Source organism: Akkermansia muciniphila (genome assembly GCF_030848305.1).
Classification (GTDB): Bacteria; Verrucomicrobiota; Verrucomicrobiia; order Verrucomicrobiales; family Akkermansiaceae; genus Akkermansia; species Akkermansia muciniphila_A.
Map to the genome: position 1 here is coordinate 633,792 of NZ_CP114598.1, position 57,671 is coordinate 691,462.

Sequence of the window (57,671 nt, forward strand, 5' to 3'; positions counted from 1 at the left end):
CGGCATCTGGCATCATTTCCAACAGGTATGAATCATTTAACACGCGCCAAATCCGTTTTTGAAATGGAGATTGAAGAGCTGCGCGGCGTCCTGTCCCGGCTGGACGACAATTTCAACAAGGCTGTGGACCTCATGTCCCAGGCTCTGGACCGCGGCAACAAGATCGTCATTGTAGGCGTAGGCAAATCCGGCAACATCGGGGCCAAAATCGTCGCTACCCTGAACTCTACGGGAACGCCCACCGTTTTGCTGGATTCCCTGAACGCCCTGCACGGGGATCTGGGCATCGTCCAGGACGGGGATGTCTGCATTGCCATGTCTTTCTCCGGAGAAACCTCGGAGCTGCTGGCCCTGCTCCCCTTCATCAAACGTTTTGAACTGCCCATCATTTCCATGACGGGCAACACGGCCTCCTCCCTGGCCAAATACTCGGACATCGTGCTGGACACGGGCGTTTCCCGGGAAGCCTGCCCGCTGAACCTGGCCCCCACTTCCAGCACCACGGCCATGCTCGTCATGGGAGACGCCCTCGCCATGGCTCTGGTGGAAGCGCGCCACTTCACCGCGCGGGACTTCGCCAAACGCCACCCCGGCGGCTCGCTGGGACGCGCCCTGCTCACCCGGGTGAGCGACATCATGCGCCGCGGGGAAGAAATGGCCATGCTTCCGGAAACCGCCTCCGTGAACGACTGCCTGAAAGCGATGACCACGGCCCACGCCGGCGCCTGCGTCCTGCTGACGGCGGACCGCAAACTGGCCGGCATCTTCACCCACGGAGACTTTGTCCGGGCATACGGGGCCAATCCCCTCATCGGAGAACAGCCCGTCAGCGGATTCATGACCCGCAATCCCATTTACGTCATGGAAGAAGACCTGGCCGCTGAAGCGGCGAAGGCCGTGAGCAACCGCCGCATTGACGACCTGGTGGTGCTCAATGCGGAAATGACTCCCGTGGGCATCATTGACCTCCAGGACCTTGCCAGGCTGAAACTGGTTTAAGCCCTCCCTTTCCCATTCCTTTCAGGCATCCGTGATTCAAAAGTAACAAATCAGTCACGGATGCCTTTTTCATTGAACGGAAGCTTCCGTTTCCACAATCTTAATTCCATAAACATGTTCCTGAAATTTACCATCGCCCTGCTTGCCTGCACCTGGGGCTTTTCCTGCGCACAGGACATCTCCGGCCCGGAGGAAAATCCCAATGCTCCCGCTGCGGAGGAAGCCTCGCGGGAAGTCCCTCTTCCGGACGGGAAAACGGTTCCCAAATTCGAACCCCTGGATGAGCACCGCATCAAAATCGGCCATGTGATTGTCAACCACAAGGAGCGCACCGTCAGTTTTCAGGCCCAGGTCAACATGAAGGAAGGAATTCTGGAATACGTCTGCTGCATGCCCAACGGCAAGTTGCATGAATCCCTGCTGGTGACGGAAGCGGATCCCCTGCATATCAGCCTGGGAATGACGCTGCTCAAATTCCGCCGTTTTGAAAAATTTTTCCCGGTGAGGGATGAAAATTTTGAATGGCTGCCCTTCACGGAACCCAAGCCGGAGGACTACGCAGACGCCTACGTGCAGATTGTCATGACCTATACGGAAAACGGCAGGGAACAGAAAAGCGATTTTTCCGACATCGTCGTAAACTCACAAACGCGGAAGGGCCTGAATCCCAGCGACTGGCTTTACACCAACTCCTTCTTTTACGAAGGCGCCTACCAGGCCAGCCTGAGCGGGGAAGTAATCTCCATTTTCGCGAGCCGTACCTCCCCCATCAACTACATCGGAGACTTCCATGACGGCGTCAACGACACGGGCTGGATCGTCAACCCGAAGAAAAACCTGTCTCTGGGCACGAACGTTACCATCACCATTTCCCAGAAACCGGTTCAACCCAGGCAATAACACTTTATGTTCAAATCCGTACTTTCACTAACGCTGGCCGCCGCGCTGGGCACAGCCTCCTTCGGACAGACCACCCTGACGGCCGTGCCCGGAGAAGCGGCCTCCGCCAAATACGCCTCCATCAGCCAGGAAATCCTGCGCGCCATTGAAAAAGGGAACGAATACCTGAAAACCAGGCAGAACCCGGAAGGCTACTGGGCCCAGCCGTCCTACCCTGCTCTGACGGCCCTGGCGGTCACCGCCTACATGCGCGACCCCGCCAACCAGGGCAAGCCCCTTCCGGAATACATCCGGAAGGGATATGACTTCATCCTGAAATCCCAGAAAGAGGACGGCTCCATCTTCAACCGCGGCATGTCCTCCTACAACACTGCGGTATGCATGATGGCGCTGCTGGCCGCCAACAAGGAGGAATACGCCCCCGCCATCCTCAAGGGCCGCGCCTACCTCATCAAGCAGCAAAACCATTTTGCTCCGGACAACCCCTACAACGGCGGCATCGGCTACGGGGATAAAAAAGCCCCTCCCATTGCAGACCTTTCCAACACCTCCCTGGCCCTGGAAGCCATTTACTACTCCCAGAAGCTCGCCAAAGACGGCAAATACGGGGAACAGCCGGATCTGGACTGGAACGCCGCCACGGAATTCATCAACCGCTGCCAGCAAAACCCGGCCGTCAACAAGGAACCCTGGGTCTCCAGCGACAAATCCCAGCTCGGAGGCTTCGTGTACCGCCCGGGCGTCTCCAGCGCCAGGGACAACAAAAGCGCCGCGTTTGACAAGACGGAATCGCCCAAGGCCTACGGCAGCATGACGTACGCGGGCATGCAGTCCCTCATTTACGCCAATGTGGACAGGAACGATCCCCGCGTCAAACTGGCCCTCAAATGGCTGGAAAACAGCTACAATCTGGATGAAAACCCCGGCATGGGCGTCCAAGGCCTGTACTACTACTACCAGGCCATGTCCAAAACGCTCAGCGCCATGGGAATAGACACCCTGACGCTGGAAGACGGCCGCAAGGTGGACTGGCGGGATGAACTGGCCAACAAGCTCATCTCCATCCAGAAAAGCGACGGCTCCTGGGTAAACACCAACAACCGCTGGTGGGAGGCGGATCCCATTCTGGTGACTTCCTACTGCGTGCTGGCTCTGGAACAGCTTTACCATTCCATTCCCCGGTAACGGACCGCTTCATCCCGACTTCAAGGGCCGGAGAGGGAGGAAATGACCTCCTTTTCCGGCCTTTCCCATGCCCGGAAATGAACGTCCCATGGAATAAAAGGGTCTTTTCTTCAACCATTTCAAATCCATGGACACCATTGATTCCATTACCATGATTGCGGCGGCGTGGGGGTTGCTGGTCCTTCGGCTGACGCTGGCCCTGATCCTGTGGCCGCACGGAGCCCAGAAAGTGCTGGGCTGGTTCGGGGGAGCGGGCTGGGACGGCACGTACCAGGCTTTCACGGAAAAGATGGGCATACCCCCCTTCCTGGCCAAGGTGGCCATGCTGACGGAATTCTTCGCCCCTATCTGCCTGGTGCTGGGAGTCTTCACCAGGATAGCGGCGCTTGCGGTCATCATCATGATGGCCGTCGCCATGACCAAGCACGTTAAAAACGGTTACTTTGCCAACTGGTCCGGTAAAAAAACCGGGGAAGGGGTGGAATTCCACCTGCTCTATGCCGGCTCCGCCCTGGCGCTGCTGCTGACCGGTCCCGGCCCGTGGTCCGTGGATGCCTGGTGCATGGACATCGTGCACGTTATCTTCGGCTGACGGGGGCAGAGCATCCCCGGCTGGGCATAGGACATAATTTCCGGTTCTCAAATCCTCTGTATTCCGGTATTTATGGGGAGGCTTTCTTTTGCCCTGTTAACCCTTCCCGCCATGACCAGCCATAAACGCTTGAAACTCCGGCAGTGCACCAACTGCGAATGCGTCATTAACGGAGTATGGAAATGGGTGGAGGAATGCGCCCGCGCGGCGGCTGAGGAAGAACCCGCCATGCGCGGCATTCTGGACGACGTCTGCCTTTCCCGCAATTCCCTGGCCACTTCCATCTCGGCGCGGCTGGCACGCAAGCTCTCCCGCCGGGACATGCCGCGGGAGCTGATTGAGCCCCTTATCCGGGAAGCGCTGGCGGAAGACCAGAACATCCTCAGCCAAATCGCCCAGGACCTGATCGCCATCGTGGACCGGGATCCCGCCTGCCGTACGCCGCTGGAACCCCTGCTTTTTTACAAGGGGTTCCACGCCATCACCACGTACCGCATTTCCCATTGGCTGTGGCAACATGACCGGACGATCATGGCCCTTCAGTTCCAGAGCCTGGCCAGTGAAGTATTTGCGGTGGACATTCATCCGGCGGCTACCATCGGCTGCGGCATCCTGCTGGACCACGCCACCAGTTTCGTAGTGGGGGAAACCGCCATCATCCGGGATAACGTCTCCATCCTGCATGAAGTCACGCTGGGCGGCACAGGCAAGGAGGAAGGAGACCGCCATCCCATTGTGGAATCCGGAGTTCTTATCGGCGCGGGGGCTAAAATACTGGGGCGCGTCACCATCGGCGCCTGCGCCAAAATCGCAGCCAGCTCCGTTGTTCTGGAAAATGTCCCTCCCCATACCACGGTAGCGGGCGTACCCGCCGTTATCGTCAACGACTCCATTCCGGACAATCCCGCGCTGGACATGAACCAGTGCCTTTGCAACTGAATAGATAACGGATTAGAAATCCGTCACTTACAGCAAAAAACGAATTAAATCCGCAACTCCGCGAACATCAGCGGGAAAGGTAAATTCTGAAAAGACCAGACATAATATAATAGTTTCAACATCAATGCATTGAAATTCTCAATGCGCTTATTTTGAATATTTTGAGTTGAGACCGGATTTCTAATTCGCATACTGCACGGGATATGCGTTTAAGATTACCCCTCTCTCTAAGGTCTGCTTTGCTTGCATGCAGCGTCCTGTTTACAACCGTGGCTTCCGCCTCCGTTTCAGACGGAAACCTCGGCAATGTCATGTACATAGGGGACTCCATCACCCATGGCGTCAACAGCGGCTCCTGGCGCTGGGCCATGCACAAAATTTTCACGGACAACGGCATCAGCTATACTGAAAAAGGCATCATGACCGGCAATTTCAGCGGGGGCGTAGCCGCTGGCGCCTCTTACGGCGGTAAGATTTTCCAGAATATCCATTCCTCTGCGGCTTCCGCAAGAACTTATGAAATCGCCGGAAGAGCGAACGGCAGCAATTACGGACGATTTGACGGGTCCAACATCAAAAACTGGCTGGGCCTGAGCACGGAAAAGACCAAGGGAGGAACCTATGCAGGCCAGACTTTTACCGGGGCCGATAAACCGGACACGTTTTTCCTGCTCTCCGGGACCAACGATCTCCTTTCCGACGGCGATAATAATTTGCTGCTCTATCGTCTGGATGGAGTTTCCTCCCTTTTGCTGGGCGACATGGATTCCATCGTCTCTTCCATCCGTACCGCCAACAGCCAAGCAAGCATTTTAGTGATGACCATTCCCTGCTGGACGCAACATTCCAACGGGAACCTGGCTGAAACGCACCAGGCCGTAGCCTCCTACAACGAATCCCTGAAAAAATGGGGGGCGAATAACGCCGCCAATGGCGTCAAGGTCATCGACATCAACGCAGGCATCATCGATGTAGCTTCCTCTACGCCGTTCTACGGGGTTCGCTCCATGTTCAACAATCCCACGGCGGACGGGCTGCACCCGAATGCCCAAGGCGACCTCCTGATGGCAGGCAACCTGGCCAAAGGCATGGGCTATGCCGGGCGGTCAGCCGGGCAGGAAAGGAAAGCCGCCCATGAGCTGGAGGTCAACTTCGGACAAAGCCCTTCCATCACCCAACAGACGCTGGAGGCCAACGGCTTCACCGCCAATAACGTTACCGTCTCCAACAATACGGTCAACTTCAATAAATCCGGCAACAGCTCCCTGACCTATAACTGGGGAGCCGCCCAAGGACAGGACAAAGGCTACACGGTAGATTTCACTCTGCGCCTGGGCAACGGGGCCACGGGCGGCTGGGACACCACAAACAATTTCTCCCTGAACCTGGGAAACGGAACGCTGAACATTAATGAAGCGTATATCCAATGGGGCAGCACCATTCTTTATTCCAAAGACATGTCCGCCAATGCGGACTCCATCCGCGTAGCCTACGTGGCGGGAGACCGCGCCAACGGCCTGGACGCGGGCTATTACATCTGGCTGGGGGATGTTCTCATCGGGGAAGCGCAGACGGCAGCGGGGGGAAGTTCTTCCGGCCTCACGTTCAGCTATTCCGGCACGCTGGACGCCATCCTGTCCAATCTGGCTTTGGACGGTTCCCTTTCCTACGCCCCCTCTACCACCGGCATCACTGGCCCGGAATCTCTTTATCTGGCAAATGGCGCGTCTCCCTCCACTCTCAAACCGGGCATGATTGAATGGACTGCGGGAACCGCCGCCACCGCCGTAGCCACTGCCGGAACCAATGCCACGTATAATGTCCGTAACACAACCAATTCCAACATTGCCAGTATTACGGGCACGGGAAGCACCAAATTCATTTACGCCAATAACGGCGCTTACGGCAGCGCGGGTAACCGTCAGGACCTGTGGGTGACGCTGGGAGCGGGAACCAGCAGCACCAACGGCTGGATAGGCGGCCATACAACGGGAGACCTGTACGGTGACATCCACCTGCGCCTGGCGGAAGGGGCCATCGGCAAATCCACGGTATTCGGCGTTGTGAACGCCGGAACCGTTCACGGGGACATTTACCTGGAATTCTCCTCATCCACCGGGGTTTACGATACTTCCTTCACCACCGGAGAAGCGGACCGCACCTCCGTGGCGGGATCCTATGCCTCCGCCGTGAACGGGGACATCACCATGGTGTTCAATGACGGCGTATTCTCCCACCGCATTTTCGGAGGCTTTTACACGGGAAATAAAACCATCTCCGGCTCCGCCTCCCTTTTCATCAATGGCGGAACGTTCATGAATGAAATTTACGCTGGGAACAAGACGGACGGCACCATTTCCCGGGGAACCAGCCTGACCGTCACGGGCACGGACGCCATTCTGGGAAAGGCTGACGGGGATAACTGGACGTGGACACTTCTGTGCGGAGGCAATAAAACCAGCGGCACCATCAACGGAGGCACCACGATCACCCTGAAAGATATCGCCGCCACTACCGGAGCCGGAACCGAACATCAGTTCGACAAATACGCCGGCATCATCGACGGCAAGGGAGCCGGGACGGTGAACGGGGAGAAGAAGCTCGTCTTTGACAACTACGCCGCCAGCTTCCTGGGAACGCTTCAGAATTTTGACAAAGTACAAATTACCGGGAATTCGGATCTCTCGCTGGACAAATCCCTGGGGAATACCGTCACCTCCCTGTCCGTGGACGCAGGTTCCACCCTCCGGTTCAACCGGGACCAGGACGCCACGCTGGACATCACTAACAACGGCACAATCCGCACCTCGCACAACCTGACCCTCAAATCCGCAGACACCGGAACCGGGACCTATCAGGTGGAAGGAGGAACGCTGGACCTGGCCGGGCAGGCCGTCTCCGGGAAAATATCCCTCTCCGCGGGGGCGCTCGCCAATACGGCGGGACTGGGAGCCAAGAGCGTTTCCGTCTCCGGCATCACCGGGAACGTCAACCTGGGCGGACTGGACGGCAGCAAGCTGAACTCCATTAACATGGGCAGCGGTACAGGAACCATTTCCGGCCTGACGGGCCATGCGGACCTGTCCGGTTCCGACACGCAATTGAGGCTTTCCGCCGCCAACATGGGCGCGGACGGCACGGGAATCATCCAGTTCAATGACGCGGACAATGCCAGCTTGACGCTGGGCAAGCTGACCCTGACCCTGACGGCGGATGCCGTGGCGCTCCTCGCCGCTCCAGGGGACTACTCTTTCCACGTCACCAACGCCGCCCTGCACGCGGATACCAACCACATTACGCTGAGCGAATACAACGGCATGGCGTGGGACATTACCCGGACGGAAGGCGGCCAGGTAATCATCTCCTTCGGCCAGTTGCTGGACGCCATGGTCATTGACAAGGGAGCTTCCAAAAACGTCACCTCCGCAAACACTCTGGCAGCAACTCCCAGCGTCACCAACAACGGAACGCTGAACATTGACCTGTCCGCGGCCACCGCGCCGGAAAACAAAACCACCATCATCCGCTACCTGGCCGGCACGGAAGCCGATGCCGTCGTGAATACGGGGACGGACAGCGACGTGATCATCACGCTTCTGAATGAAACCTCTGCAGATCCGGACAAACCGGGCAACACCGCTTACGCGGGTTCCATTGAAGGAGCGGCGCAGCTCGTCAAGGACGGGGAACAGAGGCTGACCGTTGACGGCAGGGTAACCGCCTCCGCTCTGGACGTGCAACAGGGAGAACTCGCGCTCCAGAACACGAAGGAAAGTTCCATCATCTCCGGCGCCCTGAACGTGGAACAGGATGCCGCGCTGACGCTGAACGCTGCCTCCCTGGCCGCCGGGGATCTGGCGGGCTCCGGCTCCATCACCCTGAACGGGGGCGCCCTGCTCTCCATCGCCAGGGACACTCTTTCAGACCTGACGCTCCACGCAAGCGTCACCGGCTCCGGCACCCTGAAACTGGACAACTGCAACCTGATTCTGGGTACGGACAACAATCTGGGCGAAGACGTGCTGCTCCATCTGGGGGGCGGCAGCCTGCGTCTGCAGGACGGCTCCGCGATCGCGCTGGAAGGGCTCCACCAGGAGCAGGAGAACGGCGCGCTCCACCTGGGGGCCGACGGACGTCTGGAACTGGCCTCCAACGACGGAAAAACCTACTCCTTCAAAGGGGATATCACCGGCACGGGAGCCATTACCCACCGGGGCGAAGGCACGCAGATCATCCTTTCCTCCGGCAACGCAGGCGTGGACGTCAGCCATACCCGGACCGGCGGTCATCTCGTTCTGGGAGACAAGGATCTGGCAGCAAACGGCCTCATGACCTACAGGGATATTTTCATCGGCAGCAACACCCGGGACGCCTCCGACCTGGACGCCACGGCAGACCTCTCCCTGATGAATAATACCACGGCCAACACGCTTTCCATCGCCTCCAACGGCAAACTGTACCTGGGCGGCAATCCCAACCAGAGGGCCGTTCAGCTCGTGTTGACCGGCAACAACGGCGGCGTGGCGGCCGCTCTGGCCTCCGGCGCTTCCCTGGACCTCACCGTCAATACGGAAACGCTGACCAATAGCGCAGACAACGCCTGGGCCGCCTTGAAGGCGGAAAACGGCTCCATCCGCATCAACGGAACGGATCCGTCCATTAACGTCAACATTTACGGCCTGGGCGCCGCCGGAGACTGGGCCATCCTGCCGGAATTCACCGTTAACGCCTTCTATGCGGAAAACGGACTGGTCACGGCGGACGGGGAAACCTGGACGGAGGACATGGTGAACCTGACCTATGCCGGCTTCGCCAACCTTGTCTATGACATCAGCAAGAAACTCTCCGACGACGGCAAGCTGTTCCAGGTCCACTTCACCAAGCAGGGAGACAGCCCGCTGAAAGACTTCGCCTCCACGGGCAACCAGCAGGGCGCGGCGGACAGTCTGTGGGCCGTCACCTCCTCACCGGAAAACATCACTCCGGACATGATGGAATTCCTTAACGCCATGGGCAACGCCCAGGCCATGGGGAATGCGGAAGCTATCCGGTCAGCCCTTTCCTCCTATGCGGGCAGCGGCATTACCGCCCTGCATTCCGCCCAGAAGGGAGCCCTCCGGGACCAGGTGCTTCACCTGCGCAACCGCCTCTCCCAAATGGGAGTCTCCCCGCAGTACATTCACGATGACCTGCCCGGCTTCAACGCCTGGATTGAAGGGGAAGGCGGCTACCGCAGGCTGGATGACCGGACGGACGAATCAGGCTACAAGCTCAGCACCTGGGGCGGCACCTTCGGCTTTGACGTAACGTGCAGCGACAGCTTCGTATGGGGGGCGGCCTTCTCCGCCAGCTATGGCGACCTGGACGCCTACATGGCGAACGGAGACCTGGATTCCTACTACGGCAATCTGTTCTTCCGCATCCAGTCGGGCCGCTGGGCGCACAACATCATCCTCACCTGCGGATGGAACGACGCTTCCCTGGACCGCACCGCGGGAATCCCCGGAGCCGGCATGTACACCATGCACGGCAGCACCAGCGGCAGCAGCTACGGCGCCTTCTATGAAGGCACGTATGACCTGTACCTGAATGAGAACAACACTTCCGCGCTCCAGCCTCTGGTGAATGCCTCCGTGTACAGGAGCCGGATAGACGGCTTTACGGAATCCGGCGGCCTGGGCATGAACGTGGATGACATGGACTCCACCTTCGGAACCGTGGGACTGGGCGCAAGGCTCCGCGGAGAACTACCCGCCAACCTGACGGGCCGCGCCTCCCTGGGTGAACTGCGGGTGCAGGTTGTCCAGCTTCTGGGCGACCGGGACACCGCAGCCGTCCTGGCACCCGCCGGCATACCCGGCGCAGGGTTCCGCGTAAACGGAGCCAGGGAAGGAGCCACCGGCGTGCAGGTCGGAGCCGGAATCACCATTCCGGTGGGTTATACCGGCTCCGTCTTTGCAGACGTCAATGCGGACTTTCGCAGCCGCGCCAACAGCTTCAACGGAAGCATCGGCTACAGGCTGACCTTCTGACCGACTTCTTCAGGAGTATGTATCAACGGAAGCATCGCGGCCATGCCGCGGTGCTTTCTTGTTTACGGCGGGCCCTCCTGCTCAGGCACGGCCTTTCCGCGGAACTCGGGACGGGTCCTTCATCTGCCCGTCTCCTTCAATAACATACTTGTAGGAAGTAAGTTCCCGCAAAGCCATTGGCCCCCGGGCATGAAATTTGTCCGTACCGATGCCTATTTCCGCCCCGAAGCCGAATTCCTCCCCGTCGCTGAACCGCGTGGAACAATTATGGTAAACGCACGCGCTGTCCACCCGGTTCATAAAATAATCGCGCGCCCGTTCATCCTCCGTAATGATGGAATCACTGTGGTGGGAGCCGTAATGGTTAATGTGCTCCACGGCATCACGGACGCCGTCCACCACTTTCACGGAAAGAATCAGGTCTTCATATTCCGTGGACCAATCCTCTTCCTCTGCCGGAATGGCTTCCGGATCAAAAAACGGGCGGCTTCGCTCACACACGCGGCATTCCACGCCGCGCAGGCGCATGCGTTCCGCCGCCATCGGCAGGAACCGCTCTGCCGCGGCAGCGTCCACCAGCAGGGTTTCCGCCGCATTGCATACGCCGGGCCTCTGCGTTTTAGCGTCATCCAACACGTTCACGGCCATCTCTAAATCCGCCGCCGCATCCACATACACATGGCAAACGCCGTCCAGATGCTTCAGCACGGGAACCCTGGCGTACTCCGTCACGGCGCGGATCAGCCCCTTTCCACCCCTGGGAATAATCACGTTCAGGAAAGAATCCAGCCCGCACAACTGCCGCACCTCATCACGGCTGCCGGAATCCAGAAGCTGCACGGCGTCCGCGGGAACGGCGGACTCCTTCAGCGCGGCGCGCAGAACCTCCGCCAGCGCCCGGTTGGTCCGCAGAGACTCGCTTCCGCCGCGCAGAATAACGGCATTCCCGGACTTCAGGCACAGGGCGGCGGCATCGCAGGTGACGGTGCCGCGGCTCTCGTAAATAAAACCGATGACCCCCAGGGGAACGCGCACCTGGCGGATATGCAACCCGTTGGGGCGCATCCATTCCCGGATGCATTCGCCCACGGGATCAGGGAGGGCCGCCACCTGTTCCATGCCGCGGGCCATGTGTTCCACACGCTCCGGAGTCAGGAGCAGCCTGTCCAGAAACGCGGCATTGTGGCCGCCTTTCCGGGCCTCTTCCATATCAAGGCCGTTCTCCCGTACAATCTTTTCCGCGGCGTTCCGAACGCCTGCGGCCATCAGGCGCAGGGCCAGCGCCTTCTCTTCCGGCTCCAGGGCAAGCAACTCCCGTGAGGCCGCCAGCGCGGCCCGTCCCGCCGGTTCAAGAGAATTCTCCATCTTCATAGTTTTATCCCTTCGGCACAAAATATGTTCCGGCTCCTTCCGCCTTCCCCTCCAGCAGCAGCGCAATGCGTTCCGGATGACGGCCATGCAGCATGTAAACGCCCGTCCCCGCATTCACGGCCTCCCGGACAGCCTGGAGCTTGGCGCTCATGCCGCCCATGGAAAAGCGCCCCCGGTCCTCTTCCGCGAACGCCAGCACGGCATCCACGTCCTCCACCCGGGGAATGATGGCCTTCCGCTTTCCTCCGGGGGGATACAGGCCGTCCACGCTCGTCAGAATGAACAGCGCGTCAGCCTCCACCAGACGCGCGATGTGCACGGAAAGAATATCGTTATCCCCAAATTTCAGCTCTTCCACGGATACGGTGTCGTTCTCATTCACAATCGGGATGATGCCGCCGTGCTCAAACAGGCGCAGCACCGTAGCCTGCACATTGCCACGGCGGCGTTTCAAATCCTCCGCCGTCAGCAGAAGCTGGGCCACATCTACGTTAAAGTGGTTGAAAAGATTCTCATATGCCTGCATCAGCCGCGTCTGCCCTACGGCGGCGCACGCCTGTTTCAAGGACAGCTCCTGAGGATAGGACGGAAGACCCAGGACGGACACGCCGGCCCCTACAGCGCCGGAGCTGACCAGAACCACCTGATGCCCCTGCTGCATCAGCCCCGCCAGGGCGCTTACCAAATGCACGATGGAAGAACCGTCCAATGTCCCATTCTCACGGGTCAACACGCCCGTACCTACTTTAATTACGATTTTCATGTATTTCCGCCGCTTATAATACAACAATTCCTTTTCCCAAAAAAAGCGGAAAACGCGTCTTTTCCGCTCTAACCCGCGAAAGCGCCGGACGCAAAAAACGGAAGGACTTCTCCCCTCTTTACAGGGATAAAAAAGGATCATCCCCTCCGCTTGACAGGCCGCCGGCGCGGGTGAAATGCTCCGTCCCGGACAATACCCGGGCAACCAAGAAAACCGGAGCCAGACGAAACCGCGGAACAGGAATGAAGCTGGCCGTCCAACATGTTTTCCTCCGGCTTTATTCCCTAAATCGCCATACATGCCGGCGAGCGCGCCGTAAAACCGGGGCAGCATGCGCGGCGCTTCCATCTTCAAGGCTTTTCCCCGGTCCGGAACTGGCGCGGGAGACGCATTTTAGGCTTCCAATATGAAGCTGATCCGCTCATATTGCCCGGGCATGAATCTTGACCTTCTCCAAAAAGCCGCCAACCAGGCGCGGGGACTCGCCATGGATGCCGTTCACGACTGCGCATCCGGCCACCTGGGCCTGCCGCTGGGGTGCGCCGAAATCGGGGCCGTCCTGTTCGGCGATTTGCTCAACATCTGCCCTTCACAGCCCCGCTGGCTCAACCGTGACCGCTTCATTCTCTCCGCCGGCCACGGCTCCATGTTTCTTTACGGCTGGCTCCACCTGTCAGGATTCAACGTCGGCATTGAAGATATCAAGAGCTTCCGCAGCAAAGGTTCCATCACGCCCGGCCACCCGGAATTCCGGGATACGGAAGGCGTAGAATGCACCACGGGGCCGCTGGGCCAGGGTATTGCGAACGCCGTAGGCTTCGCCCTCTCCGCTAGGCGCGCGGCCGCCCGGTTCAACAGGCCCGGCATGGACATCTTTACCCAGCACGTTTTCTGCCTCACGGGAGACGGCTGCCTGCAGGAAGGCGTAGCCCGGGAATCCCTGGCTCTGGCCGCCGTGCTCAAGCTGGATAACCTCATTCTCATTTACGATTCCAACGACATCACGCTGGACGCTCCCTCGGAACGGACCCAGCTCACGGATCCGCGCGCCGTATACGAAGCCATGGGCTGGGATGTGCGCCAGATTGACGGGCATGACATCAAGGCCATTGCGGCAGCGGTTGAAGCCGCCAAAAACGCCAAAAACGGGAAACCCCAGCTCATCATTGCCAAAACGGTCATCGGCAAGGGCATTCCCGGTATTGAAGGCACCACAAAAGGCCACGGGGAAGGCGGAGCCAAGCTTCAGGAGGAAGCGCACGCCAACTGGGGCATTCCTGCCGGAGAACGCTACTACGTCTCCGAAGACATTCGTGCCGCTTTCGTAGACCTGAAAGCCCGAAGGGAAAAAGATTTCAAGGCCTGGAACGCCACGTACGAACAATGGCGCCGAACCTATCCGGAACTGGCAGAGGAACTGGACGCGGGCATCAACGCCTGCTCCTGCGGCGTCAATCCGGCAGACTCGGACAAGGCTATTCCCCCTTTCCCGCAGGACTATAGCGATGCCACCCGTTCAGCCGGGGCCGTTGCCATCAACGCCATCGCTAAAGCGAATCCCTGCTTCCTGACCACCAGCGCGGACCTTTACAGCTCCAATAAAAACTACCTTTCCGGCGCAGGAGACTTCTCTGCGGAAACCCCGGAAGGACGCAACTTCTGGTTCGGCATCCGCGAACACGCCATGGCCGCCATCTGCAACGGCATTGCCTATGACGGCCTGTTCCGCGTAAGCGCCGCCACGTTCTGCGTCTTCGTAGACTACATGCGCGCCTCCATCCGCGTGGCGGCCCTCAGCGGGCTCCCCGTCACCTATATTCTGACGCATGACTCCGTGGCCGTGGGAGAAGACGGCCCCACCCACCAGCCGGTGGAAACAATTTCCGGCCTCCGCGTCATTCCGAACCTGGATGTCATCCGTCCGGCGGACCCGGAAGAAACCGCAGGAGCCTGGATGGCCGCCATGCAGCGTGCCGACGGCCCTACCGCCCTCATTCTGACGCGCCAGAAAGTGGCTACGCTGAACGGCATCCCCGTTGAGACGCGCCGGGAAGGCGTGCTGAAAGGCGCCTACATCGCCCGGAAGGAACAGGGCCCCCTGAAAGCCATTATTCTTGCCAGCGGTTCCGAACTGGAACTGGCCCTGAAAGCGGCGGAAAACATCGGGGAAGGAATCCGGGTCGTCTCCATGCCCAGCTTCTTCCGCTTTGACGCGCAGCCTTCCGAATACCGGGAGAGCGTGCTTCCCTCTTCCTGCATGAGAAGAGTTTCCGTAGAAGCCGGGGTCACGGACCTCTGGTGGAAATATCTGGGCTGCCAGGGAGAGGCCGTGGGCATCAACCGCTTCGGCTTCTCCGCTCCCGGAACGCAGGTGCTGGAGGAACTCGGCATGAATGTGGACAACGTCGTCGCCGCCGTTCACAAGGTGCTTGCCAGATAAACAGGGAATTTTCCCCGTCATCTCTTTCCAGGGGCTGTTCCGCATTCGCCGGAACAGCCCCTTTTTCATGTCTCCCCGGTTGCCAGAAAAAAAGTAAGGCCGTCCCCACGAGCCACCATTATCCGTAACGCAGGAACTATCCTTTCCTGCAAAAATTCCGTTCATTTCCCGTCCGGATTTCTCCAAATACATGACCTCTGCAACAGCGGAGCCCATGACCTGAACCGGTCCTGGACAAGCTTAAGGCCGCAAAAGCCCCGGTTGCCAACAGCCCGTTTTCATCATGGCTGCCGGAACGGACAATGTCCGGGTTCCTTCCTGGCGCCAATGAATATTCGGAATGGTCAGGATAAAGCGATGCTTCTATTGACAATGCAATAAACCCCAACCCTGCAAAATAACGGGCGGGCGAACCATGAACAATGAAAAACGCCCCTTTCCGAAAAAAGGGGCGTTTTTATAAAGACCTTGGTAAAAAGGGAAGAGGCTCCGTTAGAAAGCGGCTTCAATCTTCATGATGGTATACACCTTTTTCTTGTCGCCGTCCATCGGGACAATCTTCACCTGATCCCCTACGCTCTTGCCCGTCAGCTCCTTGCCGACCTGGGAAAGATAAGAGACGATATGCTTTTCCGGATTTGTGTCCCACGCGCCCAGAATGGTGTACACCACGGGCTCCCCGCCATTCAACGGCTGAAGAGTCACCTTCGTGCCCATGGCGGCGCGGGAAGTATCCGTTACGGCAAAATCCGTGCCGCGGGCCAGGGCCAGCGCATGTTCCAGTTCCGCCCGGCGGCGGTTGAGCACCTTTTCCACTTCCTTGGCGTCCTGGTAGCCGCCGTTTTCACGGAGATCCCCTTCCGCACGGGAAATCTTCTTGTTATGCAGGTTTTCCGGAATTTTCACGTTTACCAGTTCTTCCAGCTCCTTCTTGCGGGCTTCCAGGCTTTCCCAGGAAACGAAAATCGGTTCCGGTTTGTCGGAGTTGTCCACCAGGGCGTCCAGCACAATGGCGTGCAGGTCCGGGAAGACGCTGATGACGCGGGCCATCAGCGCGCCGCGATCCTGTTCGGAAAAAGCGGAGGTGTTGTACAGCATCTTGGCGAACTGGCGGACTTCCGCCACATCCTGCCCCTTGATCATTTCCTGAATGATGCTCTTGTCCTCCATGAACAGGTTCTTCAGGCGCAGCATGCGGTTGGGGCCGCCGTCCATGTGGTCCTGTTCAATCAGGGAAAGCATCGCAATGCCCACAGGGAGGCCAAAGAGGGGCTTGGAAGCGTCATGCCGCTGGCGGCATATCCAGATGAGGGACTCCGCCGGAAGGGTCTGGCGCAGCAATTCATGCTTCAGATGCTTGACCAGCACCTTGTCCTGCCCTTCCTCTATCAGGAATTTGGCAATTTCCCCCACGGCGCGTGCGCCGCCCGCGTCAAAAAGCTCCAGCGCCTTCTGCGGCCAATCCTCACCAAAAATGGCGGGCAGCGTGGCGTACACGCGTTTCTGCCGCACGGCAGGCATGGAATTGAGCACTTCCGCGAAGCGTCCCACATCGCCGATATTGGCTTCCACGATGGAACGGAGAGGATAAGCTTCCTTGGCCGCCTCCGTATTTTTCAGGGAGGCAATCAGGTCATCCCTGAGCACGGCCAGTTCCAGCACCTGCTGGAGAGCCAGGCTGCCGCCGTTGCGCACATCGGCATCCACGGCGCGAATCAGGGCGTTGACGGCATCCGGCTCCGCCATGACCGTTTCCATTTTAATGCCGTCCAAAACGCGCACCTTGGCTTTCAGATCGGCGGCCTTATTGTAATCTTCCAGGGCAGCCTGCGCGCGGGAAAGGGTATTCGCGCGAAGCGTAATGCGCTCTCCCTTGCGGGTGGGCATCATGAACTGGACATTGGAACGGAGCATGGCACGCACCTTGTCCCACCAGTTTTTCCACTTGTCCTCCGCAATCACGGTGCCTTTCAGCGCGGCTTCCAGCTTCTCAGGAGTAAGGGAATTACCGTAGCCCTGCAAGGTAACGCGCACCAGTTCCACCGGGTCATCCACGGACAGGTTGATCAGAGATTCGGTATCTTCATACCGCTTGGCCAGGAAATGGTCATCACTGATGAATTCCAGAATTTTGGGAGCGAATCCCAAGGCAACTTCGTGTTCCGGATTTTCCTCAAAATCAATGACCAGCTTTTGGGCGGGAAGATTCCAGGAAATGACTTTTCCGGCGCCCCAGGAAGCATGGAAGCAGTAACGGCCAGGTGCGATGCGATCAAGTTTTTCAGCGAGAGCGGGGGTAATTTTCCCCAGAGACAATAATTTCTCCAAGTCGGCGTGCATACTGAGGCACATGATACGCCCCCCCCTACCGGTATCAAGACTAATATTCCCTCTTTCGCCCGGAGGCGGCCTGCACGGCTTTCCAGAGCCGCTACGGAGACAGCGGCCGCCCACGTCATGCTCCGCCTTCGCATTCGGGCTTCGCGTCTTTTTCCCTTCCCTCCCCCATCCAGTTGCGGCTTGACCGTGCGGAGCGTCTGGCGTAACATTTTCGCACGCATTTAACCCCTGCGCAACACGTATCATGGAACCTATTTACGAAGGGAAGGCCAAACGCCTTTATACGACTGACAATCCCAACGTCCTCCGCATGGAATACAAGGACGACGCCACTGCCGGAAACGGAGCCAAGAAGGCCCAGTTTGAAAACAAGGGCAGGATGAACAAGGCCATCACCCTGGTCATCTACCGCATGCTGGAAAGCAAGGGCGTGAAAACTCACCTGGTTGCGGATGTGGACGACATCAACATTGACGTGAAAAAGGTTTCCATCCTTCCTCTGGAAGTGATCGTGCGCAACATCGCCGCCGGCTCCTTCAGCCGCCGCATGGGCGTCAAGGAAGGCACTCCCTTCAAGAAGCCGATTGTGGAATTCTCCTACAAGGACGACAGCCTGGGCGATCCCTTCATTAATGACGACTACGCCCGGGAAATGAACGCCGCTACGGAAGAGGAATGCGCCTTCCTGAAAAAACAGGCCCGCATCGTGAATGACGTGCTGATTGACTTTTTCAAACAGGTTGGACTTACGCTGGTGGACTTCAAAATCGAATTCGGCCGCCTGGCGGAAGATCCCTCCCAAATCGTGCTGGCGGATGAAATTTCCCCGGATACCTGCCGCCTGTGGGACATCAAGACCGGCGAAAAGATGGACAAGGACCGCTTCCGCCAGGATCTCGGCAACGTGATGGAAGCCTACGAAGAAGTCCTTTCCCGGCTCCAGAACCAGGCTTAAGCATCTTCCCCCCTCCATGGGAGCCGGCCTTTCCGCCGGCCCCCATTTTTCATTTTACCACACTCTTGAGCAATATGACCCTCCACTTTGAAGTTATCAGCCGGTTCCAGGCCGCCGCCAACGCGGACGCCCTGCTCTATACCCCCCTGAACGCCGGCCTCACGTTCCGCCGCAGCCGCGTTTACACCGTAGAAATCAACGGGGACGAACAAAAAGCCCGCGAATATCTCCTGAGTGTGCTGGTGGACCCCATTTCCCAGGAATGCACGGAACAGAACGCGCCCATCCTGGAAGGAGCCCTGTTCACGATTGACTACGGCATGAAAGCCGGCGCCCTGGACCTGGAAAAAGAAGCCATCCTGCAAAACTACCGCGGACGCCGGAATATGGGCTTTACTCTGGACGGTCTGAAAATCACCCAGCGCGTGTACATCTTCGGCCAGGGAGACAAGGAAACCCTGGCGGCGCGCTTTGCCAAGGACGTCTGCAACCCCGCCATTCACAACTGGACCATCGCCTAACCCTTTTTCTTTCCCATCCACATGTCCGCCAAAACCTACCGAACCGTTCCCGTGAGGAACCTGAGCAGCGACGAACTGCTTGAACTCAGCAAGAAGCAGAAGCTTTCCCTGTCCCGTGAGGACATGGAAGTCGTCCAGCAGATCTTCCGGGAAATCGACCGCGATCCCACTGACGTGGAACTGGAAGTAATCGCCCAGACGTGGTCGGAACACTGCAAGCACCGCATCTTCTCCGCCTCCATCAGCCACAGCGTCAACGGAGGCGCGCCGGAAACGGTGAACAGCCTGTTCAAAACCTACATCAAGAAACCTTCCGAAAAAATCATGGAACGTAAGCCGGGCTTCGTGCTCAGCGCGTTCGACGACAATGCCGGCTTCATCGCCCTGGACGACAACCTGGCCGTCTGCCTGAAAGCGGAAACGCACAACCACCCCTCCGCCATTGAACCGTATGCCGGAGCCAATACCGGGCTGGGCGGCGTCATCCGCGACATCCTGGGCGCAGGCAAGGGCGCCAAACCCATCGCCTCCCTGGACGTCTTCTGCTTCGGCGCCCCGGACACGAATCCGGCGGACATCACCGCCCCGGACGTCATCCACCCCCTGGGCATCATGCGCGGCGTGGTGCGCGGCGTGCGCGACTACGGCAACCGCATGGGCATTCCTACTGTCAACGGCGCCATCCAGTTTGACCCCACATACATTTACAACCCCCTCGTCTTCTGCGGCACCGCCGGCGTGATTCCGCGCGGCGACATCCTGAAGGAAATGCGCCCCGGTCTCAAGGTGATCGTCATCGGCGGGCGCACGGGACGGGACGGCCTCAAGGGAGCCACGTTCTCTTCCGCCGCCCTGGATGAAGCCTCCCATGAGGAAGACTTCACCGCCGTGCAAATCGGCAACCCGATTGAAGAGAAGAAAACGCTGGACTTCATTCTGGAAGCGCGCGAACGCGGTCTCATCGTCTTCATTACGGACTGCGGCGCCGGCGGCTTCTCTTCCGCCGCCGGAGAAATGCTCTCTGTCACAGGAGGCGAAATTTTCCTGGACAACGCCCCTCTCAAGGAACCCGGCCTTATCTCCTGGGAAATCTTCCTGTCGGAATCCCAGGAACGCATGGTGATGGCCGTGGAGGAAAAAGACCTTCCGGAACTCCGGAAGCTGGCAGACACTTTCCAGACGGAACTGACCGTCCTGGGCCATTCCGACGACACGGGAATTCTGAAGGTCTGGCACAAGGGGGAACTCGTCTGCTGCCTGGACAACTCCAAGCTGCATGACGCCCCCATCAAGAAGCTGGAATCCGTATTCACCCCCGGCAAGGCGCTCACAGGCCAGCCCCTCCCGGACAAGGACCTGAACAAATCCCTGGAAACCGTGATGGGGGACTTCGCCATCGTCTCCCGGGAACCCATCATCCGCGAGTACGACCACGAGGTGCAGGGCAACACCATCCTGAAGCCCCTGGCGGGCGCGCAGGCGGACGCCCCGCAGGACGGTTCCGTGGTGGACATCGACGGCTCGGACAAATGCATGGCCATGGCTTGCGCCATTCTTCCGGAATGGGGCAAAACGGATCCCTACGCCATGGGGACCGGCACCGTGGATGAATGCGTGCGCCAACTCATCCTGGTAGGCTCCAATCCGGACAAAATCGGCCTGCTGGACAACTTCTGCATGGGCAATCCGGAAGATCCGGCGGAACTCGGCCGCCTGGTGGAATGCGTGAAAGCCATCGCCAAGGCGGCGGACGCGTACAATGCCCCCTTCATTTCCGGCAAGGACTCCTTCTACAACTACTTTGAAACGGAAGACGGCCCCATCAACGTGCCCGTCACCTTCCTCTGCTCCGGCTTCGGCGTGGTGGAAAACCCGGATCACGTCATTGGTTCTTCCCTGAGGCGGAACAACAGCCTGCTGTACCTCATCGGCCATACGGAAGACGAGATGGGCGGCTCCGTCTTCGCCCGCACCCACGGTGTGGAAGACGGCAAGGTTCCCCAGACGGACTGCGCAGCGAACATGGAACTGTACAAAGCCTACTACAGCGCCCTGACTTCCGGCCTGGTGCTCTCCGCCCATGACATTTCCGAAGGCGGCCTGGCCGTCACGGCGGCGGAAATGGCCTTTTCCGGCAAGGGAGGCGTCCGGCTGGATCTCACGAAGGTTCCGACCGTCAACGGCTGGAAATCCCCGGCAGTCCCCCTGTTCAGCGAAAGCACGGGCCGCATCCTTGTGGAGGTGGACCCGGAATTCGCCGCGGATTTTGAAACGGCTATGGACGGATTCCCCTGCGCCTGCATCGGCAGCGTTACGGAAGAAAAGCGCCTCACGGCCACCTGCTGCGGCGGAGAAAAGGTGCTGGATTGCGGCATCGCCAACCTCAAAAAGCTCTGGAAGGACGGACTTACCCCCTATTATTGATCTCCCGAAACCGGCATCTTACCAAACCAACGATTCATTTCTACCAATATGCCTCACGCACTTTTACTGAAATACCCCGGCACCAACTGCGACGTGGAAACGGAACGCGCCCTGCGCGCGGCAGGTTTCTCCACCCAGATCCAGCCCATCGCCACGGCTACGCCGGAACATGTCGCCAAATCCCAGCTTGTCGTCCTGGGAGGCGGCTTCAGCTACGGGGACTACGTCACCAGCGGCCGCCTGGCCCAGTTGGAAACGGAACGTTTCCTAGGGGATGCCCTGCAGCGGCACCACGCCGGTGGAGGCATGCTCCTGGGCATCTGCAACGGGTTCCAGATTCTCACCAAGCTGGGTATTCTTCCCGATTCCAGCCTGATTGACAATAAAAAGGAACGCTTTGAATGCGTCTGGGCCAAACTGGTGAAAGTAGCCAAAGACTCTCCCTTCCTCCAGGGCCTGCCGGACGAATTCGAACTGCCCTCCGCCCATGCGGAAGGGCGCCTGGTCACCCGCCCCGGAGATGCGGAAAAATACCTGGCCGCCGGAAATGTGGCTCTCCAGTACGTGGACAACCGCGACGGCTGCGAATGCAGCATCGCCGGCCTCCAGGATTCCACCGGGCGCGCCATGGGCCTGATGCCCCACCCGGAACGCTTTCTGCTGCCCCGCCACCACTATGACAAGGACTGGGCCGGCAACGAAGACTGGGGCTGGGGGTACTTCCTCTTCAAATCCGCCTTTGACGCCCTGAAATAAAGGTTCATCCCCCGCAACCTCTTTCCCCGCACTCATTCCATGACAGACACGGTCCTCATCGGTTCCTCTTGCGCCCTCGGCGCTTTCTGGTCCTCAAAACGGTATTTTGACTACCTGATTGATGAAACCAACCTGTCCCTGCTGCGCGGCAAGGAATTCGGGCAGGCCGTCATTATCTGCCCCTCCCTCCGGGAAGGGGGCACGGCTATCCGGCGGAATACGGCTCCCTTTCTGGCTCAGGTTAAAACCCTGATTGATCTCCTGCATGATGTAAAGGCGGAACGGGTGACCTACATCACCAGCATTGACACCCAGCCGGAAACGGGCAATGAACTTTCCCCCTTGCTCCGTGAACCGGAGGACGAATGGCTGGCGGCTCTGGTGGAGTTGAAAGACTTCATCAACCTCCGGTTCGGCCGCGTGCTGACCGTGTACCTTCCGGAAGTCACCGGAACGGGAGTAGGCATGAGTGTGGCGGATCTGCTGGCAGAAGTTCCGGAAGGGACGGAAGAGCTGGACGTGGCCCTGCTGGAACGCCACCAGCTTTATCCCATGCACCGCCTGGTGAGGGACGTGGAAAAAGCCTGGGAGTGCGGCATCTTTTCCGTGAATCTGGTGCCGGAACCCGTCACTGCCTTTGAACTGGTGGAGCAGTGCTTCCCTTCCCTGGTCAACCGCCTCCCCGTCGCGAAGGAAACGGACCCGTACGGAAGCGCCAGAACATCCGTTTACTCCACTCAGTACCACGATCCGGACATCGGTTATATCATGGACAAGCAGGACGTTCTGGCGGGGCTTTCCCCGGACAAACAGTCCTAGCCCCCCGGTCAAAAAAACTTTCTCCAGACCCCGTCTGCTTCCTGCGCAGTCGGGGCTTTTTATTCCCCGCCTTCAAAAAGAGCTCCACTGCAGGAGCCGTGCTTTCCTGTTGAGCGCATGCCGGAACGGTGCTATACAAAAGCCATGAAGATCAGCGACGACAGCCTTGAATTCTTAACGGAACTTCTGGAAACCCCCAGCCCGTCCGGCTTTGAAATAGACGCCCAGCGCATCTGGGCGGACGAACTGCGCAAATATACGGAAGACGTCCAGTGCGACACCTACGGAAATACCTGGGCCGTCTTCCACGCGGACGCGGAAGAAGCCCCCACATTGATGATTGAAGCCCACGCGGATGAAATCGGCTTCATGATCCGCCATATCACCAAGGACGGCTTCCTGTATGTGGAACGCGTAGGCGGTACGGATACGGCCATCGCGCGGGGGCGCCGCGTGCGCTTCCTGGGTTCCCAGGGCGAAGTGATGGGAGTAACCGGAAACACGGCCATCCACTTGCGGGAACCCGGAGAAAAGGAACCCAAGATTTGGGAAATTTACGTTGACGTAGGCGCCTCCTCCGACAAGGAAGTAGCGGAACTCGGCCTGCGCGTGGGCCATGTGGGCGTTTACTGCGACGGCCCCATGCTGATGAATGAAAACAAGCTGGTATGCCGGGCTCTGGACAACCGGCTGAGCGGCTTCATCCTGTCGGAAATAGCCCGCAAACTGTGCAAGCTGAAAAAGCCCGTCGCCTGGAACGTGGTGCTCGTCAACGCCGTGCAGGAAGAAGTTGGCTGCATTGGCGCGGGAATGATTACCCACCGCCTGCGCCCGGACGCGGCCATCTGCATTGACGTGACTCATGCCACGGACTCGCCCGGACTGGACAAAGGCAAATTTGGCGATATCAGGCTTGGAGGCGGCCCTGCGGTCATCCACGGCACGGCCAACCATCCCAATCTGGTGGCCCGTCTGGAAATCGTGGCGGACAAGAACAAAATACCGCTCCAGCATGAAGCCGCCGGACGCCGCACCGGAACGGACACGGACAGTATCTACATCTCCCGCGACGGCGTGGCCTCCGCGCTGGTGTCCCTCCCCCTGCGTTACATGCATTCCCCGGTGGAAACGGCCTCTCTGACAGATGTGGAAAACACCATCAAGCTGCTGCTGGAACTGGTCAAATCCCTGACGCCGGAAGACTCTTTCGGCCACAGGCTGTAATACGGAGCGGACGGCGGCATCGCTGACAACATGAGGACATGAACCGTCCTGCCGGGGAAAGGCGCGCAAAACGGCCATTTCCCCGGCCTGCTTCCATGCGGCTGCATGGAAGAGCCCCCTTATATGGAGCAGGGCGTAACCATTGGCCTTGCAGGCGTCCTGCGGCTTCATTCGGTACTGCAATGGCTGCCGTCACTACCCGCTCGATGGTTCCCGGCCTCCTCTCCCGGAACATTTTCCCGGAAACTATCCCGAACCGGAAAACGGCAGAAGTCTTTCCTTCCGGTCACATTTCACTGAAATCCAGCCGGGTCACATTAAAGTACGTTTTTCCCTTCCGGCAGGAATCCCACAGGAGAATAAGCATGAGGAAAAAGAGGACCAGCCTCCAGGCCACTTCAAAGGGATAACTGGTTACCGCCCTCTCCACGCCGATGCAGTTGCAGGAGAGGGAAAGCCCCCTGGTCCAGCCCTGGACGAATAACGCCACGAACGTGAATGTCAGCGCGCTGCCCAGCAGCGCGGCCCCGGCGCAGGTTCTGCGGAACAGGAGCCCCAGCCCCACCACAATTTCACACGACACCCCCAGGCAGGCTAGGGGATGACCCCAAGCCTCCGGGAAAATGGCGAAACGGTCGATCGTCTCCTGAAGCTGGTCCAGATGAAACAGCTTGCGCACCGCGACGAACAGGAAAAAGCCCCCCATCCCCAGCCGGAGCAGGAGCAGACAGAAACGGACGATTTTTTCCCTTAGCATCATTGGCGTATTCCGCTTATTCGAAGTGGGTTTGCTGGGCGCTCACCTTTTCATTGCGCAAACTGTTCAGTTCATGGCGCACCTTTTCCAGCTCCATCTGAAGGGATTTCTCCCGTTCGGAGACAGAAGCCGCGGCGGAAGACGGCGTCCCGGCAGCTTTCTTCCCGCAGCCTACGGCGTCTTCCGTAAAGAGCATTTTCAACCCGGGAGCCTTCGTGTCAAACTTTATAACGCCGGAAACAGGCTTTTGGGAGCCGGGATGCTTCACGGAGGCCCTCACCGTCACCGTGCCGGGCTTGGCGCCCAGACGCACCAAAGCCGGAGCGGAACCCCATTTAACGGGCTGGGTCAGCGTGCCGTCCGGAGAATCCGTCAGCAGCTCGGCAGGACCTTCCACGGAAAAGACAATCTCCTCATCATTCAGGCGCTTCACCGTTCCGCGGTCATCCGTAACCTCCGCCACCACGGCAAACACGTCGGAACCGTTGGCGTACAAATCCACGCCATCTTCCCGATCCAGAGTCAACCGGATTTTTTCCGCTCTCCGGGCCGGGCGGACTTCATGCCTGGCCACCACCTTGCCGCCTATCAGGCCTTCCGCCACCAGTTTCACCGCGCCCTCCTTGCCGGACCGGGCAAGCTTCTTGTTTTCCATGAAATCCCAGGCTTTCGGGAACACGACGGGCACACGCTTGAGGCCGCCGGGACAGAATGCCACCTTCTTTTCCACCGGAAGCCCTCCGTTGACGCTCAGGCGGACGGAATCACAATTGGAAAACACCGTCACGTCTTCCGGAGAAAAAGGAGTGCATTCGTTGGCAATGTGCACCACAGGGCCGGAACCGGACCCGTTGAGCGTCTTCTGGGGACGCTGGGACATAAACGCGAAATAGGAAGTCTTGGGCTGACGGAAAGCATCCATCATGCCTCCGTAGAAAGGATCCGGATGATAGCCGCGCTGATGGTCGAAAGGATGCCACAGGCAGCCGCCGAAATGGTAGGCGGGAGCGGCGTTCAGCGTATCGTATGTGGTATATGGGAACGAGGTCTTGAGGTAATGAAGGGCCTGCACCATCATGGGCGCTTCACCCCAGTGCCGGGCCACGCGGGAGGTGGAATTGTGGGCGGCCCAGGTATCCACGTTATCGCCGAATTCGCGGGTGAAGTAAGGTTTGTTGTTCTTCCTCTCCTTGATGGACCAGTGTTTGTCGCCTGTAGCCGGGTGGGCATACAGAACCTCATAATGCTGATTGCCCTGAGCCACCGCGTCGCAAGCGGTGTAGCATCCCTTGTACGGGTATTCCTCATGCACCAGGTCGCGGGCCTTTTTGGCGAAATCCGCCGGGTAATGAGTTTCATTCAAAATAGGCTCCCACATCATCACGGAGGGATGGTTCCTGTCCCGGCGCACCATCTGGCGGATATCGTCATACACCCGCTCCGCAAAAGGGCCGCTGCCCCAGAACTGCCAGCCCGGCGTGGCGACGATGACGAAAAGGCCCAGGCGGTCGCAGGCGTCCATGAAAGCCGGGTCCTGCGGATAATGAGCGCTCCGGATCACGCGCATGCCTGCCTTCCTCAATTTCACGGCATCCTGCCATTGCAGGTTGTTGGGCACCGCATTCCCAAGCATGGCAAAATCCTGGTGCCTGTTGCCGCCAATCAGCTTTTCAGGAAACAGGGCCCCATTGAGCACCAGCCCCTTTTCCGTTATTTCCACCGTCCGGACCCCCACCCTCATGGAACGGTTGTCCAGCAGATGGACCGGATCTTTAGCATGGTCCCCTCCGGCGGCATCCCATACTTCCACGCTCAGCGTATACAAATCGGGATTGTCTGGAGACCACGGTTTCACGTTGGAAAGCACAAGAGGGATATCCACTTCACCCGTGGAATGGGGTGGGATGGCCAGAGGGACCGTCTCCCCGGCGGGATCCACCCCCTTGGGGTCCGTCATCACCGCCTGCACGCGCACCTTCTGTTCCTTATCCGTCTGGTTGGCCACCTGAACCTTCACCCCTACCTTGCCCTTGCGGGTGCGGGGATCAAAAGATTCCGTCCGGAAAAAAACTCCCCCGCCGGCCACGGTGCCGGCCTCGTTCGGATCCGTAATATACACGGGACCGGTGGAAATGAGGTACACATCCCGGTAAATACCGCCGAAATAGGAAAAATCCAGGCCTTCCTGGGGTTTGCCGGGGGGATAGGAAGCGTCGTTGGAATTGTCCGCCTTCACGGCGATGACGTTCTTTTGTCCCGGTTTCAGCCACTTTTCCAGATTGACGATCACGGGAAGATATCCGCCGAAATGTTCCGCGGCCTTTTCTCCATTTACCCAAACCTCGCTCTTTCCCATGATGCCCTCAAAATACAGGGTGTTCCTCCTCCCCTCCAGCCGGGAGGGAGGAATGAAAGTTTTCCGGTACCATACCGGCCCCTGGTAGTTGGAGCAGCCGCTGGCCTCTTCCGGAAGAAGTTCAATGCCGTTGGGGAGGTTGACGGACTCCCAGGAAGAATCGTCGCCATCCGGGCTGGACGCTTCCTCCGGTGCCTTCCGGCCCTTGAACAGCTTCCAGCCCACATTCATGCCGTAAACGTCCCTCTTCGTCACGTTTTCCGGCAGGCGGAGAGACCCGGCCACGGAATAGGTTCCCGTAGACGATACGGCCTCCTGATCGGAAACCGTATCGGCATAAAGGGAAAAAGAGCCGGCCAGGCATGCCGCCGTTATTCGGATAGCAGTAACTTTCATCATGGAATAGGGGAATGCGATTTTAATATACGGAGACTCCCCGGCGCCACCTTTCATTCATATAATACATCCTTGCAGATAATGCAAATACATATGTCATCCGGCATCTTCCGCTTGACCTGGAAGGCATGTTTTTTCATAGTCGATTCGCCCTGTACGGGATTATCCCGCAGCCCCGGTCCGAGTGCCAGGCTTTCAGTCCCGTGAAAAGGAAGAAGCGAGGTGTTCCTCCACCGGCTGTTTCAGGGCTACGCCTTTATCCACTAGTTTTTTATGTCATCTTTCTTTCAGAAAATTGTCAAACTTTTCTCCTATGACATTGGCATTGACCTGGGCACCGCCAACACCCTGGTCAACGTCAAGGACCAGGGCATCGTTCTGCGCGAGCCTTCGGTCGTCGCCGTCAAGGGGGACAAGGTTCTGGCCGTGGGAGACGAAGCCAAGCGCATGCTGGGCCGCACCCCCGGCTCCGTCACGGCCATCCGGCCGTTGAAGGACGGCGTCATCGCCGACTTCTACATCACGGAGGAAATGCTCCGCTACTTCATTAAAAAAGCCACGGCCAGGTATTACCTGATCAAACCGCGCGTGCTCATCGCCATCCCCTCCGGCATTACGGAAGTGGAACGCAGGGCCGTCAAGGAATCCGCGGAAGCGGCCGGAGCACGCCGCGTGCATCTGATTGAAGAACCCATGGCCGCCGCCATCGGCGTGGGCCTTCCGGTTCAGGAAGCCGCAGGCAACATGATCGTGGACATTGGCGGCGGCACCACGGAAGTCGCGCTTATCTCCCTTTCCGGCATCGTTTACAGCCGTTCCGTCCGTTGCGCCGGGGATGAACTGGACGACGCCATCATCTCCTACATGAGGAGAACTTACAATCTCATGGTCGGGGAACGTACCGCCGAAGACATCAAAATCCGTATCGGCTCCGCCTACCCCCTGCCTCAGGAACTCTCTATCGAGGTCAAGGGCCGCGACCTGGTCGCGGGCCTGCCCAAGACAGTGACGATTCGATCAGAAGAAGTGCGTGAAGCGCTCACGGAACAGCTCAACACGATTGTTGACGCCGTGCGGACGACTTTGGAACGCTGCCCCCCTGAACTGGCCGCCGACCTTGTGGACCGGGGGATCGTTCTGGCCGGAGGAGGAGCCCTGCTGCGCGGGCTGGACCAGCTCCTGCATGACCAGACAGGACTGCCCATCCACATTGCGGAAGACCCTCTGAGCGCCGTTGCGGAAGGTACCGGGAAAGCCCTCCAGGAACTGGACTTCTTCACCAATGTTACTGATGCGGAAGACTGAAGACGCAATCTCCGGAGCAAGCGCTCCGGCCTTGCGTCTCCCGTACTGCTGCATCACATCAACGCAACTGCCTGCATGATTCCTTTCCGGCCATCTCTACAGCTTCAACTCCAGCCGCTCCTGACGGGAGACGGCCCACCGGAAACATTACGGGCAATAGCACACCCTAGCTTATTCTCACCCCGTGTTTACAAAAATGCTTAAAAAAATCAAACGGGCCTTCGGCTTCGGATCCTGTGATCCCATGGAAGGCTCCACTATCATCATTAATGCCGAAAAGCTCGAACGCCGCGTGGCCCTTCTGGAAAACGGCGTATTGGAAGAATACACCATCGAGCGCGAAGGCGAAGACAACATCGTAGGCGGCATCTTTAAAGGCCGCGTCAAGAACATTGAGCCGGGCCTCAAAGCCATGTTCGTGGACATCGGCCAGGAAAAAAACGCCTTTCTGCACTTCTGGGACGCGCTTCCCGCCGCGCTGGACTCCAGCCTGGAAGAAATCGAACGCGAAGGCCGGCCGAAAAAACAGCAGCGCAAAATCACGTCCAAAGACATCCCGGACATCTACCCCATCGGCTCCGAAATCATGGTGCAGGTCACCAAGGGGCCTATCGGCACCAAGGGCCCCCGTGTCACAACGAACGTCTCCCTGGCGGGCCGCTACCTGGTCCTGATGCCGTTCACGGACCAGTTCGGCATCTCCCGTAAAATTGAAGATCCCAAAGAACGCCTGCGCCTGCGCCAGATCATGCAGAAACTGAATGTTCCGGACGGAATGGGCATCATCATGCGCACGGTGGCCCAGGGCCAGCGCTACCGCCACTTTGTCCGCGACCTCGCCATGCTGCTGGAACAATGGTACAGCGTAGAAGAAAAGAAGGAGGCCAACCCGGCTCCCGTCTGCGTGTACAAGGAACCGGACCTGATTGAACGCACGGCACGGGATTTCCTCACAGACACCGTGGACAACATCATCTGCGACAACGCGGAAACCACGGAGCACATGCGCGCCATTGCCGGAAAAATCTCCCGTCGCGCCAAGCGCCACATTCAGCACTTCCCCGTGCGCACGCCCATCTTTGAAGAACTGGGAATTGAAAAACAAATCAATGAGGCGTTCCAGCGCCAGGTGCTTCTGCCCTGCGGAGGCTACCTGGTGATTGACGAAACGGAGGCTCTGATCGCCATTGACGTCAACACCGGACGCAACAAGGGCACCAAGGATCTGGACAAGACCATTCTGGATACCAATCTGGAAGCCGCCTATGAAATCGCGCGCCAGCTCCGTCTGCGCAACATCGGAGGTCTGGTGGTGGTGGACTTTATCGACATGCGCCACAGGAAGGACCAGCAGGCCGTTTACAAGGCCATGAAGGACCGCCTGAAACGGGACAAGGCAAAAACCCAGGTACTGCAGATCACTCCCATCGGCCTGATGGAAATGACGCGCCAGCGGCTCAACGAGAGTCTCCGGGAATCCGTTCATGATCCGTGCCCGTACTGCGGAGGCAGGGGACGCGTCAAATCCGTGATGACCATGAGCGTGGAAATCCAGCGGCAAATTTACGCCTGCATCCAGAAATACCGGGACACCATCGGAGACATGGTCATCGTCGTCAACTCGGAAGTGCTCTCCCGCTTCAAGAATGAAGACGCCAGCCTGCTCATGGAACTGGAACGCCAGCACAGCGGAAGGCTGATCTTCCGGGGCGACCACAACCAGCACCGCGAATCCTTCGCCATTTACGACGCCCGGTACGACAACAAGCCCCTCTACCAGTCCGGGCAATAGCCTGAAAATCAAATCCGGCTTTCCGGGCCGGGCGATACTCTCGCCCGGCCTTTTTTACGCCGCCATGAACAACATCCCCACTTCTCCGAACGACCCCGTCAACACGGACATCCTGCTGGTGGCGGAAGACCGCATCAAAGGATTCCGCCGCCGGCCCTTTCATGCTATTTCCGAACAATGCGGCCACCCTGTTCCCGTGGTTATCCAGCGGCTGAAAGCCATGATGGAAGCCGGAGTAGTGCGCCGCGTGCGCCAGACGCTGCTGGCGACCAAGCTGGCCCAGGGAGCCCTGGTGGCCTGGTCTCTGCCGGAGAAAAAACTGGATGCCGCTTTTGACTGGATGAAGGAGCAGGACCCTTTTACGGGCCATGTGGTGCTCCGCAATACGGATGCGGCCAATCCCGGCGCCAACTACAGGCTCTGGACTACGGTCAAGGTGCCCGTGGGATGCAGCACTCCGGAAGAACACTGCGGCATCCTGAAACGCCATATCGGAGCGAACGGCTATGTTCTGCTGCCGGCGCGCGGCGTCTTTGCGCTGGGAGTGGGACACATGCGCCGCAGGGGACTCAGGCCCGGAGAAAAAACCCCGGAGCCGGCCCCCATGCAGGAAACGAAAACCGTTTCTCTCTCCGAACTGGAATGGAAGGTGCTCCTCTCCGTCAAGGAACAGCTCAGGCCTGAGGAAATGGTGGAAGATCCCTGGTCCCTCCGTGCCGCCCGGGAAGGACTGGGAACGGAAGAATACTGCCGTACGGCGGAAGAACTGGACCGGAAGCAGGTCATCGGCCGTTTCGCCACTTTTCTGGAACATGTAAGAGCCAAAACGAACGACGGCCCCGTCACCAAATACAACGGACTGTTCCATTGGACGGTTCCCACCGGTATGGAAATCCGGGCTGGAGCGGAATGCGGGCGCCACATCTGCATGACACATTGTTACTGGAGAACAGGCGGAGATGTTTTTGGAGGGGCGCAAATCATGGGTGTGGTACACGGATTGGAAAAAAACGCCGTTCTGGAACACAAGGCGGCGATTGACCGCCATCTGGAGGCCTCCGGCATTCCCATCCTCCACACGGCCGTTTTCTGGGGCGAACGTTCGGAAATCAAGCCTTCCGAGATTTCTCCGGAGCTGTACAGGAAATGGATGGAAGAAGTAAAAAAAGCTCCCGTTCTGCAGTAACGCCCCTCTTCCCGCCCATCTCCGGCGGCTCTCCCCTGTCCGAACGGCCTCCCGCAGAGGCTGTCATGAAGGCACAGCATTTTTCATTCCACAACTGCTGATGCCGGCGCCGCTCTTCTCCCTCCGTCCTGCTGCCTCGCCCGGTTCCCTGTTCCCGGCGCATAGCGGCCTAATACCGTTTTTCCGAATCTTCCGGAGCCTTTGACATGTCCTCCGCCACTTGGAAAACAGAATTGAAAGAGTTCGTTTCAGGCCTTCAAAGATGCGCGCTCCAACTTGACGAGTTGTTCATGATCTCCCTGATCACGGGGCGATTTCCCTACCGGATGCACCGGATGAAGTTTCGTCCGCAGAAACAGGAGGAATACAAAATAAGGGCCGTCCCTCCTTATGGGGAGGACGGCCCTTGTTAAAGAAAGACCGGCTGGCGAATAAACCTGCCGCATCAATTCATCACTGCTTCTTCTGCGGCTCCGAGGGCGCCTGGTCAGGAGCCTTGGCGGGAGCAACAGCGGCAGGATGCTTGTAGGAAACCGCAAAACCGTCGTACTTGGCCGGCAGTTTCCTGTCCGGGAACATCAGTTCATGCAGACGGTACAGGGCGGCCGCTTCCCTGACAGGAGCGGGACGGGACTTCATCCGCGAATCCGAAATGACGGCGTCGGCATTATTCTTTCTGGATTCCGCGACAGCTGCGACGGCGGGATTTTCAAAGAACTTGGCGACATCCGGCATGCGCAGATAGGTATCCAGGGAGCGGACCACACAGGCGGACGCCAGTTCCTCATCGGAGCCATGCAACAAAACTAGGGCTTCCGCAAAATAATCCAGCGCCTTGTTCCAATCCTGGGCCACCATGGAGGCCGCACCCAGGGCATATTTCATCCGCGCCTGCTGGAGGCGGGTGGCATTCTTCTTGGTCGCCAGGAAAGAACCGGCACGGCTTTTCACGCCGTTCCAGTCCTTATCCGGGATCAGGGCCATGATTTTCGCCACCTCCAGGTCATTCTGGGCGGCAGGAGACAGATTGGATCCTCTGACGGGGAACTTGGCCGCCAATCCCTTGACTCCAGCCCAGTCCATCATGCGCATGGCGCACTCCAGCTCATAGACGGCCGCCCGGGCGGACAGGCTGTCTTTGATGGAAAGCGTTGAGGCATACTTGTTCACCAGAGCGTGGAACTTATTGCGGGCTTCCTGGTTCTTCCGGTTTTCCATAGCCACCTTGGCATCCACAAAATCGTCCGTTTCAAAGATATACAGCGTCTTGAAAGCGCTGGCCATCTGTTGAAGGACTTCCTGGGATTCTCTGCTCTCCACAAACTGGATTGCGGGTCCATTGGAGGAAAGGATGTAAATATCCGTCGGACGGCCATTCTTGATGGTCGGCGCGGCAACTCTGGCGCGCAGGCGCTGGGGATTCTGGGCGTTCTGGGCCATGGACGGGACCAGGGCGGACAAACCGGCCAATACCATTATTACTGAAAGTGCTTTCATATGATTGATTACTAAACCTCTTGTTATTATTTCTGGCCCTTGGCGGCGCGTATGGCTGCTTCATAGGCGGCGATGTCCGCCCGTTCCTGGCTGACGGCAGGATCGGAACCGAACTTGGCCGTCTTATCCTTCACCTCATTGACCAGGGCGCTGTCCTCCGCCGTCATCTTCTTGCGGTTGGTGGGAGTATCCAGCAACTGAACATACTGGTTGCCGGCCTTCCAGGCAACGTACCTGTCGGAAGGCTGCTTGCCCGCGCCCTGGGAAATCGTATTCCTCTTCCACAGCGTATCCATCTGCGCCAGCACGGCGGGGGCGGACCACTTCACGAGCCCCTTGTACGAACCCGTGATGTTCATGAAGTTGATCAGGGCCTTGTCCAGCTCATTCTGCTTCAGGTAGGCTTCACCCTGCAGATAGAGGACTTCCGGCAGATTCTTCTTGTAGGTCTTGTTTTCGCGGTATTTGTCGGCGGCGGCGATGACGGCCGGCCAATCCTGGCGAGCGGAGGTGAATTTGACCAGATTGTACTGAGCGTCTTCCATGGCCTTGCGGTCCGGATTGGAGCTGGATTCTTCCTTACTCAGTTCATCCTTCATCATCTTGATGGCGGTGTCCACCTTGGCCTTATCCTTGCTGCGCCCCAGAGCTACGGCTTTCCCGAAGACCGCATTTTTGCGGTACTTGGACATGCCGTTGATGCGGGCCTTTTTACGCACCGGATCAGGTTCCGACGGATCCAGGATTTCATCAAAGTAGGCGATGCTTTCTTCCGGCTGGGAAGCGCCGGCCAGGTGCGTGCCCAGCTTCACAAGCGTATACGGAGGCAGGTCGGAAGGCTTGAAGTCGCGCTTCAGCTCCACGAAGAGCTGCTTGACCAGACCTTCCAGGGCGGCCTTCTCGGCACGCTGTTCGTCCGTTTCCACAGGAGCCTTTTCATACCGTTCCTGAGTCTGGGCAATGACGGCCATACGAAGCATGGCGCTCAGCGTCTTGTCTTTATCATTGTCCACACCGGGGAACCGGTAGAAGTGGTTGCGCATGGCATTGGCATCCAGATTACGGCCCAGAGCCTGATTGCCGGCCATATATGTCTTGGTATAGGAATTGACGGCTTCCTCCAGGAGGACAGTCATCTTGGGATCGTCCTTCTTGCCTTCCCTCACGATAATTTCCTGCATTTTGACGGATGCCGGGTCAAACATCTCCTTGTCATCCTTGAAGAAGTCCATGGCGGCGGCGCCCAGCTGGAGGCTGTAGCGGCTGCCGGGCTGATCGCTGTCTTTCCAGTACTCGTCATACCATTTTTTGACCTCGTCCCGGCGCGCCGTCCTGGCCGTTTCCACGGCTTCCTTCGGTTCTACCGGAAGAGGCTTCTTGGTGGCATTGATAAACAGGTTGTACACGGCTTCCGCAGCGGGACGCTTGTCGCCCAGTTTTTTGGCGGACTCCAGAGCAGCCAGGAAATATCCTTCCGCTTCCTGCTCATGTTCCTTGCTGCCGGCATACAGATTAGCCAGCAGATTGTTGGCATACGGGAACAGGCGGTGGTCCTTGAAATTGTCCACAATTTCCTTCGCATCCTTCGCAGCAAGCTCTTCATCTCCGGGGTTCTTGCGGTTCAGGTAGTTGAAGGCCCGGTCATACAGCACGGCGGCCATATTGGCATCATCCTTGTCCGGGAAACGGGCAATGTAATTGGTAAAGGCCCGGATAGCTTCATCCGTATTGCCCAGGTTCGTGTAAGTTTCGCCAAGAAGGTACATGGCCGTTTTCAGATAGGTGCTGTCACGGTATTCCTTCACGAAGCGTTCCAGCACCGGAACCGCTTCCTTGTAACGGGAAGCGTCGGAAGCCCCCAGGTTGAACAGGGAAGCTCCTTTGCAGTACAGAGCCAGTTCATAGAACTTATGGGTGGGATCATTCTTGTGCAGCTCCATGACCTTGTCCGCCTGCTGGACGCAGAGGTCGAATTTCTTTTCCTTCAGGAGTCCCTCCAGAGACAGCGTATTAAGCATGGGAGCATATTTGGAATTGGGGAATTCCTTCAGGTGCTGCGCCACAAGCTCGCCTCCCTTATCCGCTTCTCCCAGCTGCCAGGTGGTCATCGCCAGGTAATACAGGTTATCCTCCCTGCCCGGAGCGTCCGGGTAGGATTCATTGATAAGCTGGTAGGCAGCGCGGGCAACCCTTTGAGAACCATGCACTAGAGCCTGGTTGCCCATGAAGCTGAACGTGAAAGCGTCCATGACCTTTCCATCCTCCTTCATCTTGTTGAACTGGTCGATCAGGGCAGTCACCTTCGCTCTGTCCAGCGTATGGGAGAAATCCGTCACGCCCGGCACGGCGCCGTTGGCGCGGCCCAGACGGTCCAGGGAATAATTGGCATCCGCCATGACTCCGGCCTGATCGGGAAGAAGGCCCATCAGCACCATCGCCAGGGAAGCATAATCTTCAGACTCTTTCTGCTTTCCTTCCTGAAGCAGGGCGCGGGATTTTTCCAGCACCTCCGCAACGTAGCTCACCAGCCGCGGAGCGTACAACGCCACACGCGTGGGGCTGATATTCATCACGGAAGGGTAGTTTTCCACAAATTTCACCGTTTCGCTGCATTTGCCGGTCTTGATGGCGGCATCCACCATCGCCAGGAAGCCGTTGGTGATAACGGCATCCGTAATACGGCGGCCCTTGTAGCGGGACGTGACGCAGGAGCCAAGGTTTTCCAGACCTTTTTCAAAAGCAGGCGGGGACATCTTGAAATAGCATTGGGCCAGAAGCCCCTGCACTTCACCGGCATTGACGTTTCTGGCGACAGGGTCGCTGCGGTATTCTTTCAAGAATTTCTCCAGCAGCTCCGCGCCCTTGGCAAAATCGCCCAGACGGCAGTAATTTTCCCCTTCCCGGAACAGGGCCATTTTCACGAGCTGGTTTTTAGCGCTCGGAAACTTGGTGTAACAAGTCTTGAACGCTTCCACCGCTTCCTTGTAATTCTTCAACTGGGCCAAGCAAACGCCCTTCTGATAATAGAACCAGCCGAAGCCGTCATCCAGCCCCAGCATTTTGATACGGGGTTCATAAACGCGGATGCAGCGCTCCACGGCCTCCAGGGCTTCCTGCCACTTCCCTTCCTTCATGGCCGTCAGGGCCGTGCGCTGGTAATCGCGCGGGCCATGCTGGGCGCCGGATGGAAGTGCCGCCCCGATACTCAGCACGGAGACCAGGCCTGCAGCCAGTGCAGTAGTATAGTTTGATTTGATCATGTGTTTAAAATTCGTTGAAACAGAAGAGATAATAAAACAGGCACAGTATCTGTGCAAATACACGGAATGCACCTATCTGTAATGGATTGCGTCATTTTAACAGGATGTGTCAAACTCTAAAGAAGAAAGTTTTACCTTTTTAGTCATCCTTGCAAGAAAGTTCTTTCAGCCTCCGTCTGTTTGAAGCTGGGGCAGGTGGGCGCCGGACATCCGGGAAAATACTGCTTTTCCCGGCATAAAAAGGCTTTTTCAATATCCCGCCGCACCACTCTACGGCCAAAGGAACTCTACGCTCCCTCCTTCACCATTTCCCGGCAGGACACGGCTCACGGCTTCATCAGCCCCGAATCCCGTCCATCAAGACATCAGAGGCACATGCAATATGGCGAAAACAGCGTCCGCCGGACCGGATGCCATTTTTCCGGCATCCACAGCCATGCCGGCCTTCTCCCCCAACAACAGCCCCTGCCCAATTTTCTTTTTCCAATAGGAAATCCCAGCCGCGAACTGAAAGGAAATATCATGAAAAACGGAGCGGAATAAACGCCTTCGCCTTCTCTGATGAAAAAACAGCCATTCCTCCCCACGGGGAGATACGGGAAAAATATACTTCCTCCCCCCGTATTCCCCAATAACAAATGATCACTTCCGGGAATCACCAATAAGGACCTTCCGGTCACTGCACAAATAAGATCAAGAGTTCAAGCCGCTTTCTCCTTTATCTGCTTCACCCGCCTTCCAATATCACTCTTTCAATCCCTCCCGTGAATGAACAGGTTTCCTGAAGCCGGCATCTCCAACGTTCTCCCGAATGCGCATCTTCAGACCGCCTGCCCCCTCCCGAACGCGCACGGAATACAATACTGGAAAAAGACAGCAACATTTTCTTGAAGCTCCGTCCCCGGTCAAAATTCACGGCTATCCGCCGCCTGCGGTTCCCCCGAAGGGAAAAACGGATTCCGCGCCGGGCCATGAAGGAGTATGGCTCCAGCCAAAACTGCATCTCCCAACCAGAACATTTATCGTACAATAAAAGGGGCATGCCCTACTCCGAACTTTTCCACGGAGCTTTGCTGCCGTATGCAAGCCTCTGTTTCCCCCGGCAATAACAAAAAGCTTCCGCTCCCCAAAGGGAACGGAAGCTAAGAGACAATGAAAAAAATAAAGGTAATTTACTTTCAGTCGTCCTTAAGATCAGTCAGAGCCACCGTTGTAATTCCGGCTTCCGTCAACGCGTTCATGACGTCAATAACACGCTGGTGGGGGACATCCCCTTCCACCCACAACTGCACTACCGGCTTGGTGCCTACGGCGCTGGCTTCCTGTTTTTTAGCTTCCAGCTGCTGCACGAGCGTCGCCAGGTTATGGTTGTTCATGTCATTGTCGATCATCAGGCTGTTGTCCTTGCCCCAGTAAATAGTGCCGTCCTTGATGATGCGGATCAGCGCCGGCTCAATCTGGGAGGCGTTTTCGCCCATGGATTGACCCGGCATGGACATATCCAGCTTGCGTTCCTGAATCAGGGAAGTCGCCACAATGAAGTAAATCAACAGAAGGAAACACACGTCGATGAGGGAGGAAATATCCAGCTTGGGATCTTCATCCTCAACCGTCTCCAGTTTTTTGTGTCTTGCCATAGCGCGTAAAGTTATTCAGCCTTGTTTGCAGTAGAGGAATTCTTGGCAGGCAGAACGGCAAAAATCACTTTGATTACACCGCATTCCGCAGCCACACGGATTACCTCCCGGGACCCTTTGAAGAGAGCCTGCTGGTCACCGCGCAGATAAAGGCGCGTTTCAAAATCCTGCTTGTCCTTGAAGCGTTCCGCAAGGTTCTTGATATATTCCTTGAGTTCGTCAGTGGAGTTGAGCGGGGTGCCTACGTCGGAGGACCAGAGAACACTGGGATCTACGCCGGGCGGCCGCTTGCCCGCGCCTTCCCCATAAACATTCACCACAATGCAGCCGTTGGCGGATTTCACTTCACCGGAGCTGCTGGCCGTGGGCATCTGAATGTTCTTATCTTTTTTAACGGTAATGGCCGTAGCGTTCACCACGAAGAAAATCAACAGGAGGAAAACCATGTCGATCATGGGGGACATATCCATTTCCCCATTTACTTCTTCAGGCGCTACATTAGCTTTCTTCTTACCCATAAGCTACATTTGGTTGAGATTCTCCGGTCCGGCTCCGCACACGCGGAAGCTTCCGGACCGGACCGTCTGTTTCGGCAATCAGGCCAAACCTTCAGGAATACGGGCAAGCTGGGCTTCAGCGTTCACCACATTGATGGAGGTATTCACCATTTCCTGCACGGTGCCCACGCATTCAGCAATATGGGCATTGGCTATACCCTTCTGGAAGAAGAAGAACGGAGTGGCGATAATGGCGTTGATCAAGCCCCAGAAGGTCGTCAGAAGGGCCACAGAAATATCACCGGCCAACTGGGTGGGGTCCGCCTGGCCTGCGGTAGCCAGCGTACCGAACGCGCCCACCATCCCCTGCACCGTTCCGAACAGACCGAGCATGGGGGAAATCTGCGCGCAAAGGGCCAGCATGTTAATCCACTTGAACACGGCACGGCTTTCGTTGGCCGTAAAGTCGGCTACGGCGTCTTCAATAGCATCCTTGCCAAGGTCTTCCGGACGGGTGGCATCCACGTTCGGCAGAGCGTAGGCAACCAGACGGCCCAGATAGGTGGGGCTGCCGGCAGCCACTTCAATGGCGGACCGGATGCGGCATTCGGCCATCAGCTGCAACAGGGTGACCTTGAGGTCTTCCGGGCAGAATTTTTCCTTTTTCAGGGCTACCATGTTGTAGATCACCAGGAAGATGATGAAAGCTTCCACCAGCATAATCGGAATCATGGTCCAACCACCGGCAATGATCCATTTGTCAAGCATGGTCTGTTCCTGCGGAGCAACAGTTTCAGCGGCTTCCTGAGCGAAAGCGGATGTAGAAAACGCAGCCATCAGAACGGAAGCAAATGCAACGAAACGGAAGCCCAGTCTAAAAAGGTTCTTCATAATTTAAGTTATATGGTTGTTCAACAAGATACTGACGTATTAAAGCATGCCCATTCAGACTTGCAAGCATTCATTTTAGACCTTGTAAAAAATTCAGCCGCCTGCGGAACCGCATTCCCGGGCCAGCCGGCTGCAGATGGGGCAGCGCCCCCCGCATCCCCGCGCAGGACAATATTCACGGCCGTACAGGACAATACGCAGATGAAGATCTCCCCATGAATTTTCAGGGAAAAGGCTTTTCAAATCACGTTCCACGGCTTCCACCGTTTTTCCCTTGCTCAGCCCCCACAGACGCGAAAGACGGAAAATGTGGGTATCCACCGGAAAGGCGGGAACGCCGAAAGCCTGAACCATGACGACGGAAGCCGTTTTATGCCCCACCCCCGGAAGAGATTCCAGAGCAGCAAAGTCGCAAGGAACCTTCCCGTTGTATTTTTCCACCAGGATGCGGCTGAGGTTCACGATGGCGGATGCCTTCCTTTCCGAGAGACCGCAGGGCCTCACAATTTCCCGAACCGCGGCCACATCCTGCCGTGCCATTTCCTCCGGGGTGGAGGCCAGGGCGAACAGAGCAGGAGTCACCAGATTTACTCTCTTGTCCGTACACTGGGCGGACAAGAGAACCGCCACCAGCAGCGTATAAGCGTCGCGATGCACCAGGGGAATAGGAGGGGCCCCGTACAGGGACATGAGTTCTTCCCGGACAATGGAAGCCCGTTTTTTCGTATTCATGCCGCCAGATTACCACTCCGCCCGCACGGCGGAAAATAAAAAAGCGCCGCCATGCAGTGATGGCGGCGCCGGGATGAAAAGCACAGGTCAGTCAGCCTTGGCATAAAACCCCTTGGAAACGCGGTGCCGCAGGGCCGCATACATGGCGCGGCAGTGCCTGTAGCCGCGGCGGCTGCCGAGCACCTCCAGGCTGTTGGCGGGATCTCCCCAGCGGACAATCGTCAGTTCCACATAGCGGCGGCCCCACTCCTTCATCAGCTTCTTGTTGGGCTGATAAATATCAATGGTGCCGGTGCCGACCAGGGCGCTTCCGTAATCATCAACAACGTAAAGGTAGGGCTGGCCCTTGATGCGGAACGTCGTCCCCAGGGGATAAACGGACCAGTCTGCAGCGGCGCTGCGGACGGAAGACGTGTATTTCAGCGTCGTCCCAACGGCATTCCGGGGGCCGTAAGCCAAATGGTCGCGTTCGGAATGGGTATAAGCCGTGGTGCGCACTACACGGGTGCGCTGAGCGGGATGATAAAACGGCATCTTGTGCTTGTCGCGCCCCAACTTGGGAAGTTTGGAAGAAGGCGCTGCCGAGCGACTGGGGGCCAGGGGCTGGACGAATCCCTGGGCAGTTTCACCTACACGGGCTAAAACAAGAGCGTCACTACTGGATTTCCCCATGCCGGTTACGGCTCCGTTTGTCGAGCAGCTGCTGACAAACATGGCCGCGACGGCACAAGACAGGGTGGCAATTATTCTTAAATTCATGCGGTACGAGGTTAGGCGCCATACACATGGCAATCACTCCGGCAAAACCTTCAGGCCATGTGCGGAAGCCGGAAAATCGGCAACGGCGGCTCTTGGGTACGAAATAATCCCTGCCTTGGCAATCCTTTTTTCCCCTCAGCCCTTACCAAACAAGGAAGATCTATTATTATAAATTACTAAAAATAAACAATATATAAAACATGCCGCATTTTTGTCATATCATGACAAATAATATACTTCCCGAAACACTTTTTTCTATCACACCACGACACACTTTTTTATTTTTACCATATTCCATTTATAATAAAAATATTACACACACAAAGAGCACACAATCACTCAAAAATATTTCCTGAAAAAGCTCAAGGGCGGATATCCCGCAAAGGCGTCATGGGCAAGAAAAACACGTCTCCCGTTGAACGAATTTCCCTTTGCCGTTCAAGGTCCCACGCGAATTTCTGCCCGTTCCCTTGCCATCTCCGCATTTTCACAGCCTTCCCATGCAGCAGAAGGAAGGAGTCAAGAAGAGACTGGAAGGAAGATTCCCCTGTAAGGGAAAGCCGGAAAGTCCGGATGTTATCAGTAACGTTCCCGCCGCAAAAACGCGCCACGGGAAAAGACGCTCCAGCCCGGTTGAAAAAAGCCCCCTCCCTGGCCGCTGTCTTCCAAATTCCGGGTAACACTCATACCGGAAAAAGGAAGTTCAGCCAGAGAAAGGGCTTCCTGTCCGTTTTCACGGCGCTGCCACGGGAAGGAAGCGCCTATGACCTTCATTTCTTTTCCCTTCCGGGCAGCCTTCCATAAAAGGTTCCGGCGTTTCACCCGGCAGACGGGCACATACCGAATGGGCTGTTGCATCCGTCCGGAAATAGATTACACTCCGGTACGAACATGCCCGCCGGCCTTCCTCAACACCTCACGCTGGATTATTTGCGCGCCCTGCTATCCCGGGGCGTGGAGAAAACCACCGTCACGGAAGAAGCCAGAATGGTTCTGAGAAAATGGGTCATGGACGCGCGCCGGATATCCGGAAGCCCCCTCCGCTCTTCCGTTTCCGCCCATCCTGCCGCAAGTGAAACACGGCCGCAACAGCCCTCCCCGGATCAGCCGCCTTCAGACTCCGTGGATGAAGCATCCTTCGGCAATGAACTCCGGGATATCCTCAACGGAGTACAGCCGCACAGAACGGAGGAGGAAGTTCCGGTACCCCGCCATATCTCTTTTGATCTGGAAGGTGAAACGGAGGAAGAAAAACTGTCCTCCCTGCGGGAACTGGTCGTTAACTGGCCGCCGCTCCGGAACATGGATTCCCTGAGGGAAACGCCCGTCTTTTCCTCCGGCAACCCCAGGGCGGATATCATGATGGTAACGGACGCTCCCGGACTGTATGAAGAAAAACAGGGTTTTCCCCTGGCCGGCCCTTCCGGGCAGAAACTGGACGCCATGTTGAAAGCCATGGGGATTTCCCGCTCCGATATTTACCTGACCCATCTGGTCAAATACCGCCCAGCCCTCCCCCGGCAGCTTACCAACAACCGTCCTCCTACAGACCGGGAGATAGAAATTTCCCTGCCCATTTTACGGGAGGAAATCATGCTGGTGCGCCCGAAAGTAGTGGTAGCCCTGGGGGCCATCGCAGCCCGCGGCATCCTCCAGTCAGGAGAAACGCCTCTTTCCGCCCTGAGAGGCGCCTTCCACACAGCTTTCAACACGCCCGTGCGCGTTACTTATAATCCCAGTTATCTTCTCCGTACGGAAGATATTTCAGAAAAGCGAAAGGTTTGGGAGGATATGCTGTGTGTCATGGAACAGGCCGGTCTGCCCATCTCTGAAAAACAACGTTCCTACTTCCTGCCCAAAAAGTAATATATGGATTATCTAAACAGCATTCTGGAGCGCAAACGCGCCGATTTGAAAAAACTTCTTCCTCTGGAAGGGAAATTACGGGCCTCCGCCATCCAGCGGAACGACTATGCGGGATTCCGCACCGCGGTGGATCTTGGGGAAACCCGCCTCTCCGTAGTTCCGGAAATATCCAGGGTGCATCCCGCCCTCAGCCTCCGGAAAGGAGTACAGGATATCCGGCACATGTACGACATGTTCCTCCAGGGCGGAGCGCAGGGCATTTCCATCGCTGTGGAACCGGAAGTATACGGCGGTTCATGGGACATGGTGTCCACTGTTTCCAGAATCAGCTCCATTCCCGTCATGGCGCGCGACGTGTTCATTCATCCCGCCATGATCTGCCAGGCTATCGTCTCGGGAGCGGATGCCGTCAACCTGGTCGCGGCCGCCCTGCCGGCAAAGGATTTGTCGGAGATGTACCGCATGGCTTCCGGGCTGGGCCTGGACGTGATGATGGAGGTTCACACCCTGAAGGAGCTGGAAACCGTCATGGATCTGGAAGCGGAATTCATCTGCATCAATAATGCAGATCCTCACACGCTCCAGGCCAATCCTGTAGTCACGGAAAAACTCATTGAAGAAATACCCGCCTCCGTTACTGTCCTGTCCGCAGGGGGCATCCGCACCGTGGAAGACGCGCGCCGCATGCTGGATGCGGGAGCCAACGGCGTTCTTTTCCAAGACGAACTTGCCCGCATGGATATTCCCCAGGATTTCATGGAGGCCATTCTGGCTCTCCGGGCGGACTGATTTTCCGCCTTTACTATATTATAATAGAAAAAACCTCTGCATCCGCACGCATGGGGAAATGCGGGATTGAAGAAATTGTCCCGTCACTGTAAATCCTTCGCCCCGAACGCCCCGCGGATATGCCTGAATTCCGGGGGTTTCCCTTCCCTGTACAGGACTTCCACAACATCGTAGCGGAAAGTCACCGGTTCCGGAAGCAGGCGAAGCCATTCCGCCGCGCCCCGACGTATCAGCGCCCTTTTGCGGGCGTTCACGGCGCGGCGAGCGCCACCATAACCATTTCCCGTACGGGTTTTCACCTCCACAAAAACAAGGCACTCCCCTTCCCGGCACACCATGTCCAGTTCTCCGCCTCTGACGGGGCGCCAATTTCTTCTCAGGACAACGCACCCTTCCGCACGCAGGAAGGAGGCCGCAGCCAGTTCCCCGTACATTCCCAGCCATGCCGTATCCCGCTCACCCCTGCTCAGGAAAGGACAGTTCCATTTGTGAAACCGGCGCAAACGAGCGGCGATGGAGCGGACAGGGCCCATGCCTCCGCAGAGCTTCCATATGGGCTTTCGTGCCATATCCTTTGTGTTTTGCAAAACCGTACTGCGGGTAGGAAGCGTCCGCTTCCGTCATCATGCGGTCCCTCGTTACCTTGGCCAAAACGCTGGCGGCGGCTATGGAAAGGCTCCTGCCGTCTCCCTTCACAATGGCGCGGTGCGGAACAGGAAGCCCCTTGACCGGCAATCCATCCACCAGGCAGAAATCCGCGCGCAGGGCCAGGCCTTCCACCGCGCGCGCCATCGCCAGATGAGTGGCTCTCAAAATGTTGAACCGGTCTATTTCTTCCACGGAAGCCACTCCTACGGAACAAACCGCCTGTTCGCACTCCAGAAGAGCCAGGAACAGGCGTTCCCTTTTTGCCGCAGTCAATTGCTTGGAATCGTTCAGACCGGCCAGCTCCTCCGCCAGAACAGGAAGAATAACGGCTCCGGCTACTACGGGGCCGGCCAACGGCCCGCGCCCGGCTTCATCCACTCCGGCCACGCAAAGAAAACCGGAAGCCCGGGCCTCCATTTCAAAACTCATATCCGGATGCGTTTTTTCCTTCATGGCGCTATTCCTCCTCCTGTTCCTCCGGAAGGCGGGTCAGCAGAATCTGCGTGATTCTTCTGCCGTCAGATCCCGTCACCACAGCCCGGTAGCGGCCAATCCTCAATTCCTCCCCTTCTTCCGGAATATAACCCATCCGGCTGATTACGTAACCGCCCAGCGTGGTCACGCCCGGACAATCCAAATCCATTTCAGGCAGGTAATCGGCCAGGTCAAACAGGGTAATAGCCCCATTGACGGCATATGTATCCTTGCCGGTTTTCACAAACTCCCGCATTTCCTCCTGGTCAAATTCGTCCTGAATGTCATCCCCTACAATCTGTTCCAGCACATCATCCAGGAATACCAGGCCGATAGAATCGCCGAATTCATCCACTACCAGGGCAAAGTGGGCATGTTCTTTCAGAAAGAACGTGAGAAGGCTGTCCAGGGGCATCGTATCCGGCACCACGCGCAATTCACGCCGCACGCTCATCAGATCCGGATTTTCCCGTCCCACCAGTTTGAGCAGGTCCTTGACGTGCACCCAGCCCTTCACTTCATCCAGGTGGTCTCCTTCCACCAGTGGGAACCGGGTGTGGCGGGATTTCCGGGCAAGCTCCCAGTTTTCCTCAAAGGGAGCCGTCAAGTCCATCACATCCACTTCAGAGCGCGGGGTCATGACGTCCTTGACGCACATGTCGTTCAGTTCAAGGGCATTCTTGGAAATTTCCGCCTCCTGCTTCGTCAGCTCTCGGGAACGTTCGCTTTCTTCCACCAGATACATCAGTTCATCCGTGCTGTGCACCGGGCACGCCGTAGAACGGGGATCAATGCCCAGCAGGTATTTCAGCACAAACCGGGTCATTCCGTTCGTCAGCCCTAGAATACCCGTATACCTGAACACCGTATAAAAGAAATACAGCAGGGGAACCGTCGCCAGGGCGGCCTTGTCCGGATGGCGCATCGCCATGGCCTTGGGGATAAATTCCCCAAATACCATCTGGCAGCAGGCAAAGAAAATAAATGTCACGGCCAAAGCAGTTCCGTAAACGGAAACCATGCCTCCCAGTCCCACGGAAACCAGAAAGGGAGCAGTCAATTCCGATACAAAAAACGTCCCCAGGAATCCCAGCGCCAGGGAAGAAAGAGTAATGCCCGCCTGACAGGCGGCCAAATAAAGATCGGGATGCTTGGCCGCCTTCCGTGCCCGGGCCAGTTTTTTCCGGGTTCGGGCCGGAACGCCTTCTCCGGCGTGCAGCTGGCTTTCGCGAACTTTCATCAAGGCGAACTCGCTCGCCGCAAAAAACGCATTCAACAGTAAAAAAAGGACAAAGCCGGCAACTGCCAGCATCATCCCATCCAGCGCCGGGCCTGAACCGGGCGCTTCAGCGGCCCCGAAGGCCGCAAGAATACTCAGAGGATCCGGATCATTCATTCTGATTCAAATAACATATTCGGAGAAGAAGGCAGAGATATTGCCCGGCACTTGTCATCACAGTTTTTCATAAACGCCCTTATCCCGGCGCTCCAGCACGGTGAATCCGGCAGCCTTGGCGTCTGAAACGGAAAGAGGCTTGGTTACCTCCGGCACATTAATGCGGCTGATGACCTTACGCACGGGATGCTTGCACACCAGGCATTTTTCAAGCGGCGCACGGTCCACGGGACGCCTCAACTCAAAACCGCGGCGGCACACCGGACAGGACAGGCCGGGGTCGTCAGGGTTCTCGGAAATATACTCGTATATAGGCATAGCAAAACGCTAGGCTAAATAAAAATCAGCCTAGCGTCAAAATCTTTATAAGGCTGCAACCTTTCCCTGTCCTTACCAGCTGGACTTGGTCACACCGGGGATCATGCCGGCGTTGGCCAGTTCACGGAAGGAAATACGGGAAAGCTTGAAACGGCGGATAAATGCGCGGCGGCGGCCGGAAACAAGGCAACGGTTGACCGTACGGGTCGGGCTTGCATTGCGGGGCAGCATGGTTAAACCGATATAATCCTTCTCAGCCTTCAATTGCGCACGCAGTTCTGCATAGCGCTTGACGGTTTCAGCCTTTTTCTTGTCTCTTGCGATCCAGCTCTTCTTAGCCATAAGTTCGGCGGAATAAGTAGAGGGACGGGGATGAAAAATCAAGCGCTTTTTTTCGATTTTATCAAATTCAGGCCGTTTTCAATGTCATCCGGCCTTTCCTCCAGCCTTCACGCATGGGATTGAATACCTGTTTCTTTTACAAATATACCGCGTGAGAAGGCATCCGCAACGTTCACAACAGGATGGAAGAAGCCTGTTTATTTAACTCTTCCTAACCATTATCTCCAACACCCCATGGAAACATATCTGGAAGGAGTCCGCGCAAAACAGCCGACTCTCTGGGCACGAAGGATGTTTTTCGATTTTTTAGAAATATCCCAACAAATAAGATGATCATGATAAAGATCCGCACCTCGGAGACGCTGCTTGCGCAGGCATGGGCGAGCGTATCATCCCGGCATTAGAAGGCTTATGGACAAACCATTTGCCGGATATGACAGATGGAACCCGGAAGAGGCCAAGACATGCAGAGCTCTGCATGGAACGCTATTTTTCAATGGGTTCCGTCAGCAATTCCCAGTAAATCTCGGAAAACTGTGGAAGAAAAGAGCGTTGCTTTTCCAGGAAAGGCCGGTTCATCTCCGCCAGGAACCGTTTCATCAAAGCAGTCTCCGGAGGCTCCTGGGAAAAGCCTGCGGCGAAACATGATTTTGTCCTTTTCTCCGGGGGGGGAATGGGGCATCATGCCGCCGCACACTAATCATTGACGTACATGAAAATCGTAGTTGCATACTCTGGCGGCCTTGACACCTCCGTTCTTCTGAAGTGGCTCAAGGAAAAATATAATGCCGAAATCATCGCCTACTGCGCAGACGTAGGCCAGGCGGAAGAACTGGACGGTCTGGAGGCCAAAGCTCTGGCGACGGGCGCCTCCAAGTGCTTCATCGGCGACCTCAAGGAAGACTTCGCCACCAACTACATCTTCCCGATGATGCAGGCCAATGCCCTTTACGAAGGCCGCTACCTGCTGGGAACCTCCATCGCCCGCCCCTGCATTTCCAAGGATATGGTGGATCTGGCCATCCGGGAAGGCGCGGACGCCATCGCCCACGGCGCCACCGGCAAGGGGAACGACCAGGTCCGCTTTGAACTGGCCGTCAATGCCCTGGCCCCGAACATCAAGGTCATCGCCCCGTGGCGCGATCCCGAATTCCGCCAGCAGTTCCCGGGCCGCACGGAAATGATCGCCTACGCGGAATCCCACGGCATCCCGATCCGGCAGTCTCTGAAAAAGCCTTATTCCATGGACCGCAACCTGCTTCACATTTCCTTTGAAGCCGGGATGCTGGAAGATACCTGGTATGACGGCACCACCCCTGCCGACCGTGAAATGTACAAGCTTTCCGTTTCCCCGGAAGACGCTCCGGATCAGGCCGAATACATCCAGCTCCTGTATGAAAAGGGCAATGTCATCGGCATCCAGTATGATGGCCTTGACGCCCTGCTGAAAGAACTGGGCGTCACCCCGAAGGGAGAACGCGACGGGTACACCCTCCTCAGCCCCCTGGGCGTCATGTACGTGCTGAACGCCCTGGGCGGCAAGCATGGCATCGGCCGCGTGGATATCGTGGAAAACCGCTTTGTGGGCATGAAGAGCCGCGGCATTTATGAAACTCCCGGCGGCACTATCCTGCTGGCGGCCCACCGCGATATTGAAACAATTACAATTGACCGGGAAGTGCAGAAAGTGCGCGACTCCCTCATCCCGGAATACGCCACGCTGGTTTACAACGGCTTCTGGTTTGCGCCGGAACGCGAGGCCATCCAGGCCCTCGTGACCAAATCCCAGAAAACCGTCAACGGGGAAGTACGCCTGAAACTCTACAAAGGCAACGTCATGTACGCCGGACGCCGTTCCCCGCAGTCCCTGTATTCCGAAGAAATCGCCACGATGGAAGGCGGCCACGAGGAACTGTACAACCAGAACGACGCGGAAGGCTTCATCCACCTCAACGGATTGCGCCTGAAGCAGTTCAGCCGCGTCAACAAACCCTACGGCAATTAAGCGCCCGTAACGGAGCCGCTCTTTATCAAACCGTCCGGAAAAGGTACTCCGGACGGTTTTTTCTTTGCAATAACCTTTTCCTTTCCCGCGTAGTGACCAGTATGGGATTCCTTTCACACGCATTTCTGGCGGCTGTATTTTCGCTCTCTCCCTTTTTGGCGTCTGCCGCGGCCTTAAAACCCAATATCATTCTTATTTACGCGGATGACCTGGGCATGGGCATGCTGGGCTGCTATGGCCAGGAAATCGTGAAAACACCCAATATTGACCGCCTGGCCAGCCAGGGCATCATGTTCACCCGGTGCTACAGCAGCCAATATTGCTGCCCGGCGCGCGCTTCCCTGCTTATGGGCGTGCACGACAGCCACTCCCATTCCTACACCCAGACAGCGGGAGCCCTGGTTATCACGGCGGAACGGGAAGGCTGGTCCAATGAGCAACTGGAAGAGAAAGCGGCACGGGCAGCACGCATCAAGGCCGCCAGGGGAGAAGTGTTCCTCCCGGAATTGCTGAAAAAAGCCGGATACGTCACGGGACAGTTCGGCAAGCTGGAATGGGGATTCACCACCTGGCACGGAGAATTGAAAAGACACGGCTGGGACCGCTATGCAGGGTACATGGACCATCAGCGGGCCCATGGCTTTTATCCCTCCTTCCTCTGGAAAGACGGCGAACGCCTCCCCCTGAAAGGCAATATTCATGCCGACGGAGGGAAAACCACGGAAGACTACAGTCCGGGAGCCACAGAAAAACGAAGAGGCAACAGGGAAGGCAAAGTCACCTACGCTCCGGACGTGATGCTGGCGGAAACCCTTCGTTTCATGGAGGAAAACCGGAACAGGCCCATGTTTATCTTTTTTTCCACCAACCTTCCCCACGGCCCGGTAGATATTCCTCTGGAAGAAAACACGTACGCGGGCTCCCCTGCCATCCGCCAGGCCTATGGCAATGCCAGCGGAACCAACAGGGAATGCGCCGGAGCGGCAGAAGAATACGCTTCCATGGTGGACAAGCTGGACAGGCAGGTCGGAGCCATCGTGGACCAGGTGCGCAGGCTGGGCCTGGACAAGCGCACCATTATCATTTTCAGTTCCGACAACGGGCATGAACTTTACTACCGTACGGATAAAGGCCGCGGCCGCGGGCCCGACTGCCACGGAGGCGTTCTGGACAGCACCGGGGAACTGCTGGATGTTTTCCGCGGCAGCCGCGGCCGCATTGGCCCAAACAACGCCATGGCCAATCTGGCCGGCCTGAAATGGACCAGCCATGAAGGGGGCATCCGTGTTCCCCTTATCATTTCCTGGCCCGGTACGCTGCCCTATGGAAAGGTCTGCCACAATTTGGTGGCCAACTACGACCATATGGCCACTTTCGCCGATCTTGCAGAGGTCCGCATGCCGGAAGGCAAAGATGCCGTTTCCTATAAAGATATACTGTTCGGCAACTCCGCCAGGCAGCGCGATTATGTGGTCGTGGACCACACCGTCATCACGGGAGACGGCTGGAAACTTACGCAAAAACGGAATAAACCGTTCCTCTTTCACATAGGCAGGGACCCTGAAGAAAGGCATAATCTTGCGGAAACAAGGAAAGACCAGCTGGAAAAACTCCAGGCCATCTACAGAAAGGAAGTGGGCAGCCCCAGAAAAGACCGGTAAAAACCGGAACCGGCCCGGCGCACCCCTTTTTCCGCCGGGCGTTTTTGCAGGTTGAAACCTGAACGTTCCGCATGTAGAGTTCCCCGGTGAAGAACAATCCCCCCTCCCCCCGCCAAACAGCACTGAATTGCCTGAAGAGCTGGCATGCAGGCCGCTCCTTCGCGGAAACCCTCGTGGACCGGGAATGTTCACGGGCTGCGCTTCCACCGGCAGACAGGCACCTGGTGCAGGCTTTGGTTTTCAGCGTATTGCGCAACCGGACCTGGCTGGACCACATCATCGAAACCCTCCGGAAAGGCAGACTGGACGAGGAAGCGCGCCTTATTCTCCAACTGGGGTTGAGCCAGCTTTTCCTGCTGGGCATGGCGGACCACGCCGCTGTGTATGAAACCGTGAATCTTGCGTCCGTACGCCTGAGAGGACTGGTAAACGCTATCCTGCGCAACGCTTTGCGTCGGGAGAAAGACATTCTGGAAGAACGGGAACAGCTTCCGCTTTCCATTCATTATTCCACCCCCGCGTGGCTGGTGCGGAGATGGACGGAACAAATGGGGCCGCAAATGACCCGTGACCTGCTCCGCTGGAACAACACCACGCCGCGCCTGTATGTGCGCGCCAATCCTCTGATGCCCATGAAAAATATTCCGGCCTCGCTCGCCCCGCTGGACCGCGCGCCCGGCTGGTTCTCCGTGGAAGGCCTTCTGCCACTGGAGGAAATTAAAGCAGGCTCCCTTTACGTGGCGGACCCTTCCACCCGTTACTCCATTGATTTGCTGGCCCCCCAGCCCGGGGAGGAAATTCTGGACGCCTGCGCCGCCCCCGGCGGCAAATCCGCAGCCATCATCGCCGCTACCGGAGGCAAAGCCCGCCTGACCGCCACGGATCTCCACGAACACCGGCTGCCCACCCTGAAGGAAAACCTGGACAGGCAGGGATCCCCCTTCGTCAGGACGGCGCAGGCGGACTGGTCCCTTCCCTGCCGCCCGGAATGGGAGGGCCGCTTTGACGCCGTGCTTCTGGACGTTCCCTGTTCCAACACCGGAGTCATCCAACGCCGCGTGGATGTGCGCTGGCGCCTGACTCCGGCGGAAATCCGCCGCCTGGCCGCGCTCCAGAAGACCATTCTGGAAAACGCCTCCCGCGCCGTCAAACCGGGCGGCAGACTGGTTTATTCCACCTGTTCCATTGACGCGGAGGAAGACGGACTGCTGGTCAGGGACTTTCTGCAGAACCACCCGGAATGGACGCTGAAAGAAGAAAAACTTATCCTCCCCCACGAGGAAAAATCAGACGGCGCATATGCGGCCCTTTTGATCTGTGCTTGACCTCGGCTCCAATTTGTCAACAATGCGTGTTCCTGATTTATATCATTCCATTATGTCCCGCAAACCCATCATCGCCGCCAACTGGAAGATGAACATCGGCCCTGCCGAAGGCGCCCAGTTCATCGAAAGCTTCAAAAACCTTATTAATGGGAAAGACGTCGCGTGCGACGTAGTCATCATCCCTCCTTTCACCACCATTCCCTCCGTGCAGAACGCCCTGGGCGGTTGCTCCTGCATCGCCGCCGGCGCCCAGAACGTCTCCCAGTATGACAACGGAGCCTACACCGGGGAAATCTCCACCAGCATGCTGAATGAACTGGGGCTCAAGTATGTGGTGCTCGGCCACAGCGAACGCCGCCAATATTTCGGAGAAACGGACGCCATCATCAACTCCAAAATCAAGAAGGCCATCGCCGCAGGCATTACCCCCATCTTCTGCATTGGCGAAACGAAGGACGAACGCCTGGGAGGCATTTTGGAACCCGTGCTGGAAATCCAGCTCAAAGGCGGACTCAAGGATCTCTCCCCGGAAGAAGTAGCCAACCTGGTCATCGCCTATGAACCCGTCTGGGCCATCGGCACCGGCCTGACCGCAACTTCCAAGGAAGCTCAGGAAGCCCACTCCTTCATCCGCAAGGTTATTTCCGACGTCTTCGGCGCAGACGCCGCCGCCAAGGTGCGCATCCAGTACGGCGGCTCCGTAAAACCGGAAAACGGGGAGGAACTCATGGCCCAGCCGGACATTGACGGAGCCCTGGTGGGCGGCGCGTCCCTGAAGCCGGAATCCTTCGCCGCTCTGGTAACTTCCGCCAAGTAAGCGAAATTCGGCGTCCCCCCCTTTCTACAGGCCGGTCCTTCACGGGACCGGCCTTTTTCATCCCCGGCACACCGGCCACGCTCTTTTCACCCAAAAGCGCAGTTTCTGCCTTTTCAAGCGGCCTCAATCGTGCATAATGGCGAGAAATCATGAAAACCCGCTCACTTACCCCACGCAGCAAAGGTTTCACGCTCATTGAAGTTCTCGTAGTCATCGCCATCATCGCCCTGCTGGCAGGCGTCTCCTACAGCATTTATTCCCATGCCACGGAAACGGCGGCCAGAACGCGCTGTACGGACAACCTGCGCCGCATTAGCGACTGGGGCAAGGAATTCGCAGGCCAGAACGGCGGGAAACTGCCCTCCAGCGGCATGAAAGACAGCCTCCTGAGCGCCAGGGAATGCCGGAACTGGTGGGACGCCCTGGCGCCCATCGTCAATGCGGAACAACCCGACCTGATCGCCCGGAACGCCAAGGAACCCAACATGCTTCCGGACACGTTCCGCTGCAAAAACGACAAGCGTCCGGAAATCCTTGGAGCGGAGGATGCCAACCTTCCCGCCGGGCCGGACACCATTTCCTATACCAGCTGGCTGGACAACCGGAAGGGGCGTCCCATGAATGTGGCGCGCGGCCAGGCCCTGCGGGGCAAACCCTGGATCAGCGACGGCGTCCCGATTGACGGGCGTAGCGTCATCACGGAACAGGATTTTGAGGAAATCGTAGTCCCGGCCCTTGAACGCCACCAGGGAGGAATCATGGTGCTTTATGCGGACGGGAAAATATCCCCCATTGAGGACCCCACACTTAACAAAGTCACCCAAGGCTCCTGACCCCCCTGTTTTTCCTCCCGGCGCGGGAAGGAAGCCAACGGACCGTTGCCGGTAATCCAATGGAATTTTCTTCCTGCTCCCGCTGATTCGTCTTTACGAAGCCGGGATAATCATTAAGGTTAGCGTCCAGATGAACCAGCATGCACCCTTCCTGCATCCGTACGACGGCATGATACCACTGTCTGTGGCGGGGTATATCCTGGGAACCGTCCTGCTGCTGGCCCACCTGTATGCGCTGGTAAAAAGGCGGCAGGTGCAGGCTTTTCTGCTGGCGTCTCCGCGCAACCATCTGCTGGCTCAGATTCTGCTGGCCGGCGGCCTGTTCTGGTTCTTTCTGCTGGTGGCTCCCGAAGGATTGGGCGTGCTGAGCCGCTTCCGGGTGGGACTGGCGGAATTTGAAGGCATCCGCTGGCTGCTCCAGCTGGCATGCCCCGTCTTTCTGGTGCTGATGGTCACGCAGGTGAAAAACCTGCTCTTTCCACGGGCGCTGGGCATCTTCGGCCTGATGGTGGCGGCTCCTCTGCTCAGTGCAGCCTTCCTTCAGGAGCCAGTGACCAGGCTCCTCATTCCCATCTGGTGTTACATCGTCATTTTCCTTTCGATTCTCTGGATAGGCAAGCCCTACCTGTACCGTGACATGGTCAATAAAATATGCTCCAAGCCAGCCTGGTGGACGCCTCTTTGCCTGGGAGGCATGGCCTATGGAGCCGCCATTCTGCTTTGCGCCATCCTGTGGTGGTAGGGAGCCCCTTCCGGCACGCTTCACCGCGCAGAAGAGATATCCAGCCGCTGGAGAAAGTCTCCGGAAAAAACAGGCATACGCAACGTCGGCCCTTTCCGTAACAACCTGTTTTTTCCTTCCTGTTGAAAGACTCAAGAGCGATTCCGCTTATTTATAGATGATTATTTCATCTTCCTTTCATGCGCTCTATCCTACGTTCCTCCATCCTGGCCGGCATAGCCCTCTGGCTTCTTTCCCCTGCCCTTTCCCTGGCGGACAGGCCCAATATTGTGCTTATCCTGGCCGATGACATGGGATGGTCCGACCCGGGCTGCTACGGCTCGGAAATACCCACCCCCGCCCTGGATACCCTGGCCAGGCAGGGAATGCTGGCAACCCGGCTCTACACCGCTTCCCGCTGTTCCCCCTCCCGGGCTTCCATCATGACCGGCTGCGAACCTCACAAGGCGGACGTAGGGCTGCTGGATGACGACAACGGGCGCCCCGGCTACCGCGGCCGCCTGAATCCGAATATCCCTACCCTGCCGGAACTTCTGAAAAAAGCGGGATACCGTACCTATCTTTCCGGGAAATGGCATCTTGGAAAAGTCCGGGGAGCCTATCCATGGGACCGAGGCTTCGACCGCTCCCGCGGCTTGCTGGGCGGAGCGGCAGATTATTACAAACCCATGCCGGACCGGCCCTTCGGGGAAGACGGGAAACTGCTCCGTCCGGAGGATCTGCCGGAGGACTTCTACATGACGGACGATATCACCAAAACGGCTCTGGCCTATATTGACGATGCCGCCAAAAGCAATCAGCCCTTCTTCCTCTACGTGGCTTATACGGCTCCGCACACTCCCCTCCAGGCCCCCCGGAAGGAAATAGAAAAAATGCTCCCGTTCTACAACGGCAAATCCCCCCACGCCATTGCTTCCCAAAGACTGGAAAAACAAAAGCTGCTGGGAATCGTCCCGCCTGCCGCCAACCTGGGCATGGCCGGCAAATTCAATCCCGAAGGTTATGAACAAGCCTCCGCAAAACGCAAGGATTATATGGCCGAATGCATGGCCGCCTACGCCGCCCAAATCGTTATCATGGACCGCGGAATAGGCCGCATTCTCGCGTCCCTGGAACGTCACCGCCTTTGCGACAATACCATCGTCATGTTTTTATCAGACAATGGCGCAACAGCGGAAATGCCCCAGAACAATAAAAACAAGAAAACCACCCTTCCCACAGGTCCGCTGGGAGAAGTCGGCTGCAGGGACGGATACGGCCCCATGTGGGCGGCTGTGTCCAATACCCCTTACCGCCAGTATAAAATAGAAACCTTTGACGGAGGGCTGTCCGCCCCCTTCATCATTCGCTACCCTTCCAAGATACGCCCGGGCTCGCGCTACCACTCGCCTTTCCTGCTCCAGGACATCGCCCCCACCTGCCTTGCATGGGCCGCCCTCCCCATTCCGGCCCATATGGACGGCAAGCCGCTCAACACCTACTGGAATAACCCTCCGGAACTTCCTCCGTCCAAGGTGTGGGACTACATTCCCAATACCTGCCCTCCCCGCACTATTTTCTGGGAACATCAGAGAAACCGGGCGGCCCTGACAAGTCAATTCAAGCTGGTGGCTCCCAACCGTGGTCCCTGGCAGGTGTACGACATCAGGGACAGGACGGAGCAGAACAATCTGGCATCCAGGCGCCAAGAGCTTGTGGAGCAATTGTCCGCGCAGTACAGGAAATGGGCGGCGAAAAATCATGCCGAATAACACAGCACGGCAGGGGGGATATGCGCCCTGAACGTTTCTATGGGAATTCCCTGCCGGAAAAGAGTTCCGGGCCGTCTCTTCAAAGAACGGCAACCGACATGTGATTTACCGCCATATCATGCTATCAACCTCCTGGTGAAACATATAGCGCCGGAGTCATATCCAACACCTGAAATAAGAAAGAGAAACCCCGTAAGTTCAGTGACTTACGGGGTTTTTAAAAGAGGAATGGTACTTGGACCGGGACTCGAACCCGGGACCAATAGATTAAAAGTCTACTGCTCTACCAACTGAGCTACCCAAGCACTTACCCTTGCTGGAAGGGCGCAAACAGTAAACACCACACCTCCTTTCATGGCAAGCGCAAAATGGAAGATGAACAAAAAAAGATCAGGATTCCATGCATTCCATCCATCTCGCGCGCCATTCCGCAGGAATACGCGCAGGGCGCCCCTGCGGCATCTGGACAAGGGCCAGCTGCTGATGAGCCCTGACCAAAAGATCATTATTGGAAGCGCGCCGCATTTCAAAATCGCACCAGAAGCGGGCCCGCTCCACGGATTGAAGCCATCCCGTCGTTAAAATGGTGTCTCCAAGAACAGCCGGACGCACATAGTCGATCTCATGGCGCACCACCACGGCAAACTGCTGCAAATCGCTCATGGTTTTGTAATCCATTCCCAGTTTAGCGCCAAGCTTGGTGCGGCAGGCTTCAATCATGCGCAAATAGGCCAGGTTATGGACTACCCCGCCGCAGTCCGTATCATAAAACATGACTTCATCTTCCGTATGAAACATCAGCTCCGGATTCATGTCTGCCATTGTAAAAAGGAAACAGGCGGGCTGAAAGGAAATTCCGGTTCAGCCGCGCCATGCATGATGCGTACGCGCCAGCGTCAGCACGCAGACGGAAGCAGCCCCGGCGCGGAGGAGCAGACGGGCGCAGGAATCTGCCGTGGCTCCAGTCGTAAAAACATCATCCACCAGCAGCACATCCCTGCCCCTGACGGGGCGGCGTTTCATCCCTTTTTCATCCGCCGCATAAATTTTACGGGCATGTCTGAGCCGCTGCTCCCGCGACAAGCTGGCCTGGGGAAGCGTATCCGGCAGGCGTTTCAACACGCCGGCACAGGGCCAGTCCAGTTCCTTCCCCAGCAGCTCCGCCAGTTCCTGCGCCTGGTTATACCCCCTTTGAGCCTGCTTGCCGCGATGCATGGGCACGGGAACGAGCAGGCGCTCTTTCCCTCCGAACCAGTGAAGATTTTCGCGCACAGCCTCCGCCATCATCTGCGCGAAGGAGCCGGCCAGATGAACGGCTCCCCCATATTTGAAGGCCAGCAGCAGATCCCGCAATGACCCCGTATTCACATACACGGCGC

Annotated in this window: 45 protein-coding genes and 1 tRNA gene (1 of these 46 only partly in view); 25 read left to right on the forward strand and 21 right to left on the reverse strand. The window is 57.5% G+C overall.

Features of this window, described 5'->3' with window-relative positions:
• Positions 1-27: 27 nt before the first annotated feature.
• From O4G22_RS02855 to O4G22_RS02880, 6 genes are all read left to right on the forward strand, one after another.
• Complete coding sequence (locus tag O4G22_RS02855) at positions 28-999, forward strand: KpsF/GutQ family sugar-phosphate isomerase (RefSeq protein WP_046436727.1); 972 nt, start codon at positions 28-30, stop codon at positions 997-999.
• Positions 1,000-1,113: 114 nt separating this feature from the next.
• Complete coding sequence (locus tag O4G22_RS02860; RefSeq protein WP_306702111.1) at positions 1,114-1,899, forward strand: YdjY domain-containing protein; 786 nt, start codon at positions 1,114-1,116, stop codon at positions 1,897-1,899.
• 6 nt (positions 1,900-1,905) lie between these two features.
• Entirely contained in the window at positions 1,906-3,084 is a 1,179-nt protein-coding gene (locus tag O4G22_RS02865; RefSeq protein ID WP_306702112.1) for a prenyltransferase/squalene oxidase repeat-containing protein, read from the forward strand.
• A 127-nt stretch (positions 3,085-3,211) separates the two neighbouring features.
• Positions 3,212-3,676: a DoxX family protein gene (locus tag O4G22_RS02870; RefSeq protein WP_218823933.1), complete on the forward strand. Its 465-nt coding sequence runs from the start codon at positions 3,212-3,214 to the stop codon at positions 3,674-3,676.
• Between the two features lie 111 nt (positions 3,677-3,787).
• Complete coding sequence (cysE, locus tag O4G22_RS02875) at positions 3,788-4,615, forward strand: serine O-acetyltransferase (protein ID WP_094136991.1); 828 nt, start codon at positions 3,788-3,790, stop codon at positions 4,613-4,615.
• Between the two features lie 203 nt (positions 4,616-4,818).
• Entirely contained in the window at positions 4,819-10,647 is a 5,829-nt protein-coding gene (locus tag O4G22_RS02880; protein WP_306702113.1) for an autotransporter domain-containing protein, read from the forward strand.
• Positions 10,648-10,728: 81 nt separating this feature from the next.
• Here the strand turns inward: O4G22_RS02880 and O4G22_RS02885 are convergent, their stop codons facing one another.
• Complete coding sequence (locus O4G22_RS02885; protein ID WP_306713925.1) at positions 10,729-12,012, reverse strand: glutamate-5-semialdehyde dehydrogenase; 1,284 nt, start codon at positions 12,010-12,012, stop codon at positions 10,729-10,731.
• 10 nt (positions 12,013-12,022) lie between these two features.
• Positions 12,023-12,781 carry a glutamate 5-kinase gene (proB, locus tag O4G22_RS02890; protein WP_306702115.1) on the reverse strand — a complete coding sequence of 253 codons (759 nt, stop codon included), beginning with the start codon at positions 12,779-12,781 and terminating at the stop codon, positions 12,023-12,025.
• Positions 12,782-13,217: 436 nt separating this feature from the next.
• Here proB and tkt point away from each other — a divergent pair, with 436 nt between their 5' ends.
• Positions 13,218-15,221, forward strand: a complete 2,004-nt coding sequence (tkt, locus tag O4G22_RS02895) for a transketolase (protein WP_306702116.1) — start codon at positions 13,218-13,220, stop codon at positions 15,219-15,221.
• Between the two features lie 492 nt (positions 15,222-15,713).
• On the opposite strand, the gene O4G22_RS02900 is transcribed toward tkt, so the two are convergent.
• Positions 15,714-17,549: a GreA/GreB family elongation factor gene (locus O4G22_RS02900; protein WP_179219381.1), complete on the reverse strand. Its 1,836-nt coding sequence runs from the start codon at positions 17,547-17,549 to the stop codon at positions 15,714-15,716.
• A gap of 256 nt (positions 17,550-17,805) precedes the next feature.
• Between O4G22_RS02900 and purC the strand changes: the two genes are divergently transcribed.
• The 6 genes from purC (at position 17,806) to O4G22_RS02930 (ending at position 24,260) form a co-directional block, all read left to right on the forward strand.
• On the forward strand, positions 17,806-18,516 hold the full coding sequence (purC, locus tag O4G22_RS02905) for a phosphoribosylaminoimidazolesuccinocarboxamide synthase (RefSeq protein WP_306702117.1): 711 nt from the start codon (positions 17,806-17,808) through the stop codon (positions 18,514-18,516).
• Between the two features lie 74 nt (positions 18,517-18,590).
• A complete protein-coding gene (locus O4G22_RS02910) occupies positions 18,591-19,037 on the forward strand; it encodes a hypothetical protein (RefSeq protein WP_022198549.1) in 447 nt (148 codons plus the stop codon).
• A 21-nt stretch (positions 19,038-19,058) separates the two neighbouring features.
• Positions 19,059-21,461 carry a phosphoribosylformylglycinamidine synthase subunit PurL gene (gene purL, locus O4G22_RS02915; protein ID WP_306702118.1) on the forward strand — a complete coding sequence of 801 codons (2,403 nt, stop codon included), beginning with the start codon at positions 19,059-19,061 and terminating at the stop codon, positions 21,459-21,461.
• A gap of 48 nt (positions 21,462-21,509) precedes the next feature.
• On the forward strand, positions 21,510-22,217 hold the full coding sequence (locus O4G22_RS02920; protein ID WP_094136892.1) for a phosphoribosylformylglycinamidine synthase subunit PurQ: 708 nt from the start codon (positions 21,510-21,512) through the stop codon (positions 22,215-22,217).
• A gap of 39 nt (positions 22,218-22,256) precedes the next feature.
• Positions 22,257-23,036: a hypothetical protein gene (locus O4G22_RS02925; protein ID WP_306702119.1), complete on the forward strand. Its 780-nt coding sequence runs from the start codon at positions 22,257-22,259 to the stop codon at positions 23,034-23,036.
• Positions 23,037-23,180: 144 nt separating this feature from the next.
• Positions 23,181-24,260: a M42 family metallopeptidase gene (locus tag O4G22_RS02930; RefSeq protein WP_094136989.1), complete on the forward strand. Its 1,080-nt coding sequence runs from the start codon at positions 23,181-23,183 to the stop codon at positions 24,258-24,260.
• A 286-nt stretch (positions 24,261-24,546) separates the two neighbouring features.
• Here the strand turns inward: O4G22_RS02930 and O4G22_RS02935 are convergent, their stop codons facing one another.
• Positions 24,547-25,020 carry a MauE/DoxX family redox-associated membrane protein gene (locus O4G22_RS02935; RefSeq protein ID WP_306702120.1) on the reverse strand — a complete coding sequence of 158 codons (474 nt, stop codon included), beginning with the start codon at positions 25,018-25,020 and terminating at the stop codon, positions 24,547-24,549.
• Positions 25,021-25,033: 13 nt separating this feature from the next.
• On the reverse strand, positions 25,034-27,772 hold the full coding sequence (locus O4G22_RS02940) for a glycoside hydrolase family 2 protein (RefSeq protein ID WP_306702121.1): 2,739 nt from the start codon (positions 27,770-27,772) through the stop codon (positions 25,034-25,036).
• Between the two features lie 270 nt (positions 27,773-28,042).
• Between O4G22_RS02940 and O4G22_RS02945 the strand changes: the two genes are divergently transcribed.
• From O4G22_RS02945 to O4G22_RS02955, 3 genes are all read left to right on the forward strand, one after another.
• The gene (locus O4G22_RS02945) at positions 28,043-29,074 is read left to right on the forward strand and encodes a rod shape-determining protein (protein WP_094136888.1); all 1,032 of its coding nucleotides are present in this window, start codon (positions 28,043-28,045) and stop codon (positions 29,072-29,074) included.
• Positions 29,075-29,258: 184 nt separating this feature from the next.
• Positions 29,259-30,866 carry an Rne/Rng family ribonuclease gene (locus tag O4G22_RS02950; protein ID WP_232051454.1) on the forward strand — a complete coding sequence of 536 codons (1,608 nt, stop codon included), beginning with the start codon at positions 29,259-29,261 and terminating at the stop codon, positions 30,864-30,866.
• Positions 30,867-30,930: 64 nt separating this feature from the next.
• Complete coding sequence (locus tag O4G22_RS02955) at positions 30,931-32,052, forward strand: Lrp/AsnC family transcriptional regulator (protein WP_306702122.1); 1,122 nt, start codon at positions 30,931-30,933, stop codon at positions 32,050-32,052.
• Positions 32,053-32,505: 453 nt separating this feature from the next.
• Here the strand turns inward: O4G22_RS02955 and O4G22_RS02960 are convergent, their stop codons facing one another.
• The 8 genes from O4G22_RS02960 to O4G22_RS02995 all read right to left on the reverse strand — a co-directional run bounded on the left by O4G22_RS02960 (position 32,506) and on the right by O4G22_RS02995 (position 42,183).
• Complete coding sequence (locus O4G22_RS02960; protein WP_143245680.1) at positions 32,506-33,549, reverse strand: hypothetical protein; 1,044 nt, start codon at positions 33,547-33,549, stop codon at positions 32,506-32,508.
• A gap of 26 nt (positions 33,550-33,575) precedes the next feature.
• The gene (locus O4G22_RS02965; protein WP_094136884.1) at positions 33,576-36,809 is read right to left on the reverse strand and encodes a tetratricopeptide repeat protein; all 3,234 of its coding nucleotides are present in this window, start codon (positions 36,807-36,809) and stop codon (positions 33,576-33,578) included.
• A gap of 1,178 nt (positions 36,810-37,987) precedes the next feature.
• Entirely contained in the window at positions 37,988-38,446 is a 459-nt protein-coding gene (locus O4G22_RS02970) for an ExbD/TolR family protein (protein WP_094136881.1), read from the reverse strand.
• A gap of 11 nt (positions 38,447-38,457) precedes the next feature.
• Positions 38,458-38,964 carry an ExbD/TolR family protein gene (locus O4G22_RS02975; protein WP_094136880.1) on the reverse strand — a complete coding sequence of 169 codons (507 nt, stop codon included), beginning with the start codon at positions 38,962-38,964 and terminating at the stop codon, positions 38,458-38,460.
• 78 nt (positions 38,965-39,042) lie between these two features.
• Positions 39,043-39,834 carry a MotA/TolQ/ExbB proton channel family protein gene (locus tag O4G22_RS02980; protein WP_094136879.1) on the reverse strand — a complete coding sequence of 264 codons (792 nt, stop codon included), beginning with the start codon at positions 39,832-39,834 and terminating at the stop codon, positions 39,043-39,045.
• Positions 39,835-39,927: 93 nt separating this feature from the next.
• Positions 39,928-40,566, reverse strand: a complete 639-nt coding sequence (locus O4G22_RS02985; protein WP_290488260.1) for an endonuclease III domain-containing protein — start codon at positions 40,564-40,566, stop codon at positions 39,928-39,930.
• Positions 40,567-40,653: 87 nt separating this feature from the next.
• The gene (locus O4G22_RS02990; protein ID WP_256943580.1) at positions 40,654-41,325 is read right to left on the reverse strand and encodes a 3D domain-containing protein; all 672 of its coding nucleotides are present in this window, start codon (positions 41,323-41,325) and stop codon (positions 40,654-40,656) included.
• 579 nt (positions 41,326-41,904) lie between these two features.
• Entirely contained in the window at positions 41,905-42,183 is a 279-nt protein-coding gene (locus O4G22_RS02995; RefSeq protein ID WP_306702123.1) for a hypothetical protein, read from the reverse strand.
• A 33-nt stretch (positions 42,184-42,216) separates the two neighbouring features.
• Between O4G22_RS02995 and O4G22_RS03000 the strand changes: the two genes are divergently transcribed.
• Positions 42,217-43,191 (forward strand): uracil-DNA glycosylase, encoded by a 975-nt coding sequence (locus tag O4G22_RS03000; RefSeq protein WP_306702124.1) that lies wholly within the window; start codon positions 42,217-42,219, stop codon positions 43,189-43,191.
• 3 nt (positions 43,192-43,194) lie between these two features.
• Positions 43,195-43,980, forward strand: a complete 786-nt coding sequence (locus tag O4G22_RS03005) for a hypothetical protein (protein ID WP_306702125.1) — start codon at positions 43,195-43,197, stop codon at positions 43,978-43,980.
• Positions 43,981-44,063: 83 nt separating this feature from the next.
• Here O4G22_RS03005 and O4G22_RS03010 read toward each other — a convergent pair whose 3' ends face one another.
• The 5 genes from O4G22_RS03010 to rpsN all read right to left on the reverse strand — a co-directional run bounded on the left by O4G22_RS03010 (position 44,064) and on the right by rpsN (position 47,158).
• Entirely contained in the window at positions 44,064-44,414 is a 351-nt protein-coding gene (locus O4G22_RS03010) for a YraN family protein (RefSeq protein ID WP_297673301.1), read from the reverse strand.
• A gap of 22 nt (positions 44,415-44,436) precedes the next feature.
• On the reverse strand, positions 44,437-45,081 hold the full coding sequence (locus tag O4G22_RS03015) for a ribonuclease HII (RefSeq protein WP_306702126.1): 645 nt from the start codon (positions 45,079-45,081) through the stop codon (positions 44,437-44,439).
• A 4-nt stretch (positions 45,082-45,085) separates the two neighbouring features.
• The gene (locus O4G22_RS03020; protein WP_295977388.1) at positions 45,086-46,498 is read right to left on the reverse strand and encodes a hemolysin family protein; all 1,413 of its coding nucleotides are present in this window, start codon (positions 46,496-46,498) and stop codon (positions 45,086-45,088) included.
• A gap of 57 nt (positions 46,499-46,555) precedes the next feature.
• Positions 46,556-46,816 (reverse strand): FmdB family zinc ribbon protein, encoded by a 261-nt coding sequence (locus tag O4G22_RS03025; protein ID WP_022198575.1) that lies wholly within the window; start codon positions 46,814-46,816, stop codon positions 46,556-46,558.
• 72 nt (positions 46,817-46,888) lie between these two features.
• Positions 46,889-47,158, reverse strand: coding sequence for a 30S ribosomal protein S14 (gene rpsN, locus O4G22_RS03030; protein WP_012419610.1), 270 nt, complete (start codon positions 47,156-47,158; stop codon positions 46,889-46,891).
• A gap of 712 nt (positions 47,159-47,870) precedes the next feature.
• Here rpsN and O4G22_RS03035 point away from each other — a divergent pair.
• From O4G22_RS03035 to O4G22_RS03065, 7 genes are all read left to right on the forward strand, one after another.
• Entirely contained in the window at positions 47,871-49,163 is a 1,293-nt protein-coding gene (locus tag O4G22_RS03035) for an argininosuccinate synthase (RefSeq protein WP_306702127.1), read from the forward strand.
• 101 nt (positions 49,164-49,264) lie between these two features.
• Positions 49,265-50,824, forward strand: coding sequence for a sulfatase-like hydrolase/transferase (locus tag O4G22_RS03040; RefSeq protein ID WP_306702128.1), 1,560 nt, complete (start codon positions 49,265-49,267; stop codon positions 50,822-50,824).
• A gap of 86 nt (positions 50,825-50,910) precedes the next feature.
• Entirely contained in the window at positions 50,911-52,149 is a 1,239-nt protein-coding gene (locus O4G22_RS03045; RefSeq protein WP_306702129.1) for an RsmB/NOP family class I SAM-dependent RNA methyltransferase, read from the forward strand.
• 52 nt (positions 52,150-52,201) lie between these two features.
• Positions 52,202-52,966: a triose-phosphate isomerase gene (tpiA, locus tag O4G22_RS03050; protein ID WP_306702130.1), complete on the forward strand. Its 765-nt coding sequence runs from the start codon at positions 52,202-52,204 to the stop codon at positions 52,964-52,966.
• A 149-nt stretch (positions 52,967-53,115) separates the two neighbouring features.
• The gene (locus O4G22_RS03055; RefSeq protein WP_295977369.1) at positions 53,116-53,799 is read left to right on the forward strand and encodes a type II secretion system protein; all 684 of its coding nucleotides are present in this window, start codon (positions 53,116-53,118) and stop codon (positions 53,797-53,799) included.
• A 130-nt stretch (positions 53,800-53,929) separates the two neighbouring features.
• A complete protein-coding gene (locus O4G22_RS03060; protein WP_306702131.1) occupies positions 53,930-54,541 on the forward strand; it encodes a hypothetical protein in 612 nt (203 codons plus the stop codon).
• A gap of 179 nt (positions 54,542-54,720) precedes the next feature.
• A complete protein-coding gene (locus O4G22_RS03065) occupies positions 54,721-56,292 on the forward strand; it encodes an arylsulfatase (protein WP_306702132.1) in 1,572 nt (523 codons plus the stop codon).
• Positions 56,293-56,521: 229 nt separating this feature from the next.
• Here O4G22_RS03065 and O4G22_RS03070 read toward each other — a convergent pair.
• The 3 genes from O4G22_RS03070 to O4G22_RS03080 form a co-directional block, all read right to left on the reverse strand.
• Positions 56,522-56,597, reverse strand: a tRNA-Lys gene (locus O4G22_RS03070).
• An 85-nt stretch (positions 56,598-56,682) separates the two neighbouring features.
• Positions 56,683-57,114 carry an acyl-CoA thioesterase gene (locus tag O4G22_RS03075; RefSeq protein ID WP_215444215.1) on the reverse strand — a complete coding sequence of 144 codons (432 nt, stop codon included), beginning with the start codon at positions 57,112-57,114 and terminating at the stop codon, positions 56,683-56,685.
• A gap of 39 nt (positions 57,115-57,153) precedes the next feature.
• Positions 57,154-57,671 carry the 3' portion of a ComF family protein gene (locus tag O4G22_RS03080; protein WP_306702420.1) on the reverse strand. The gene runs 232 nt beyond the window's last position, so the window shows 518 of its 750 coding nt (coding positions 233-750); its start codon lies beyond the right edge, outside the window; its stop codon occupies positions 57,154-57,156.

What these genes read in the sequence shown, in the direction of transcription:
- O4G22_RS02880 (WP_306702113.1), top strand. Translation starts at nt 4,819, where the DNA reads ATGCGTTTAAGATTACCCCTCTCTCTAAGGTCTGCTTTGCTTGCATGC.
- purL (WP_306702118.1), top strand. Translation starts at nt 19,059, where the DNA reads ATGTCCGCCAAAACCTACCGAACCGTTCCCGTGAGGAACCTGAGCAGC.
- O4G22_RS02955 (WP_306702122.1), top strand. Translation starts at nt 30,931, where the DNA reads ATGAACAACATCCCCACTTCTCCGAACGACCCCGTCAACACGGACATC.
- O4G22_RS02860 (WP_306702111.1), top strand. Translation starts at nt 1,114, where the DNA reads ATGTTCCTGAAATTTACCATCGCCCTGCTTGCCTGCACCTGGGGCTTT.
- O4G22_RS03025 (WP_022198575.1), bottom strand. Translation starts at nt 46,816, where the DNA reads ATGCCTATATACGAGTATATTTCCGAGAACCCTGACGACCCCGGCCTG.
- O4G22_RS02870 (WP_218823933.1), top strand. Translation starts at nt 3,212, where the DNA reads ATGGACACCATTGATTCCATTACCATGATTGCGGCGGCGTGGGGGTTG.
- O4G22_RS02960 (WP_143245680.1), bottom strand. Translation starts at nt 33,549, where the DNA reads ATGAAAGCACTTTCAGTAATAATGGTATTGGCCGGTTTGTCCGCCCTG.
- O4G22_RS02925 (WP_306702119.1), top strand. Translation starts at nt 22,257, where the DNA reads ATGACAGACACGGTCCTCATCGGTTCCTCTTGCGCCCTCGGCGCTTTC.
- O4G22_RS03060 (WP_306702131.1), top strand. Translation starts at nt 53,930, where the DNA reads ATGAACCAGCATGCACCCTTCCTGCATCCGTACGACGGCATGATACCA.
- O4G22_RS02970 (WP_094136881.1), bottom strand. Translation starts at nt 38,446, where the DNA reads ATGGCAAGACACAAAAAACTGGAGACGGTTGAGGATGAAGATCCCAAG.
- proB (WP_306702115.1), bottom strand. Translation starts at nt 12,781, where the DNA reads ATGAAAATCGTAATTAAAGTAGGTACGGGCGTGTTGACCCGTGAGAAT.
- O4G22_RS02855 (WP_046436727.1), top strand. Translation starts at nt 28, where the DNA reads ATGAATCATTTAACACGCGCCAAATCCGTTTTTGAAATGGAGATTGAA.
- tkt (WP_306702116.1), top strand. Translation starts at nt 13,218, where the DNA reads ATGAATCTTGACCTTCTCCAAAAAGCCGCCAACCAGGCGCGGGGACTC.
- O4G22_RS02885 (WP_306713925.1), bottom strand. Translation starts at nt 12,012, where the DNA reads ATGGAGAATTCTCTTGAACCGGCGGGACGGGCCGCGCTGGCGGCCTCA.
- O4G22_RS03040 (WP_306702128.1), top strand. Translation starts at nt 49,265, where the DNA reads ATGGGATTCCTTTCACACGCATTTCTGGCGGCTGTATTTTCGCTCTCT.
- O4G22_RS02935 (WP_306702120.1), bottom strand. Translation starts at nt 25,020, where the DNA reads ATGATGCTAAGGGAAAAAATCGTCCGTTTCTGTCTGCTCCTGCTCCGG.
- O4G22_RS02965 (WP_094136884.1), bottom strand. Translation starts at nt 36,809, where the DNA reads ATGATCAAATCAAACTATACTACTGCACTGGCTGCAGGCCTGGTCTCC.
- rpsN (WP_012419610.1), bottom strand. Translation starts at nt 47,158, where the DNA reads ATGGCTAAGAAGAGCTGGATCGCAAGAGACAAGAAAAAGGCTGAAACC.
- cysE (WP_094136991.1), top strand. Translation starts at nt 3,788, where the DNA reads ATGACCAGCCATAAACGCTTGAAACTCCGGCAGTGCACCAACTGCGAA.
- O4G22_RS03075 (WP_215444215.1), bottom strand. Translation starts at nt 57,114, where the DNA reads ATGGCAGACATGAATCCGGAGCTGATGTTTCATACGGAAGATGAAGTC.
- O4G22_RS02940 (WP_306702121.1), bottom strand. Translation starts at nt 27,772, where the DNA reads ATGATGAAAGTTACTGCTATCCGAATAACGGCGGCATGCCTGGCCGGC.
- O4G22_RS03000 (WP_306702124.1), top strand. Translation starts at nt 42,217, where the DNA reads ATGCCCGCCGGCCTTCCTCAACACCTCACGCTGGATTATTTGCGCGCC.
- O4G22_RS02995 (WP_306702123.1), bottom strand. Translation starts at nt 42,183, where the DNA reads ATGCAACAGCCCATTCGGTATGTGCCCGTCTGCCGGGTGAAACGCCGG.
- O4G22_RS03055 (WP_295977369.1), top strand. Translation starts at nt 53,116, where the DNA reads ATGAAAACCCGCTCACTTACCCCACGCAGCAAAGGTTTCACGCTCATT.
- O4G22_RS02975 (WP_094136880.1), bottom strand. Translation starts at nt 38,964, where the DNA reads ATGGGTAAGAAGAAAGCTAATGTAGCGCCTGAAGAAGTAAATGGGGAA.
- O4G22_RS03015 (WP_306702126.1), bottom strand. Translation starts at nt 45,081, where the DNA reads ATGAAGGAAAAAACGCATCCGGATATGAGTTTTGAAATGGAGGCCCGG.
- O4G22_RS03020 (WP_295977388.1), bottom strand. Translation starts at nt 46,498, where the DNA reads ATGAATGATCCGGATCCTCTGAGTATTCTTGCGGCCTTCGGGGCCGCT.
- O4G22_RS03005 (WP_306702125.1), top strand. Translation starts at nt 43,195, where the DNA reads ATGGATTATCTAAACAGCATTCTGGAGCGCAAACGCGCCGATTTGAAA.
- O4G22_RS02930 (WP_094136989.1), top strand. Translation starts at nt 23,181, where the DNA reads ATGAAGATCAGCGACGACAGCCTTGAATTCTTAACGGAACTTCTGGAA.
- O4G22_RS02920 (WP_094136892.1), top strand. Translation starts at nt 21,510, where the DNA reads ATGCCTCACGCACTTTTACTGAAATACCCCGGCACCAACTGCGACGTG.
- O4G22_RS02910 (WP_022198549.1), top strand. Translation starts at nt 18,591, where the DNA reads ATGACCCTCCACTTTGAAGTTATCAGCCGGTTCCAGGCCGCCGCCAAC.
- O4G22_RS03035 (WP_306702127.1), top strand. Translation starts at nt 47,871, where the DNA reads ATGAAAATCGTAGTTGCATACTCTGGCGGCCTTGACACCTCCGTTCTT.
- O4G22_RS02980 (WP_094136879.1), bottom strand. Translation starts at nt 39,834, where the DNA reads ATGAAGAACCTTTTTAGACTGGGCTTCCGTTTCGTTGCATTTGCTTCC.
- O4G22_RS02985 (WP_290488260.1), bottom strand. Translation starts at nt 40,566, where the DNA reads ATGAATACGAAAAAACGGGCTTCCATTGTCCGGGAAGAACTCATGTCC.
- tpiA (WP_306702130.1), top strand. Translation starts at nt 52,202, where the DNA reads ATGTCCCGCAAACCCATCATCGCCGCCAACTGGAAGATGAACATCGGC.
- purC (WP_306702117.1), top strand. Translation starts at nt 17,806, where the DNA reads ATGGAACCTATTTACGAAGGGAAGGCCAAACGCCTTTATACGACTGAC.
- O4G22_RS03065 (WP_306702132.1), top strand. Translation starts at nt 54,721, where the DNA reads ATGCGCTCTATCCTACGTTCCTCCATCCTGGCCGGCATAGCCCTCTGG.
- O4G22_RS02865 (WP_306702112.1), top strand. Translation starts at nt 1,906, where the DNA reads ATGTTCAAATCCGTACTTTCACTAACGCTGGCCGCCGCGCTGGGCACA.
- O4G22_RS02945 (WP_094136888.1), top strand. Translation starts at nt 28,043, where the DNA reads ATGTCATCTTTCTTTCAGAAAATTGTCAAACTTTTCTCCTATGACATT.
- O4G22_RS03010 (WP_297673301.1), bottom strand. Translation starts at nt 44,414, where the DNA reads ATGTACGGGGAACTGGCTGCGGCCTCCTTCCTGCGTGCGGAAGGGTGC.
- O4G22_RS02990 (WP_256943580.1), bottom strand. Translation starts at nt 41,325, where the DNA reads ATGAATTTAAGAATAATTGCCACCCTGTCTTGTGCCGTCGCGGCCATG.